This window comes from Roseateles aquae, from assembly GCF_032337115.1.
GTDB classification, from domain to species: Bacteria; Pseudomonadota; Gammaproteobacteria; order Burkholderiales; family Burkholderiaceae_C; genus Roseateles_C; species Roseateles_C aquae.
The window spans coordinates 1-57268 of the sequence record NZ_JAVXZY010000001.1; the positions used below are offsets into that span (position 1 = coordinate 1).

At 66.3% G+C, this 57268-nt stretch carries 50 protein-coding genes; 34 read left to right on the forward strand and 16 right to left on the reverse strand.

Features of this window, described 5'->3' with window-relative positions:
- The 13 genes from RQP53_RS00005 to RQP53_RS00065 form a co-directional block, all read left to right on the forward strand.
- Positions 1 to 1147 (forward strand): RHS repeat-associated core domain-containing protein (locus RQP53_RS00005; protein ID WP_315647865.1); only part of this gene is annotated, 1147 nt, incomplete at its 5' end.
- 2 nt (positions 1148 to 1149) lie between these two features.
- Positions 1150 to 1521, forward strand: coding sequence for a hypothetical protein (locus RQP53_RS00010; protein ID WP_315647866.1), 372 nt, complete (start codon positions 1150 to 1152; stop codon positions 1519 to 1521).
- 153 nt (positions 1522 to 1674) lie between these two features.
- Positions 1675 to 2262: a hypothetical protein gene (locus RQP53_RS00015; protein ID WP_315647868.1), complete on the forward strand. Its 588-nt coding sequence runs from the start codon at positions 1675 to 1677 to the stop codon at positions 2260 to 2262.
- A 41-nt stretch (positions 2263 to 2303) separates the two neighbouring features.
- A complete protein-coding gene (locus RQP53_RS00020; protein ID WP_315647869.1) occupies positions 2304 to 2834 on the forward strand; it encodes a hypothetical protein in 531 nt (176 codons plus the stop codon).
- A gap of 219 nt (positions 2835 to 3053) precedes the next feature.
- Complete coding sequence (locus tag RQP53_RS00025; protein ID WP_315647870.1) at positions 3054 to 5231, forward strand: secretin GspD/PilQ domain-containing protein; 2178 nt, start codon at positions 3054 to 3056, stop codon at positions 5229 to 5231.
- Positions 5232 to 5243: 12 nt separating this feature from the next.
- Entirely contained in the window at positions 5244 to 5729 is a 486-nt protein-coding gene (locus RQP53_RS00030; protein ID WP_315647871.1) for a prepilin-type N-terminal cleavage/methylation domain-containing protein, read from the forward strand.
- A gap of 7 nt (positions 5730 to 5736) precedes the next feature.
- The gene (locus RQP53_RS00035; RefSeq protein WP_315647873.1) at positions 5737 to 6147 is read left to right on the forward strand and encodes a type II secretion system protein; all 411 of its coding nucleotides are present in this window, start codon (positions 5737 to 5739) and stop codon (positions 6145 to 6147) included.
- 55 nt (positions 6148 to 6202) lie between these two features.
- Complete coding sequence (locus RQP53_RS00040; RefSeq protein WP_315647875.1) at positions 6203 to 6631, forward strand: type II secretion system protein; 429 nt, start codon at positions 6203 to 6205, stop codon at positions 6629 to 6631.
- Positions 6628 to 7062 (forward strand): type II secretion system major pseudopilin GspG, encoded by a 435-nt coding sequence (gspG, locus tag RQP53_RS00045; RefSeq protein ID WP_315647876.1) that lies wholly within the window; start codon positions 6628 to 6630, stop codon positions 7060 to 7062. Before RQP53_RS00040 ends, gspG begins: the two co-directional genes overlap by 4 nt.
- A 29-nt stretch (positions 7063 to 7091) precedes the next feature.
- Complete coding sequence (locus RQP53_RS00050) at positions 7092 to 8291, forward strand: type II secretion system F family protein (RefSeq protein WP_315647877.1); 1200 nt, start codon at positions 7092 to 7094, stop codon at positions 8289 to 8291.
- Positions 8292 to 8442: 151 nt separating this feature from the next.
- On the forward strand, positions 8443 to 9891 hold the full coding sequence (locus tag RQP53_RS00055) for a GspE/PulE family protein (RefSeq protein ID WP_315647878.1): 1449 nt from the start codon (positions 8443 to 8445) through the stop codon (positions 9889 to 9891).
- Positions 9872 to 10597: a hypothetical protein gene (locus tag RQP53_RS00060; RefSeq protein WP_315647879.1), complete on the forward strand. Its 726-nt coding sequence runs from the start codon at positions 9872 to 9874 to the stop codon at positions 10595 to 10597. Before RQP53_RS00055 ends, RQP53_RS00060 begins: the two co-directional genes overlap by 20 nt.
- Positions 10597 to 11223, forward strand: a complete 627-nt coding sequence (locus RQP53_RS00065) for a hypothetical protein (protein WP_315647880.1) — start codon at positions 10597 to 10599, stop codon at positions 11221 to 11223. The genes RQP53_RS00060 and RQP53_RS00065 overlap by 1 nt, the downstream gene beginning before the upstream one ends.
- On the opposite strand, the gene RQP53_RS00070 is transcribed toward RQP53_RS00065, so the two are convergent.
- Positions 11192 to 13321, reverse strand: coding sequence for an acetyl-CoA hydrolase/transferase C-terminal domain-containing protein (locus RQP53_RS00070; protein WP_315647881.1), 2130 nt, complete (start codon positions 13319 to 13321; stop codon positions 11192 to 11194). The two genes, RQP53_RS00065 and RQP53_RS00070, sit on opposite strands and share 32 nt — an antisense overlap.
- Before the next feature lie 209 nt (positions 13322 to 13530).
- Here RQP53_RS00070 and RQP53_RS00075 point away from each other — a divergent pair, with 209 nt between their 5' ends.
- Together RQP53_RS00075 and RQP53_RS00080 are read left to right on the forward strand one after the other, a co-directional pair.
- Positions 13531 to 14340, forward strand: a complete 810-nt coding sequence (locus RQP53_RS00075; protein WP_315647882.1) for a GGDEF domain-containing protein — start codon at positions 13531 to 13533, stop codon at positions 14338 to 14340.
- A gap of 2 nt (positions 14341 to 14342) precedes the next feature.
- Entirely contained in the window at positions 14343 to 15233 is an 891-nt protein-coding gene (locus RQP53_RS00080; protein WP_315647884.1) for a delta(1)-pyrroline-2-carboxylate reductase family protein, read from the forward strand.
- Positions 15234 to 15255: 22 nt separating this feature from the next.
- On the opposite strand, the gene RQP53_RS00085 is transcribed toward RQP53_RS00080, so the two are convergent.
- The 7 genes from RQP53_RS00085 to RQP53_RS00115 all read right to left on the reverse strand — a co-directional run bounded on the left by RQP53_RS00085 (position 15256) and on the right by RQP53_RS00115 (position 25284).
- Positions 15256 to 16386, reverse strand: a complete 1131-nt coding sequence (locus RQP53_RS00085; protein WP_315647885.1) for a lipocalin-like domain-containing protein — start codon at positions 16384 to 16386, stop codon at positions 15256 to 15258.
- Positions 16386 to 19115 carry an FtsX-like permease family protein gene (locus tag RQP53_RS00090; protein WP_315647886.1) on the reverse strand — a complete coding sequence of 910 codons (2730 nt, stop codon included), beginning with the start codon at positions 19113 to 19115 and terminating at the stop codon, positions 16386 to 16388. The genes RQP53_RS00085 and RQP53_RS00090 overlap by 1 nt, the downstream gene beginning before the upstream one ends.
- 19 nt (positions 19116 to 19134) lie before the next feature.
- A complete protein-coding gene (locus tag RQP53_RS00095) occupies positions 19135 to 19767 on the reverse strand; it encodes an ABC transporter ATP-binding protein (protein ID WP_434064052.1) in 633 nt (210 codons plus the stop codon).
- Positions 19768 to 19786: 19 nt separating this feature from the next.
- Entirely contained in the window at positions 19787 to 20743 is a 957-nt protein-coding gene (gene miaA, locus RQP53_RS00100; RefSeq protein WP_315647888.1) for a tRNA (adenosine(37)-N6)-dimethylallyltransferase MiaA, read from the reverse strand.
- 39 nt (positions 20744 to 20782) lie between these two features.
- Positions 20783 to 22315 carry a pseudouridine synthase gene (locus RQP53_RS00105; RefSeq protein WP_315647890.1) on the reverse strand — a complete coding sequence of 511 codons (1533 nt, stop codon included), beginning with the start codon at positions 22313 to 22315 and terminating at the stop codon, positions 20783 to 20785.
- A gap of 86 nt (positions 22316 to 22401) precedes the next feature.
- Positions 22402 to 24372 (reverse strand): DNA mismatch repair endonuclease MutL, encoded by a 1971-nt coding sequence (gene mutL / locus RQP53_RS00110; RefSeq protein WP_315647891.1) that lies wholly within the window; start codon positions 24370 to 24372, stop codon positions 22402 to 22404.
- 51 nt (positions 24373 to 24423) lie between these two features.
- Positions 24424 to 25284 (reverse strand): alpha/beta fold hydrolase, encoded by an 861-nt coding sequence (locus RQP53_RS00115; RefSeq protein WP_315647892.1) that lies wholly within the window; start codon positions 25282 to 25284, stop codon positions 24424 to 24426.
- Positions 25285 to 25406: 122 nt separating this feature from the next.
- Here RQP53_RS00115 and RQP53_RS00120 point away from each other — a divergent pair, with 122 nt between their 5' ends.
- Together RQP53_RS00120 and RQP53_RS00125 are read left to right on the forward strand one after the other, a co-directional pair.
- Positions 25407 to 26057 carry a DedA family protein gene (locus RQP53_RS00120; protein ID WP_315647893.1) on the forward strand — a complete coding sequence of 217 codons (651 nt, stop codon included), beginning with the start codon at positions 25407 to 25409 and terminating at the stop codon, positions 26055 to 26057.
- 16 nt (positions 26058 to 26073) lie between these two features.
- A complete protein-coding gene (locus RQP53_RS00125) occupies positions 26074 to 29436 on the forward strand; it encodes a S41 family peptidase (protein ID WP_315647894.1) in 3363 nt (1120 codons plus the stop codon).
- A 249-nt stretch (positions 29437 to 29685) separates the two neighbouring features.
- Here RQP53_RS00125 and RQP53_RS00130 read toward each other — a convergent pair whose 3' ends face one another.
- Together RQP53_RS00130 and tsaE are read right to left on the reverse strand one after the other, a co-directional pair.
- The gene (locus RQP53_RS00130; RefSeq protein WP_315649165.1) at positions 29686 to 31104 is read right to left on the reverse strand and encodes an N-acetylmuramoyl-L-alanine amidase; all 1419 of its coding nucleotides are present in this window, start codon (positions 31102 to 31104) and stop codon (positions 29686 to 29688) included.
- A gap of 32 nt (positions 31105 to 31136) precedes the next feature.
- Positions 31137 to 31673 (reverse strand): tRNA (adenosine(37)-N6)-threonylcarbamoyltransferase complex ATPase subunit type 1 TsaE, encoded by a 537-nt coding sequence (gene tsaE, locus RQP53_RS00135; protein WP_315647896.1) that lies wholly within the window; start codon positions 31671 to 31673, stop codon positions 31137 to 31139.
- A 27-nt stretch (positions 31674 to 31700) separates the two neighbouring features.
- On the opposite strand from tsaE, the gene queG reads away from it, so the two are divergent.
- The 4 genes from queG to RQP53_RS00155 all read left to right on the forward strand — a co-directional run bounded on the left by queG (position 31701) and on the right by RQP53_RS00155 (position 35453).
- A complete protein-coding gene (queG, locus tag RQP53_RS00140; protein ID WP_315647897.1) occupies positions 31701 to 32804 on the forward strand; it encodes a tRNA epoxyqueuosine(34) reductase QueG in 1104 nt (367 codons plus the stop codon).
- A 128-nt stretch (positions 32805 to 32932) separates the two neighbouring features.
- The gene (locus RQP53_RS00145; protein ID WP_434064053.1) at positions 32933 to 33868 is read left to right on the forward strand and encodes a tripartite tricarboxylate transporter substrate binding protein BugE; all 936 of its coding nucleotides are present in this window, start codon (positions 32933 to 32935) and stop codon (positions 33866 to 33868) included.
- Positions 33865 to 34788: a site-specific tyrosine recombinase XerD gene (gene xerD / locus RQP53_RS00150; RefSeq protein WP_315647899.1), complete on the forward strand. Its 924-nt coding sequence runs from the start codon at positions 33865 to 33867 to the stop codon at positions 34786 to 34788. The genes RQP53_RS00145 and xerD overlap by 4 nt, the downstream gene beginning before the upstream one ends.
- Positions 34789 to 34850: 62 nt before the next feature.
- Complete coding sequence (locus RQP53_RS00155; protein WP_315647900.1) at positions 34851 to 35453, forward strand: MarC family protein; 603 nt, start codon at positions 34851 to 34853, stop codon at positions 35451 to 35453.
- Positions 35454 to 35870: 417 nt separating this feature from the next.
- Here the strand turns inward: RQP53_RS00155 and RQP53_RS00160 are convergent, their stop codons facing one another.
- Positions 35871 to 38651: a TonB-dependent receptor gene (locus RQP53_RS00160; protein ID WP_315647902.1), complete on the reverse strand. Its 2781-nt coding sequence runs from the start codon at positions 38649 to 38651 to the stop codon at positions 35871 to 35873.
- Positions 38652 to 39447: 796 nt separating this feature from the next.
- Between RQP53_RS00160 and aceA the strand changes: the two genes are divergently transcribed.
- The gene (aceA, locus tag RQP53_RS00165) at positions 39448 to 40746 is read left to right on the forward strand and encodes an isocitrate lyase (protein WP_434064035.1); all 1299 of its coding nucleotides are present in this window, start codon (positions 39448 to 39450) and stop codon (positions 40744 to 40746) included.
- 140 nt (positions 40747 to 40886) lie between these two features.
- On the opposite strand, the gene RQP53_RS00170 is transcribed toward aceA, so the two are convergent.
- Positions 40887 to 42029, reverse strand: a complete 1143-nt coding sequence (locus RQP53_RS00170) for a 4-hydroxybutyrate dehydrogenase (RefSeq protein WP_315647903.1) — start codon at positions 42027 to 42029, stop codon at positions 40887 to 40889.
- Positions 42030 to 42200: 171 nt separating this feature from the next.
- Here RQP53_RS00170 and RQP53_RS00175 point away from each other — a divergent pair, with 171 nt between their 5' ends.
- The 4 genes from RQP53_RS00175 to RQP53_RS00190 all read left to right on the forward strand — a co-directional run bounded on the left by RQP53_RS00175 (position 42201) and on the right by RQP53_RS00190 (position 46370).
- Complete coding sequence (locus RQP53_RS00175; protein WP_315647904.1) at positions 42201 to 43751, forward strand: methyl-accepting chemotaxis protein; 1551 nt, start codon at positions 42201 to 42203, stop codon at positions 43749 to 43751.
- On the forward strand, positions 43751 to 44461 hold the full coding sequence (locus RQP53_RS00180) for a PA4824 family protein (protein WP_315647905.1): 711 nt from the start codon (positions 43751 to 43753) through the stop codon (positions 44459 to 44461). The genes RQP53_RS00175 and RQP53_RS00180 overlap by 1 nt, the downstream gene beginning before the upstream one ends.
- A 101-nt stretch (positions 44462 to 44562) precedes the next feature.
- The gene (locus RQP53_RS00185) at positions 44563 to 45492 is read left to right on the forward strand and encodes an alpha/beta hydrolase (RefSeq protein WP_315649167.1); all 930 of its coding nucleotides are present in this window, start codon (positions 44563 to 44565) and stop codon (positions 45490 to 45492) included.
- Positions 45489 to 46370 carry a YbgC/FadM family acyl-CoA thioesterase gene (locus RQP53_RS00190; RefSeq protein WP_315647906.1) on the forward strand — a complete coding sequence of 294 codons (882 nt, stop codon included), beginning with the start codon at positions 45489 to 45491 and terminating at the stop codon, positions 46368 to 46370. Before RQP53_RS00185 ends, RQP53_RS00190 begins: the two co-directional genes overlap by 4 nt.
- Here RQP53_RS00190 and RQP53_RS00195 read toward each other — a convergent pair.
- Positions 46357 to 46665, reverse strand: a complete 309-nt coding sequence (locus tag RQP53_RS00195; protein ID WP_315647907.1) for a DUF4936 family protein — start codon at positions 46663 to 46665, stop codon at positions 46357 to 46359. The two genes, RQP53_RS00190 and RQP53_RS00195, sit on opposite strands and share 14 nt — an antisense overlap.
- Positions 46662 to 47603 carry a CAF17-like 4Fe-4S cluster assembly/insertion protein YgfZ gene (gene ygfZ / locus RQP53_RS00200; RefSeq protein WP_315647908.1) on the reverse strand — a complete coding sequence of 314 codons (942 nt, stop codon included), beginning with the start codon at positions 47601 to 47603 and terminating at the stop codon, positions 46662 to 46664. Before ygfZ ends, RQP53_RS00195 begins: the two co-directional genes overlap by 4 nt.
- Positions 47604 to 47665: 62 nt before the next feature.
- On the opposite strand from ygfZ, the gene mltG reads away from it, so the two are divergent.
- From mltG to RQP53_RS00240, 8 genes are all read left to right on the forward strand, one after another.
- Positions 47666 to 48658: an endolytic transglycosylase MltG gene (mltG, locus tag RQP53_RS00205; protein ID WP_315647909.1), complete on the forward strand. Its 993-nt coding sequence runs from the start codon at positions 47666 to 47668 to the stop codon at positions 48656 to 48658.
- Positions 48659 to 48677: 19 nt separating this feature from the next.
- Positions 48678 to 49289: a dTMP kinase gene (gene tmk, locus RQP53_RS00210; protein ID WP_315647910.1), complete on the forward strand. Its 612-nt coding sequence runs from the start codon at positions 48678 to 48680 to the stop codon at positions 49287 to 49289.
- Positions 49283 to 50332: a DNA polymerase III subunit delta' gene (holB, locus tag RQP53_RS00215; protein ID WP_315647911.1), complete on the forward strand. Its 1050-nt coding sequence runs from the start codon at positions 49283 to 49285 to the stop codon at positions 50330 to 50332. Before tmk ends, holB begins: the two co-directional genes overlap by 7 nt.
- Positions 50333 to 50513: 181 nt before the next feature.
- Entirely contained in the window at positions 50514 to 50840 is a 327-nt protein-coding gene (locus RQP53_RS00220; protein WP_315649168.1) for a PilZ domain-containing protein, read from the forward strand.
- Between the two features lie 47 nt (positions 50841 to 50887).
- On the forward strand, positions 50888 to 51667 hold the full coding sequence (locus RQP53_RS00225; protein ID WP_315647912.1) for a TatD family hydrolase: 780 nt from the start codon (positions 50888 to 50890) through the stop codon (positions 51665 to 51667).
- 4 nt (positions 51668 to 51671) lie between these two features.
- Positions 51672 to 52307, forward strand: coding sequence for an ankyrin repeat domain-containing protein (locus RQP53_RS00230; RefSeq protein WP_315647913.1), 636 nt, complete (start codon positions 51672 to 51674; stop codon positions 52305 to 52307).
- Positions 52308 to 52452: 145 nt separating this feature from the next.
- Entirely contained in the window at positions 52453 to 52707 is a 255-nt protein-coding gene (locus tag RQP53_RS00235) for a hypothetical protein (protein ID WP_315647914.1), read from the forward strand.
- Between the two features lie 164 nt (positions 52708 to 52871).
- Positions 52872 to 53807 carry a transporter substrate-binding domain-containing protein gene (locus tag RQP53_RS00240; RefSeq protein WP_315647915.1) on the forward strand — a complete coding sequence of 312 codons (936 nt, stop codon included), beginning with the start codon at positions 52872 to 52874 and terminating at the stop codon, positions 53805 to 53807.
- 44 nt (positions 53808 to 53851) lie between these two features.
- Here the strand turns inward: RQP53_RS00240 and RQP53_RS00245 are convergent, their stop codons facing one another.
- Both RQP53_RS00245 and RQP53_RS00250 read right to left on the reverse strand, forming a co-directional pair.
- On the reverse strand, positions 53852 to 55195 hold the full coding sequence (locus tag RQP53_RS00245; protein WP_315647916.1) for a sigma-54-dependent transcriptional regulator: 1344 nt from the start codon (positions 55193 to 55195) through the stop codon (positions 53852 to 53854).
- Positions 55188 to 57092 carry a sensor histidine kinase gene (locus tag RQP53_RS00250; protein WP_315647917.1) on the reverse strand — a complete coding sequence of 635 codons (1905 nt, stop codon included), beginning with the start codon at positions 57090 to 57092 and terminating at the stop codon, positions 55188 to 55190. The genes RQP53_RS00245 and RQP53_RS00250 overlap by 8 nt, the downstream gene beginning before the upstream one ends.
- Between the last annotated feature and the right edge of the window lie 176 nt (positions 57093 to 57268).

Sequence of the window (57268 nt, forward strand, 5' to 3'; positions counted from 1 at the left end):
GAACGGCCGGCTGTTCGACCCGCGCCTGGGCGTGTTCCTGCAGGCCGACCCGATGCTGCAGGACCCATTCAATCTGCAGAACTACAACCGCTACGGGTATTGCTACAACAACCCGATGGGGTGCACGGATCCGAGTGGGTATTTCTTCGGTATCGATGACGCGCTGTTCGTGTTCTTGGCGGTCACATCGGCCTATGTGGCCCATGAAGTTCCAGAGCTCAGGCCGTTCATCGGCTTGGCATGGTCCATCGCGCTGGGCGGCGCAGGCGGGCCGTTCACGGGCTTCACTGGGGCTGGTGTTGCAAACGCGGCGACAGCAGGCTTTATCTCAGGCGCCATTGCCAGCGGTGGCAGTTTGCAGGGAGGGTTGCAGGGGGCCTTCAGTGCAGGCATGTTCAATATGGCCGGCAATCTGATCAGCGGTGGCGATTTCCTGAGTGCGGGCGGCAAGGGTGCTGTCGAATGGAGCACACCGGCATCGGTTGCACTGCATGGCGTGGTCGGCTGCGTGACGAGCATGGCTGGCGGCGGCGAGTGCGGGGCCGGGGCCTTGAGCGCCGCGTTCAGCAAGGCTGTGAGTTCCACGAGCTATATGAAGGGCTTGTCGGCGAGGGCAGGAACTGATTTGAGTGCCAAGGTCGAGGGCACTATCATCAGCGCCGTGGTCGGTGGTACTGGCGCCGTGCTTGGAGGAGGGCGGTTTAGTAATGGGGCGGTGACCGGGGCGTTTGGGTATCTCTTTAATGAATTGCTTCACCAGCACGACGGTACCAAACAGGGGCGCCGGCTCGCACATCAGAGAGCTGGCTACGAAGAATACACTTACGCAGATGGAACAGTCTGCAACGGTGCGGGTGACGCGTCGTGTCATGTTCCTCCACAGAGTCGGTCTGGCGAGTATTCATATGGCAGGAATCAATGTGTGACTGCCGAGTGCGCGGCTGGCGTGCGGCCGGCGCCATCCGAGAACCGGACACAAGGCCAGATCGACGTCAGCCTCTGCGAGACAACGTGCGGTTGGCTCGGGCCAGGTGGTCCATTGCCAACTGGCCTTGGTAGAAAGCTGCTCGAATGGGCGGGGAAGTCAGCCGGCACTCAGGTGGGCTGCAAAGCGATTTGCGCTCCGCCGAAGAAGGAAGGATCCTGATTTTGGACCAGTTGAAGGACGGCGCGAAGCGTCCGTCAGTCGCGTTCGATGTTGTGCTGGTGGGCATTGGCATCGGCGTGGGACTGATTGCGCTGAATGCATGGCCAGGCGGTCACAACTGGCTAGACGCGAAGCTTTTTATTGCCCTCGGGGCGGTCAGCGGATATGGAGTTGCGCTTTTGCTCAAACTGTTGCGGTTGACCTTGCCCCTGAAAGCCGGATCACTTCCTGAGTGGTTGAATGCAGGCAGGGAGAACGGATGTGAAAAAGGCAACGTGGGTGCGGGACACGCTGGAGTTCAAACTCGAGGTGGTGCGACCGGTCAAGGGCGGACAGAGCGCGACGGCGGCGGCGAAGATCCTGGGGATCGCTGAGCCAGGTAGGGCAGCCAGGGGGGCAATGGGGTCACCGGGGCAATGGGGTCAGGCCTTAAATTTGAAGTCCTCGCAGCCTTCACCATGCATAGCCACTAGTATCCGCGCAAGACGCGCCGCTCGCGTCAAACCCTTTGAACCCAAGCTTGACTCGTGCGCCCATTGACCGTTCTTCCCTCACCACGGGTACTTTTGTTGGCCCTGATACCGCTCGCTCTGGCCGCAGCGCTGTTCGCCTATGTCCGCCACACGCTGGTCGCGGCACAGGCGTCAGAGGCCATAGTCAATGCCGGGCAGGCTAGTCCTGCAGCTCTGGCGAATCCAGTGCGGGAACAGGATTTCGTCGAGAAGTCCGGTCACGCCCCAACGCCCGAGGCCTTCATCACTGACCTGCGCGAACGGGTGGCTGTGGCACGCCTGGTGCTGGAAGCAGTGGCTGTACTGCCGGACGCCTGTCAAGACCTGGCGGCGTCGATCGAAGTGGCCTGCATGCATGCCAGTGTTGCTGGCAGCTATGCGGACCTGAAGCGGATGCTGGCTGACATGCTGGCACGGCATCCGCGACATTTGGTGCTGCGTGGCTTGCGGATGCAAAGGCGCGACGGGCTGAGCGGCACGATGGTGGCGGAACTGGATCTGGTGCTGATCGCGGGGCCGGGCGGCGCTGCGTGGCGCATGGATCGAAGCGCCAGTCTGGCGGGCGTCGCAGACCCAGCTGCACTTGCTGGCAACAGGCCGTGAGCGTGACGCCAAAAGCGAGTATTGCGGGCCTGCGACCGTGGATGCGCTGGCTGCTGGGTGGCAGCGTGTGCCTGACGCTGTTGTCCCTGCTGCTGCCCGCGAACGACGAGCAGTCCCCGCTTGTGGAGCCGCGGGGAGTAAGCCTGGCCTCGCCTGAAGCGGGCGCCGGCTTGAACGTGCCTCCCACTTCGGTTACGGCCGCGCTGACGCTGCCGGCGGAACTGCCACGGCAAACATTGGAAGCTGCCGAAGCGGATCTCTTCCTAGGCGTGCAGCCTCCGCCGCCCAAGCTCACGCCTGTGCAAGCCGCCGTACCAGCGCCGGCCGCGCCGCAGACACCGATGCTGAACTACCGCTTCCTGGGGCGCTTCGTGGCCCCCAATGGCGAGCCCATGGTCTATCTGAGCCGTCATGGCGACAACAAGGAATTCGCCATCACCGCCGGTACACAGTTAGACGAGGGCTTTGTCGTCGAAGCGATCAAGGCCGAGACGGTGGTGCTGCGCTACCCCCCGGCAGGAACCCGATTGAATCTGGCGATCCCTTCGGCAGAATCGCAGCCAGCACCTTGAGGCCTGGGTCTTGCGCCCACCTCTCACGAGCAAAAGAACGATATGCAGCATTTCGAGGGAAAGGCCTTCTTGCCGCTGGCAGATGGCGGGAGAGCAGGGATTGCATGGACGGGCGGGCGGCGGCCTGTCGCACAGCGCCATGTGCTGATCGCATTGCTTTGCGCAGCGGCATTGGGTGGCTGCGCTGAGCAGCGAATCCGCAACGAGTCGCAGCAGGCCTTGGCCGCTGGTGCCTACGAGCATGGCCTGCGTGGCCTGGAAGAAGGCCTGCGTCAGCATCCCGAGAGTGTGGCGCTGCGCAGCGGTCTGGTGCAGGCTCGCACCGAGGTGGCTTTGAAGCTGCTGAGCCAGGCCGAGGCCCAGTTGCAGGCCAAGCAATTGGACGAAGCTCAGCGCACGCTGGAGCGTGCCGATGCGCTGGACCCCGGCAATGCGCGGGTGCGCAGCCTGCTTGCCGGCCTGCTTGTTGAGCGGCGCCAGTCCCAGGCCTTGGACGAGGCTCAGGCCCAGCTGGCGCGTAAGCAGCCTGAGCAGGCGCTGCGCACCATTGCCAGCGCCTTGAAGGACAACAGCCGGCACGCCGGCTTGTTGGCACTGCAACACCGCATCGAGGGCGAGTCGCGTCAGCAGCAACTGCGTCAACAGCTGGGCGGCCTGGCAGAGTCGCGACCGATCTCGCTGGACTTCCGTGACGCCAGCCTGCGCACGGTGCTCGATGTGGTGACGCGCAACAGCGGCATCAACTTCATTCTCGACAAGGACATTCGCCCCGATGCCCGGGTCACCGTTTTTCTGCGCGGCGCGCGAGTTGAAGACGCCTTGGACCTGATCATTGGCACCAACCAGCTCGCCAAGAAGGTGATCGACGACAAGACGGTGCTGGTCTATCCCAACACGCCGGACAAGCAGCGCGAATACCAGGAGCAGGTGCTGCGGGTGTTCTACATCGCCAGTGCCGATGCAAAAGGCGCCGCCGCCTTTCTGAAGGCCATGCTGAAGATTCGCGACCCCTTTGTCGACGAACGAACCAATATGGTGGCGCTGCGCGAGTCGCCTGAGAACATCCAGCTGGCCGAACGCTTGATTGCGCTGTACGACGCCGGTGAACCCGAGGTGCTGCTCGATGTCGAAGTGCTGGAGGTCAGCAGCAACCGGCTGTCCGAGCTGGGCGTGGCCCTGCCCAATGCTTTCAGCCTGACCGCACTGCCACCGGCCGGGCAGGCCAATCTGACGCTGGGCAATGTGCGCGACCTGACGCGTGATCGCATCACGCTGGGCGTGGGCAGTGCGACTGTGCACCTTCGCCGTGAGGTGGGTGACTTCACGACCCTGGCCAACCCGAAGATTCGAGCGCGCAGCAAGGAGAAGGCCAAGATCATGATCGGGGACAAGATCCCGGTCGTCTCGGCCACCACGGGCCAAGCCGGCTTTGTGGCCGATACCGTCAGCTATATCGACGTTGGTCTGAAGCTCGAGGTGGAGCCAACGGTCTATGCCAATGATGAGGTGGCCATGCGCATTGCGCTCGAAGTCAGCACCTTGGGCACGGCCACCAAGACCCAGTCCGGTACCTTGGCCTATCAGATCGGCACCCGCAATGCCAGCACGCTGCTGCGCCTGCGTGACAACGAAACCCAGCTGCTGGCCGGCCTGATCAGCAAGGATGAGGGCAGCAGTGCCACACGGGTGCCGGGCTTGGGCGACTTGCCGGCTCTGGGGCGCCTCTTCTCCAACACGACCGACACGACCAAGCGCACCGAACTGGTACTGGCCATCACGCCCCATGTACTGCGCAATATCCGCCAGCCTGATGCCAGTGAGACCGAGTTGTGGGTGGGCACGGACCAGATGCCCAGGATGCGCCCGATTGGTGGGCTTGGCGGGCAGCGGGCCACTGCGCCTGAGAGTGCGACTGCCTTGGCGCCCGCCCCCATGGCGGCCCAGCCACTCGCCGCTGAAGCAGGCGCTGCAAGTGCAGTCAGTACTCTGCAGTACCGCTGGATTGCGCCCACAGAAATCCGCCAAGGCGAAGTGTTCGACGTTCAGCTTCTGCAGGATGGCAATGAGAGCCTCCGTGGTGCAATGCTGGAGCTGAGTTTTGCGCCGGACAAGTTGCAGCTCTTGGAAGCGACGGAGGGCGAGTTCTACAAGCAGGACGGTGCAGCGACCAGCGTGTCTCGCGCCGGCGGTGAGGGCAAGGATGGGCATTTACGATTCGGTGTGATGCGCAACAGCGCCACCGGCATGGCGGGCAAGGGCACGGCGCTGCGCCTGCGCTTCAAGGCTTTGGCCGCCGGTGCGGCGGAGCTGCGCCTGGATGCGGCTAGACCGCTGTTGCTGCGTGCCACCGAGCTTGCCCCGCAACTGCCCGCAGCGCTGACGCTGCAAGTGCGCTGACCGGTGGCGTGTATGCGCGCGTCAAGTCGTCGATTTCGCGGCTACACGCTGGTGGAGCTGTTGGTTGTGCTGGCCGTGATGGGCTTGTTGGCGGGGCTGGCCATGCCACTGGCGGAAATGACGGTGCAACGCGAACGTGAACGCGAGTTGCGTCGTGCCCTGTGGGAGATCCGCGATGCCATCGATGGCTACAGGCAGGCCTGCGAGCAGGGCGTGATTGTTCAAGCACGCAAGGGGCCGCCCTATCCCGCCAGCCTGAAGGAATTGACCGAGGCACATGAAGATCAACGCGCTTCGCATCAAGGTGAGCTGCGGCGCTTTTTGCGCAGGGTGCCACGAGATCCCTTCGCCGAGCCTGGTCTGCCGGCTGAGCAGACCTGGGGCCTGAGGAGCTATGCCTCGGACGCGGACAAGCCGCAAGCTGGCAACGAGGTCTACGACGTGTATTCGCGGGCCACAGGGACGGGGCTCAACGGCATTCCCTTGAGCCAATGGTGAGGTCAGCGTGAAAAGGCTTTCGAGATCGCGGTGGGGCTTCACCATCATCGAGTTGCTGGTGGTGCTCGCTGCCATCGGCTTGCTGCTTTCAGTCGCTGCGCCGCGCTACATCCAGCACCTGGACCATGCGCGCGATGTGGCCCTGCGCCATGACCTGCAGGCCCTGCGCCTGGCGATCGATCAGTTTCATGCCGATCAGGGGCGCTATCCCAAGGCTCTGGACGAACTGGTAGTGCAGCACTATTTGCGGGCCCTGCCGATCGACCCGATCACCGGGCGTGCCGACAGCTGGGTCTTGATTCAGGCACAGGCCAGAACGGATGTGGCAAGCGGCTTGCAGGCCGGTACCGGGATCCGCGATGTGCGCAGTGGTGCCCCCGGCAGGGGCAGCGACGGGACCGCCTATGCGCAGTGGTGAACGATATCGCGACGGGCATCGTGGATCATCACAGGCCGGCTTTAGCCTGGTCTTCATGCTGCTGCTGGTGGCGCTGATGGGGCTTGGCATGGCCGCCGTGGGGCCGCTGTGGGCGCAGCAGACGCAGCGCGAGCAGGAGGCTGAGTTGCTGCGTGTTGGAGGTCTGTATGCCGCCGCCATTGAAGCCTACCGTGATGGCTCGCCTGGCCTGGCCAAGGAGTACCCCGCCAGGCTGGAGGATCTGCTTGATGATCGCCGCTTCATCGGACTGACACGACATATGCGTCGGCTCTATCCAGACCCGATGATGCCCAGCCGCCCCTGGGGGACGGTGCTTGATGCCGCCGGACGAATCAGAGCTGTCTACAGCCAAGGGGCGGAGCGGCCGCTGCAGCGGCAGACGATCGAGCTTGGCATGGCGCGACTGCCAGTGGCCGATCATTACAGTGACTGGAAATTTGGCCCGGAGGAGTTGAGGCAATGAAGAAGATGATGGGCTGGCGCGATCGGTACCGTCGCGGTTTCACCTTGCTGGAGTTGCTGGTGGTGATTCTGATCATCGGGATGCTGACAGGCATCGTCGCACCGCGTTTCGTCGGCCAGTTGTCACGTTCCGAGGTCACGACGGCGCGAGCGCAGATCGATGCACTGGACAAGGCCCTGCAGGGCTTTCGGATTGATATGGGGCGCTATCCGACTGCGGGTGAGGGCCTGCAAGCGCTCACCGTTGCTCCCGCCAACGACGGACGCTGGCGCGGCCCCTACCTGAAAGGTGTCGTGCCCCTGGATCCCTGGGGCACGCCCTATCAGTACCGGCAACCGGGCAGCAATGGGCGCGACTTTGACCTCGTCAGCCTGGGCAAGGATCGTGCTCTGGGTGGCACGGGCGATGACGCCGACATCAGCGCGCCCTGAAACCTTCTGCACCAGGCTCAGCATCGCCGATGGACTTCCTGATTCGCCTCTTTGACCCGCGCAGCGCCGAGGTGCGAGAAGCGCGTGTCGATGCTGCGTCCAAGGCCGAGCTCGAAGCGCGCTTTGCCGCTGGACCAGAGGTGCTGCTCTCGGCCGAAGCGGTGAAGCAGCGCAGCACGCGCTTGCCTCGAGGGCGGCTCGATGTGGCGTGGTGGGCCAGGGAGCTGCGTACCTTGCTGATGGCGGGCATGACCGTGGTTGAGGCTGTGGAGACCTTGAACACTCAGATGATGGCTGCAATGGTGGGACAGACGCGGGCCCAATGGCATGAGCACTTGCTTGCCCGACTGCGAGAGGGGCAGTCGCTGTCGCAGGCCATGCAATCAACCGGCAGTTTTCCTGCTGTGCTGATCGCTGGCGTGCGTGCCAGCGAGCGGACCAGCAATCTGGTCGACGCGCTCAACGACTACCTGGGCTATCACGAGATGCTCGAGCGCCTGCGCAAGCAGCTGATCAGCGCGTCCATCTATCCCGCCTTGGTGGTGGGCCTGGGTACGCTGATCAGCCTGTTCTTGCTGCTTTTCGTCGTGCCTCGCTTCTCGCAGATCTACAACGGCCTGCACGGCCAGCGCAGCACCGTGACCTCGATGCTGCTGGGGCTGAGTCAGCTGCTGCAGGGCAGGCTTCGCTGGGTGCTGCTGGCGCTTGCACTGCTGTTGCTAGGCATGGCCTGGGCCTGGCGCAGCGGCCGCCTGCAAGACATGCTGCGTGCAGCGCTGCTGAGCATTGGCCCGCTGCGGCGGCAGTGGGATGAATTCCTGCTGGCCAAACTTTTCCATTCGCTGACGCTGATGTACCGTGGTGGCTATGCCTTGGACGAGGCCTTGCGTTTGTGCGCCGGGCTGGAGCTTGGCGCCGGGCTTCGCGAACGCATGCTGCAGGCCGAGATGGCGCTGATGCAGGGGCAGCGCGTTTCGGCGGCGCTCGGCGAGGCCGGCCTGACCGACCTTGTCACGCGGCGCCTGCTCGCGGTTGGTGAACGCACCGGCAATTTCGACCGCATCCTGCAGACCATTGCCGAGCGGCACGCGCAAAACTTCTCGACCTTCATAGAGCGGACCACTCGCCTTGTGGAGCCGGTGCTGCTATTGCTGGTGGCGCTGTTGGTCGGCGGGCTGGTGGTGATGATGTACATGCCCATCTTTGATGTGGCGACCAGTGTTTCCTGATGAAAGCCAGCCTGTGACGACAAGCTTGATCGAACAAGTCCAAGTGGCACGGCGCCAGCAACAAGCGGGCGCGGGTACGGTTCTGGATGCCTTGCTACGTGTCAGCGACGACCCTCAGGCCCTGCTGCTGCGCCTTCAGAACGAGGCAGGTGTGGCCGTGCTGCAGACGGCTGCCGCCTCGAGTGCCGATTTCAGCCGCCTGCCGCTGGAGCAGTGCCGCAGCTGGCAATGCGTGCCGCTGCGCGATGCGGGCGCGTCACGCTGGCGTCTGGCCATGGCCGACCCCTGGGACGAGCGGGTGCTGCGCCAGGCGACAACGGCCTTGGGGGAGGTTCCCGAGCTACTGGCCGCAACGACCGCGCAACTGCAGCAGTGGCTGGCGGTGCCCGCCGGCAATCAGGCGCCGGCTGCAAGGCGGGATGCGACCGGGCCGGTGGTCGAGTTCGTCGATGCAGCCATCGACGCCGGCTTCCGCGGCGGTGCCAGCGACATCCACTTCGAATGCGGCCGCACAGGGGTGGTCGTGAAGCTTCGACAGGACGGTGTGATGCGCCCGTTCGCACAGTTGGACGACAACCAGCGTGCCGCGGAGGTGATTTCGCGGATCAAGGTTATGGCGCAGCTCGACATCACCGAGACGCGCATGCCACAGGATGGACGCTTCCGCTTCCAGATGCCCGAGGGGCCGATCGATCTGCGCGTATCCATCATGCCCAGCGTGTTTGGCGAGGATGCCGTGCTGCGCCTGCTCGACAAGGCGCAGTTGCGCGGCCGGGCCGCTGCGGTGAGCCTGGATCTGTTGGGTTTTGATGCCGACAGCGCCATGCGGATCCGTGAGCTGGCCGAACTACCGCATGGCATGCTGCTGGTCACGGGGCCGACGGGCAGCGGCAAGACCACCACCGTCTATGCCACCCTGGCTGAGATCAACACCGGCATCGAGAAGATCATCACCATCGAGGATCCGGTCGAATACGAGCTGCCCGGTGTGCTGCAGATCCCGGTCAATGAACGTAAGGGGCTGACCTTTGCCAAAGGACTGCGCTCCATCCTGCGGCACGATCCAGACCGCATTCTGGTCGGCGAGATTCGCGACGCCGAAACGGCGGAGATCGCGGTGCAGTCGGCGCTGACCGGGCACCAGGTCTTCACCACTGTCCATGCCAACAGCATCTATGACGTGACCGGGCGTTTCCGCCACTTCGGGCTCGATATGTTCGGCTTCATGGCATCTCTCAATGGCGTGGTGGTGCAACGCCTGGTTCGCCGGCTGTGCTCGCACTGCGTGTCGGCACGAGTTCCGACAGACCGCGAGTCACGTTGGCTGTCCGGCCTTGGTTTTCATGCGCAGTCGGTGCCGGACGCGCAGGGCTGCGATCAATGCAATGGCACTGGCTATCGCGGGCGTTTGGTCATCGCCGAAGTTCATCTGATCGACGACGGCTTTCGGGACCTGGTGATTGGCATGCAGCCGGTGTCCGCATTGCGCGAGCACATCGCAAGGCAAGGGACAAGCAGTCTTTCGACGCAGGCCGCGCGCCTCGTGATTGGCGGCATCAGCAGTGCAGAGGAGATCAAGCGTGTGGTTGGCTGGCTCTGAGGTTTCAGACCTCTACATCGGAACGCGGGCGACCTTGCTTGCGCAGGGGGCAGACGTGCTCCAGGCGCGGTCACATGCGGGATTCGACGACGCGCTCGTTGGCGTTGCATCGCTGGCCGAGCAGATCAAGCCCAAGGCTGCGCTTCGCGTCTGGCTCAGTGGCGGACTTTGCCGACCTTTTCTGCTGCCAGCCATGCCGGAGCTGAAGGATGGGGCTGAACGGCGGCGCGCCGCGCTTGCCATCGCCAGGCAGGGTTGTGCGCTCGATGGTGAGCTCGAGCTCCGAATGGTGAAGCCGGCCTCTACGCTGGCTCAAATCGGCATGGCCCTTGAAAAGCGGGTATTGGATGCGATCTTGCAGCAACTTGCAGGTCTGCCGCTGCAGATGCTGGCGCCTTGGTGGATGAACGCCTTGAATTGTCTGCTCAAAATTAGGCCTGAGCTGCAGTGCATTGGGGTGCAGGACTGCGATGCATTGACGGTGCTGCGAGGCCGTGGTGGTCAGTTTGAGCAGGTCAGCACCCTGGCACCTTCATACGACATAGAGTCCGCCAAGGCTGGGTACAGACGCATGCAATTCTCGTCATCGCTCGCGCCCGATCGGGTGGCGCCACTGCTGGTGCTTCGGGCCAACCGTTCCGGCAGCGATGTCAGCGGGCTGCCGACAGGCCTGGCCCTGAGCTCGTTCGTGAGCATGGAGCGCTGATGCACTCGTTAAATATGAGCTTTGTGCCGCCATCGCCGTGGCCACAACGCCTGCTCTGCGGCCTGCTGGTGCTGGTCTTGGCACTCACGCTGCTGCTCAGCGCATTGGGCTGGCGGGACTACCGGGCCTTGCAGAAACTGCGCACGCAGCAAGCCGACCAACGCGCCACCGAGCAAGCGAGCGATGCCGAGCGACTGCGGCTGCGCGCCGCCGCTCTAGCGCCCAAGCCCTACCAAAAGCAGGCCGAACTGCTCTGGCGCTCAGCGGCTTTCCCGCTGCAAGGGGTGCTGCATGCGCTGGAGTCGAACTTGCGACCTGGCCTCCGACTCACTCAGTTTGAGCTGATCACTGCTGAGGCCCGGCTGCGTGCGGAAGTGGAATACCAGAGCCAGGCGGAGTTGCTGAGCTTCATCGATCAGCTCAATGCCGGAGAGCCAGGCCGGCCCTGGCAGCTGCTGCAGATGCGCAATAGCGCCGGCAACGCTGGCGTCGCCTCGATTCAGGCCATCTTGCCTGTGCGATTGGAGAGCCCCGGGCAACACTCGGCCATCGACGCTTCAAGCGCGGCCAAGCGGCTCGCAAAGCCGATCTGGCCTACAGATTCACCGCAAACAGCCGCTTCATGAACTGCTTCTTGAAGCTATTGGCCTGGTCCAGCCCCAGCCGCTCGAGGTAGGCCTGCGGCACCGGGCGCTCGCCGCTGAGGCTCTTCAGGATCATCAGCACCAGTTCAAGCGGATGGGCGCTGGCGTGCTTGAGCTTTTTGAGCGTGCGCACGATCACTAGCTCATCGGCCGTCAGGTCGGTGCCGAAGGGGAAGTCGGGCAGCAGGCCTTCATTGCGCCAGGGGCGCAGCCGTTCGCGCAGCGTGGCCGGCAGATTGGCGCGATAGCGCTCGGGCAGCTGGTAGTCGGCGGCCAGCTTGCCGTGGGCCTTGGCGGTGGCGAGCAGCTCGTCCTGGAAGCGCGAGTCGGCAATGGCCAGCAGGCGCTTGATGACTTCGGCATCGCATTGGCCACGCAGATCGGCAACGCCGTATTCGGTGATGACGATATCGCGCAGATGGCGCGGAATCGTCGTGTTGGCACAGTCCCAGACGATGCTGCTGCGCAGGCCCTGGTGGTTGTCGTGAGTCGCGCGCAGCATCAGGATGGAGCGGGCGTCGGGCAGCGCATGGCCCATGGCAACAAAGTTGTACTGGCCGCCCACGCCAGACACCACCCGCGCCGGGTCCAGCGCGTCGGAGGCCGCGGCGCCCAGCAGCGTCATCTGCATCGTCGTGTTCATGAAGCGCGCCTTGACGCGCTGTGCCCGCTTCAGCTGCTCGCTGGCCAGCCCATCGCCATACAGCTCGTTGATGAAGCCGATCCGCGTCATCGCGATGCGGGCGCGCTCCTCATCGCTGAGATCGCGCAGCCGTTGGTAGAAATCGCGCGGGCCGAGGAAAAAACCGCCGTGCATCACCTGACCACCGCGCCAGCGGGTGCCGAGCAGAGGCTGCAGCGCCTGCACCGCGCTGCGCTCATCCAGCCGCGCGCTGAAGACCTGACCCTCGGCATGCAGTTCCTCGCCGATCAGGCGCACCTCTGTCCGCAGCAGACCACAGTGCTGCAGAAAGCGCAGATCCTCGGCGTGCAGGGGGCTGGCAATGCGGCCGCTGGCCAGCAGGGCCTGCAGGGCACTGAGATTGGGGGCCTCGCCGAGCACGCCCAGATTGGCCAGCTGCTGCAGGCCGAGGTCGTCGAACACCTCGCGGCGCAGGAGGCCGGCGTCAATCAGGCGCATGAAGCCGTTGACGAACATTTCCGAGCAGCCGTAGAGGCCTTGATCAAAGCGCTGCAGTTCGCGCTCGGCGCTGCCGTCGGGGCACAGCGAGCTGAGGATGTGACGAAAGGCCGGGTTGTTCTGCTCGCGCACGATCAGCGCCTGGGCAATCGCATCGCCGAGCGAGCCGATGCCGATCTGCAGCGTGCCGCCATCGGGTACCAGGCTGGCTGCGTGCAGGCCGATCGCATAGTCGGCCCAGCCGACGGCGGCATTCGGCGGCGCAAACAGCGCGTGGCTGCTGCCCGGGGCGTCGATCAGCAGATCGACATGGCGCGCCGGGCACAAGGCGGTGCCGCCCATGAAGGGCAGCTGCTCGTTCAGCACGGCCACCCGCAGCAGCGGCCGGCCGGCAGCAGCCATCTTCTCGATCAGGTCCAGGGTCAGGTCGGGATTGCAGCTGAGGCTGAGCAGCGGTGGCCCCTCGGGCGCTGTGGGGTCAGGTCTTGCCGCCACGGCCTGGGCGATCAGGTTGACGCCCAGCGCCATCATGTCGCGCACCACAAAGCTGTAATTGGTGCTCACGTAAGCCTGCTGGGCCGCGCTGTTGTCCAGGTAGTCGCCGGTCTTCAGAAAGAACTCGTGAACCTCGATGTTCGGCGGCAGGGCGGCGGCGCGGGAGTCCTTCACATAGTCCAGGTCCGGGTAGTCGGCGAACACGCGCTCGACCAGCGGCTCCAGGAAATGCTGCTCCAGCTCGCTCTTGCCGACCGGCTTTTCCAGTGACAGCGCGGTAAAGATCTTCAGCCGGCGGCTGCCCTCGGCCTTGATGCGGCGGTAGAGCGCATTGACGAAGGGATTGGGTTTGCCCAGCCCCAGCGGGATGGCCATGACGATCTCGTCGCCCAGGCGGGCCAGTACCTCGTCGATGGCGGCGTCCATTCGATCGAATCGCTGCATGCGCTTGTCTCCGTTGTTCTGGCCTCCAGTGTCGGGCCGCCAAGACCTAGTCGCCTTGATATGTGACAAGTTGAGGGCGTGGCCATGTTATGGAATGTCCGCGCTGTGACATTTTGTTTCGTGTCGCCGGCCCCTGCTTTAGGGGGCTCGGCGGCCCGCAGCCTCCGCCTGTGCTGCAATACGGGTCTTGTACAAGATTCGGTATTGGGATGCAGTCAGATCAGTTCGATGAGCCACGCTGGCTGCCGGTGCTGGATCGCTGGGTGCAGAAGCTGGGCATGACGCGTGCCTTGCTACTGCTGTGCGGCACGGTCTGGTTGCTGGCGGTAGGCATGTCGCAGCTGGCGATCACGCTGATGGGCCAGGGCAATCGGACGATTGCCACGGTGAGCTCCAGCGTCTGCGCGCTGAGCATCACCTCGGTGTTCGGCTATGTCTTCTTGCGCCTGGTCGTTCACTTGGAACAGGCGCGCAAGAGCATGCTGCGCCATGCCACGCAGGACGCGCTGACCGGCACCTTCAACCGCCGCTACTTTCTCGAGCAGGTCGGCCGTGAATGGGCGCGGGCGCGTCGTTACGACACCGCCTGCGCGCTGCTGCTGATCGATGTGGATCATTTCAAGCGCGTCAACGACAGCTTTGGCCACCTCTGTGGCGATACCGTGCTGCGCCAGATCGCCGATGTCAGCGGCGAGACCCTGCGCCAGGCCGATGTGCTGGCCCGCTTTGGCGGCGAGGAGTTCATCGTCTTTCTGCCGCACACCGACCCGCTGGGCGCGCTGGACGTGGCCGAGCGCATCCGCGAGCGGGTCGAGGCGCTGAACCTCAGCTGGAATGGCAAATCGGTGCCGCTGTCCATCAGCGTGGGTGTGGCGGCGCTGGGCATCGAGCACCAGACCTTGGATCAGCTGATCCACGACGCCGACGAAGCGCTGTACGCCGCCAAGGCCTCGGGCCGCAACTGTGTGCGCGCCGGTGCCGGGCTGCTGCCGGGCCGCTCCAGCGTGTTCAGCGGCTGAGCATGCAGCTGCTGGATGCCGCGGCCACCGCTGCACGGCTGCCCTATGAACGCCTGATTCCCGCCGTGGCCGAGGCCATGCTGGCGCTGCGCGATGGTCGGCTGCACAGCTGCACGCGCAGTGTGCTGCCGCTGCCCGAGGGCGGCAGTTATCTGGCCATGCCTTGCACCGATGAGCGCTATGCGATCTGCAAGCTGGTCAGCGTCAATCCGGCCAATCGAGCCCGGGGTCTGCCCACCATCCATGGCCGCGTGCTGGCCAGTGACGCCGCTACCGGCGTGCCGCTGGCCTTGCTCGATGGCGCGACGGTGACGGCGCGGCGCACCGCCGCGGTCAGCCTGCTGGGCATCGAAACCCTGCTGGGCCGCCCCCCGCAAGACCTGACCCTGGTCGGCACCGGCCAGCAGGCGGCCAGCCATCTGGAGGCGTTGCTGAGCCGCTGGCCGGGCCTGCGCATTCGCGTGGTCGGGCGCACGCTGGCAGCGGCTGAAGCATTTGTTCGCCAGCAGCCCCGGGCTGGCCTGCAGGCGGCTTCATTGCCTGATGCGCTGCAGCGCTGCGACTGCGTGCTGGCAGCCACCACGGCGCTGACGCCGGTGCTGCCTGAAGGCATCGCCGACGCCACGCTGATCGTCGGCATTGGCAGCTTCACACCGCAGATGGCCGAACTGCCCAGCGGGGAGTTGCGCCGCCGCCAGGTCTTTGTCGACGATGCCGATGGCGCCCGCCACGAGGCCGGTGATCTGCTGCAGGCCGGTGTCGATTGGCAGTCAGTGCGTGGCTTGGCCGATCTGCTGGACGCTCGCCTCGCGCTGCCTTCGGGCCCCAAGGCCTACAAGACCGTGGGCCACGCGGCCTGGGATCTGGCGGCCGTGCATTGCGCGCTCGGTTGAAGCCTGCGCCCGGATTCAGTCCTCAGGCGATCTGCATCGCGCCGGCGTAGCCGGTCATCTCCAGATAGCCATGGCCCAGTAGACGGCCACTGGCATCGCTGAGCCGGGCGGCGCCTTCCCAATACAGCAAACCGGTGGAGCCGCGTGCGTCGATCTCCTGGGCCTCGAACCAGGCCTCGAGCTGCCAGCTGCCGGCCGGCGTCTGCAACTGCCAGTGCACGGGATAGCGGGCACGGCTGCTGGGGCTTTGCCAATGGCGCTGCGGCTGCATCGCGATGCTGGCCCGATCAAAGCGCTGGACCGCACCATCAGGGCGGCGCAGGCAGCCATCGGCCCAGACGCGACTGCCATCGGCGCGGCGCAGCTGGAACAGCGTCAGCGCGCTGCCATCGAACAGATTGATGCCCAGCCAGTCCCAGCCCACTGCGCGCTCAGCGCTGGCGCTGTCGGCGTTGCCAAGCAGCGAATCGCTCCATTCGTGGTCCAGCCAGGAGCGGCCACGCAGGCGCAGGTGGCGTTGGTCCAGCTGCAGCTCGGCCTCGGTGAGCAACTGCGGCATCGAGTAATAGCGGCTGGCCTGCTCGGGCGACGGGCCTTTCTGCGACCAGCCGTCCAGGCCTTGCAGCAGCGGCGCGGCCGGTGTTTGCAGCTGCAAGGCCAGCCGCCCCTGGGGCAGGCTGAACTGGGCCTGCAGCTGGCTGCCTGTCGAGCTGCCCGCTAGATCGCTGCGCCTCAGCTGCCAGTCACCCAGGCGCAGCACGCCATCGGCCTCGCTGCTGCGCGCATGGGCAAAGCCCTGGCGGTGCAGGCGCTGCTGATGCAGCTGGCGGCGGCCGCGCAGATCGCTGAGGGCCACATGGCCGAGCAACAGCTGGCGCGGCGCAAAGGCGCTGTCCAGCGTCTCGGCCCAGGCCTGGCGAATGCGGAAGAAGGTCAGCTGGTAGCCGTAGAGCGGCGCGCTATCCGCCGCAGACCCTTCGCCCAGCAAGCCGGTCAGGTACCACCATTCGATGGCTGTTTCGGGATGGCTGCCGTGGTCGCGCGGAAAGCGCAGGGCGGCACGGCTCAAGGCCGGCGCGGCGGGCGCCAGGCCGGTGCCGGCCGCGGCCAGCAAGGCCTGTAGGCAGAGGCGGCGGGATGGCAATGCGGCCATCACCAATCCTCCTTGACGGCACGCACCGCGTCGGCGCTGGCGGCAGCGCCGGCGGCGAACCAGGCGGTCAGGCCGCTGGCGGCCAGCACACTGGCCAGCAGGGCAGCGAGTGGCCGGGCGGGCAGGCTCATGTCCATGCTCCAGTGAAAACTCTGCGGGTTCAGCACAAAGATCAGCACGGCGCTGATCGCCAAGCCCAGGAGCAGGCCCAGCAGGCTGCCGGCGGCGCTGAACAGCAGCGCCTCGGCAACAACCATGCGGCGCAGCTGCGCGCCGGTCAGGCCCAGATGGCGCAAAAGGCCAAACTCGCGTCGACGGGCCAGCACCTGGGCCGACAGGCTGGCGGCGATGCCGAACAGGCCGACGCCCAGGCTGACCGCCTGCAGCCAGTAGGTCAGCGCAAAGCTGCGGTCAAAGATCGTCAGCGAAAAGCGGCGCAATTCGCCGGCGGCGGCCAGCTCGATGGTGTCGGCACCGTCGCTGCTTGAATCGCCGCTGGTCTCACGCGCCAGCGCCTGCAGTGCCTTGCGCGTGGTGGCCAGTTGCTCGGCCTCGGTCTGGCCCGGCGGCAGCGGCGGCAGCCACAGCGCCAGTTCGCTGATCATGGCGTCACCGCTCCAGCGCTGGTAGTCGCTCAGCGCCATCAGCAGGGCCGGGAACTGCCGCGCATAGTCACGCCACACGCCGCGCACAAAGCCCGTGAGCGGCACGCCACTGGCGCCAAGCGGTGGCAGGCTCAGCCGCTGGCCGGGCTGCAGGCGCAGCGCATCACGCATCGCCTCGGAGACATAGAAGGGCCGCAGGCCCGGCTCGGGTGCTGGCGCCAGCTCGCCCACCAGGGGCAGGCCTTGTTCGGCGTCCAGCGGGCGGGCCAGCAGCTGCACCGTCTCGCCTTGCAGCTGCAGCTGGCGCGTGCGCTGCGGGCTCAGCGTGGCGGCCAGGCCGCTGCTTTGCACCGCCGGCAGCAAGGCAGGCGGCAGCGGCATGCCATCCAGTGTCTGGCTGTGCAGGCTGCTGCGCAGATAGAGATCGGCCGGCAGCATCTGCGCCAGCCACTGCTCCAGCGATGCACGGAAGCTGCTGACCATCACCAGCATCGCCACCGAGAGGCTCAGCGCTACCAGCACGCCGGCCAGCATCCGCGCCGCTTCGCCGGCCTGATCGTGGGCGCGCTCGCGCACCAGCAGCATCAGGGCGCTATGGCTCTGGGCCGGCAGCAGGCGGCGCAGCGCGGCGATCAACGCCGGCACCAGCATGAGGCCGCCCAGCAGCAGGCACAGCATGGCCAGGTAAGGGCCGAGCGGAACGTCGTTCAGGCCGGGCAGGGCTGTCCATCCGGGCGGCAGCAGCGCGAAGAGGCCAGCCAGCGCCAGCAGCAAGGGCGCCAGCCAGCCGGGCAGGCGCTGGGCGCTGTCGCTGCCCAGGCCCTTCAACACCTGGGCCGGCGCCAGCCGGCGCAGCGCCCAGAGCGGCTGCGCAGCAGCAAGCAGGCTGGTGGCCAGGCCGAGCGCGCCGAAGCCGGCGGCCACCACTGGGTCGAGCGCCAGCTTGGGCGCGGCGCCCAGCAGGCCGGCAGCGCCAAAGCCGCTGGCCATGGCGCTGAGCGCGCCTTTTGCCAACAGCAGGGCCAGGCCCAGACCCATCAGGCTGCCGAGCAGCCCCAGCAGCGCGGCCTCGGCCAGCAGCAGGGCGCTGCGCTGCCGGGCATTCATGCCCAGCACGCCCAGCAGGGCCAGCTGCGGCAGCCGCTGTGCGACCGACAGCGAATACACGGCAAAGACCAGAAAGCCACCCACCAGCAGCGCCATCAGCGAGAGCACGCCGAGGTTGACGCGGTAGGCGCGCGTCAAGGCATTGACACCGAGCTTGTCCTCTTCGCCGGGGCTGCTGGCCTTGACGGTGGCGGGCAGCAGCCCGCTGGCCAGCGCTTCGCGGCGCCAGGCCTCGGGGCTGATACCGGGCTGCAGTCGCAGGCTGATCTGGTCCAGCGCGCCCTGGCGCGCGAGCGCGACCTGCAACGCCGCAATGTCCATCAGCGCCAGCGGCGGACCGGCCATGCCGATGCGGCCGGCAACGCGCAGCCTGAGCGATTGTGCGCTGCCGTCGGGGCGCGGCAGGCGCAGCTGGATCGAACCTGATGCTGCCTTTGAGGCTCCGCCGCCCGGGGCCAGCAGTCGCAGTGCCGCCTCGTTCAGATAGATCGCGTCAGCCGCCAGTAGTTCCGCCATCGTTTCCGCCAGCAGGGTGTTGTTGCTGGGCTTGGCCTCCTGCGCTGCATGGGCCAGTGGCTGCGGCAGCAAGGCTGGCTGCATCTGCGCCAGCTGCAACAGATCGAGGCCCAGCACCCGCATCGATGGGGCTTGCTTCAGTTCGCCAGCATCTTCGCCAGCATCTTCGTCGGCCGCTTTGGCTTGCAGCAGCTGCGCCTGGGCACTCAGCTGCGGCATCAAGGCCTGCAGGTCCTCCCGCTCGCTCAAGGCCTGAAACAGGGTTTCGCTGAGCGCACCTTGACCGGCCTGCAGTTCCAGGTCGGCCCGACCGCTGAGTGCGCGGCTGGCCGATTCAAATTCGGCCAGCGCCGAGGCATTGATCAGCTGCACCGCATAGGCCAGGGCAACGCCAAGTGCGATGGCCAGCAGGGCCAGCAGCTGCCGGCCGGCCTGATGGCGCAATGCCGGCCAGGACAGCTGGCGCAGCCAGCGCCACGACGGCAGGCTGCTCGAGCGCATGGCCGGACCGGGCCGCATCTCAGCCGAGGCGGATGCAGCGGTCCGCATGAGCGGCTGCCCGTTCCGAATGCGTGACCAGCAGGCAGGCCACACCCTGCTCGCGCACCTGGGCCAAGAGCAGCTGCAGCACCTGCTCGGCATGGCGGGCGTCGAGATTGCCGGTGGGCTCATCGGCCAGCAGCAGGGCCGGGCGGTGCACCAGCGCGCGGGCAATCGCCACCCGCTGCAGCTGACCGCCGCTCAGCTGGCGCGGCATGCGCTCGCCCAATGCGGCCAGGCCGACCGCGGCCAGCATGGCCTCGACCCGCGCCGGATCGCGGCGGCGCTGCAGCAGCAGCGGCAGGCCGACGTTGTCGCGCACCGTCAGATGGGGCAGCACATGAAAGGCCTGAAAAACGAAACCAAGCTTGTCGCGGCGCAAGGCCGCCAGGCCGGCTTCGTCGAGCAGGGCCAGGTCTTGCCCCTGCAGCAGCACCTGGCCGGCATCGATGTGGTCCAGGCCTGCCAGGCAGTTCAAGAGCGTCGATTTACCGCTGCCCGATTCGCCGATCAGGGCGACCAGCTCGCCCGCCTGCAGGGTCAGGGACAGCTCAGCAAACACCGGCGTGTCGCCATAGCGCTTGGCAATCGCGCGGGCCTCCAGCAGCGGCAGCTCCCTCACGGCATTTTGCTCATGGTGTGGCCGCCAGCAGTTTTTGCAGCAGGGCCAGCAAATGCAGCTCCGGCGCGGGGCCATCGCAGGCAATCACCTGGCGCTGGGGCATCGAGCGCAACCAGGTGATCTGGCGCTTGGCCAGCTGCCGGGTTGCCGCAGCGCCTTGCTCGGCCAGCTGGCTGAAGTCGTTCGCATCGAGCGCCTCCCAGGTCTGGCGGTAGCCGACGCAGCGCATCGAAGGCAGCCCCAGATGCAGATCGCCACGGGCGCGCAGGGCCCGTACCTCGTCGATCAGCCCGGCGGCCAGCATCTGCTCGAAGCGCTGGTTCAGGCGCTGATGCAGCCAGCCGCGGTCCTGCGGCTCCAGCGAGATCAGCGGCCAGTCGACACCGCTGGAGCGCTGCTGCTCGGCAAACAGCTGTGACATCGGTTTGCCGCTGAGCTGGCAGACCTCCAGCGCACGCTGGATGCGCTGTGAATCGTTCGGCGCCAGGCGCGCGGCGGTGACGGGGTCAAGCACGGCCAGCTCGGCATGCAGGGCCGGCCAGCCCAGCTCGGCGGCGCGCGCATCGATGCTGGCGCGCAGCGCCTCATCGGCCTGGGGTAGGTTCGAGAGGCCGTCGAACAAGGCCTTGAAGTACAGCATCGTGCCACCGACCAGCAGCGGCAGCCGGCCGCGCGCCAGGACCTCGGCGGCCAGCGTCTGGGCGCTGCGCGCGAACTCGGCCGCCGAGTAGGACTCGAGCGGATCGATGATGTCGATCAGGTGGTGCGGTACCTGGGCCAGCTCGGCGGCGCTGGGTTTGGCAGTACCGATGTCCATGCCGCGGTAGACCAGCGCCGAGTCGACGCTGATGATCTCCACCGGCAGGTACTCGGCCACGCGCAGGGCGCAGGCGGTCTTGCCGGTGCCGGTGGGCCCGGCCAGGCAGATCGGGCGGAAACGGGGTGGGGCGGCGGTGGGCTCAGTCATTGCCTCGGGACATTGGCGACGGCGGGCGGGGGACAGCGCTCAGAAACGTTCCCACGGCGACAGATAGCGCCACTGCCCGACCGGCAGCTTGCCCAGCACGACCTGGCCGATGCGCACCCGCTTGAGCGCCAGCACCTTCAGCCCGACCAGCTCGCACATGCGGCGGATCTGGCGCTTGCGGCCTTCGCGCAGCACAAAGCGCAGCTGGTCTTCATTGGCCCAGCTGACCTTGGCCGGCTTCAACTGCACGCCGTCGAGTTCCAGGCCATGGTTGAGCCGTTCCAGGGCTTCGGCCGGAAACTGATGCATGGGCGCCGGCTTGGCCTCGCCTTCGGCCGGCGCAGCGGCGAGGTATTCGACCCGCACCAGGTATTCCTTCTCGACGATGGAGTCGTCGCCGATCAGCTGCTTGGCGACGCGGCCGTCCTGCGTCAGCACCAGGAGGCCGGTGGAGTCGATGTCCAGCCGGCCGGCCGGGGCCAGGCCGCGGCCATGGCCATGGTGGTACTTCAGGCCGGACGGATCCTCGCTCCAATGCGTATCGCTCTTGACCAGCACCGAGGCCGGCTCATAGCCATCCTCGGCCTGGCCGGAGACATAGCCAATCGGCTTGTGCAAGAGGATGGTGATTTGCTTGGCCTGTTCCTTGTGCGCGGCCGGGTCGATCTCGATATGGACCTCGGGCCCGACACGCAGGCCCAGTTCGGCCAGCTTGCCATTGACCTTGACCCAGCCGGCGGCGATCCACTCATCGGCCTCGCGGCGCGAGGCCATGCCCAGCTCGCTCATCCGCTTGGACAGACGCTCACCCTCGGCGTTGGGCTCGATGGCGCGGGATTCGCGGCGCGGCCGCGGGGCCTGCGCCTGCTCGCCGGGGCCGGCCGGACGGTCGTAGCGGCGGCGTTCGCTCGGGCCGTGGCCAGCCTGTTCGCCGCGGCCGTCGCGGTAGCCGCCTGGGCCGCTGCGGGGATCGCGGCGCTGATCAGCTTGCGGCGCGTGTTGCTGATCACGGCTGTTGCGCTGATCACGCTGATCACCGCCCCAGGCCTCGCGCGGCCCGCTGCCGCGGCGCTGATCCTGGCGCTGGTCGCGGCCAGGGCCAGTCGGGCGCTCGCGCCGATCGCGTTGATCGCGCGGCTCATAGCCTTGGCGCGGGTCGCTGCTGTTGCCGCGGTTGCCCCGGTCGCCACGCGCTGGTGCTTCACCACGGCGCGGGGCGTGCTCCGGGCCGCGCTCATCGCGACGGAAGCCAGCGCCTTGCGGACGGTCGGCGCGGGGGCGGTCGCCCGTGGCGCGGTCACCATAGGGGCGGCCGTCGCGGCGCTGTTCCTCGTTACGGCCACGTGGGCCGCTGCGCTCATCGTCGCGCCGCGGCGGGCGGCTGCCGCCTTGCTCGTCGCGCTGGCGGGCCTCGAACGCGGCCTGGCGTTCGCGGCGCTCGGCCTGGGCCTGCTCCAGCGTCTGGCGCGGGCGCGAGACGCCCTTGCCGCGCAGCGGCGCCCGGCGCTCGCCGGGTTTGCTGTCCTTGCTGGCGGGGCTGGTGTTCTTTTTCTTCAGTGTGATGGTGGCCATGCTAGGACGGGTAAAGCTGCGGGTTTCTCCCGGTATTGGACCATGCCGGGGCCCGCCAGGGGGAAAAACGATGGAGGCGAGCCGGGTCAGCGGCCGCGCAGGAACAAGGCGTCGAGTTCGCGCAGCGTCAGCTGGCGCCAGGTGGGGCGGCCGTGATTGCACTGGTCGGCGCGTTCGGTGCGCTCCATATCGCGCAGCAAGGCATTCATCTCGTCCAGCGTCAGCTGGCGGTTGGCGCGCACCGCGCCGTGGCAGGCCATGGTGGCCAGGATCTCGTGCTGGGCCCGCTCGATCGCATGGCTGGCATCGAACTGGCCCAACTCGGCCAGCACGCTGCGCGCCAGCTCGATCACATCACCACCGGCCAGCGCCGCCGGGCGGGCGCGCACGGCCAGCATCTTGGCCGACAGCGGCGCCACATCGAGGCCCAGCTTCAACAGGGTCTCGGCCTGGGCCTCGGCGGTGGCAATCTCGGCAGCGGTGGCGGCAAAGGTCACCGGGATCAGCAGCGGCTGTGATTCGATCTGCGCCGCGCCCAGGCTGGCCTTGAGCCGCTCGTAGACCACCCGTTCATGGGCCGCGTGCATATCGACGATCACCAGGCCCTGTGCGTTCTCGGCCAGCACGTAGACGCCTTGGATCTGCGCAATCGCGCGGCCCAGCGGCCAGTCGCCGGCGGGCAGCGCAGCATCAGCCTTGCTCGTTTCGGCGGCGGGTGCCAGCGACCCGGATGCAGCGACGGGGTCAGGTCTTGCCGGCGGCAGGCGGCCGTCGCCATAGAGGGTGGCGGCTTCCTGCAGGCCCAGCGAGGCCTGGGTGTTGCTGCGCCAGCTCGGTGTGCCGGCATACAGCGGTGCGTTGCGTTCGCCGGCCGCCGGTGTGGGCGCGGCGAACCAGGCCGGCGGCTGGCCCGGCGCCGGGCGCTGGCCGGGCAGGGCGGCGGTGAAGGCGGCGACCTCGGCGGGGCTGTTCAAGGCAGCGACTGCGGCTTCGGCCGCGGTCTCCGTGCCGTCCGCAGCCAGCTGGGAGCGCGACAGCGCCAGCGCGTCTTGCACCGCGTAGCGCACCTTCTGGTGGATCTCGCGGCCGTCGCGGAAGCGCACCTCGATCTTGGTTGGGTGCACATTGACGTCGACGCGGTCCGGCGCGATGTCGATGAACAGCACATAGCTGGGCTGGCGGTTGCCGTGCAGCACATCCTCGTAGGCGGCACGGATGCCGTGGGCGATCAGCTTGTCGCGCACATAGCGGCCGTTGACGTAGACGTACTGCATGTCCGAACGGCTGCGCGCCGCCTCGGGCAGGCCGGCGCGGCCGTAGATGCGCAGCAGCGGGCCGGCTTCGGCAAACACCGGCCGGCTCTGGGCCATGAACTCCTCGCCCAGCACATCGGCCAGGCGCTGCTCGCTGCTGGCGGCCCGCCATTGCTCGACCAGCTTGCCCTCGTGCCAGACGGTGAAGCCGACGTCCGGCCGCGCCAGCGCGTGGCGGCGCACGGCTTCCAGGCAATGCGCCAGCTCGGTGGCATCGGTCTTCAGGAATTTGCGCCGGGCCGGGGTGCTGAAGAACAGCTCGCGCACCTCGACGCTGGTGCCGCGCGAGCGCGCTGCCACCTTCAGCTCCCCGCTGCGGGCCTCCAGCCGATGCGCATGGGGCGCGCCCTCGCAGCGGGTGGCGATGGCCATCTCGGCGACCGAGGCGATGGCGGCCAGCGCCTCGCCGCGAAAGCCCATGGTCGAAACCGATTCCAGCTCGTCCAGCGAGCGGATCTTGCTCGTTGCATGGCGCTTCAGCGCCAGCGGCAGTTCCTCGACCGGGATGCCCAGGCCATCGTCCTCGACGACGATGGCGCGCACGCCACCGGCCATCAGCTTGAGCTGGATTTGCGTGGCGCCGGCGTCCAGCGCGTTGTCAACCAGCTCGCGCACGACCGAGGCCGGCCGCTCAACGACTTCGCCGGCGGCGATCTGGCTGATCAGTTCATCGGGGAGTTCGCGGATGCTGCGGCGGGCGGCGGGGCTGGTGGCAGAGGCTGCGGCGAGAGAAGGCAAATCCATGGGCGCATTGTAAGAAGGCGCTGCGCAGCTCTCGGCGCGACGCTGTCTCGCTCAGGGCCGTGTGCTCTCAACGTTCGCGCTGTCCACCCCGTTCAGGAAGGGCCGTAGCGCGGCATTGAAGGCCGCGGGCGCCTCCAACGAGGGCAGGTGGGCGACACCGGGCATGATGCATCGGCGGGCGCCGGGGATGCGGCGCACCATCGCCTCGCAGCGTTGCTGCAGATGTGGCAGGTCCAGATCGCCCCACATCACCAGGCAAGGGGCTTGCACCCGCTCGAGGTGGTCCCAGGCGGCCAGCGCCGGCTCGATGACGGTGCCGCTTGCCGGCTGGCGCAGCATCAAGCCGTCCATGTCAAGGAACAGTTCGCGTGCGGCGCCGCTGACCCGCCCGGTCTCGGCCAGCGGGCCGTCGAGCCAGAGCGCGGCCAAGGCTTGGTTGATCGCATCGACATCACCGCCCGCCTGGGCCCGCTCGATCGCGGCCTGCAGCGCCGCTGTTCGCCCGGCCAGAGCCGGCGCCGGCGCACCGCCGACGGAAGGCGCGATCAAGACCAGCCCAGCGACGCAAGCCGGGCGTTCCAACGCCGCATCCAGGGCGATGCGTCCGCCCTGCGAGCAGCCGACGAAGATGGCGCGCTCGATGCCGGCCGCCGCCAGCACCGCGTACAGATCGTCAACCCAGCGATGCGGGGTGGGGGCGGCAGTTTGCGCCCGGCCGAAGCCGCGACGGTCATAGGCCAGCACCGTGCGCTCGGCAGCAAAGGCGCTCAGCTGCTCCAGCCACATCCGGTGATCGCAGACGCCGGCATGGATGAAGACCAGCGGCGCCAGTGTCGACTCGGCGTGGCGCAACAGCAGATAGGGAAGGCGGGCGGCTTGGGCCTCGGCCCATTGCAGGGGTGAAACAGTCATCGGGGATCCAGCGGCTGGCGAGCCGGGCTGTGTGGTTTGTGCAAGCGTCGCATTCTGCTCGCCACGCGGCCCACCTAACCAAGGGCATGGGCCCAGCTGATTCGGCACCATAATCCGCCGCCATGGAAACCCTTGCCCTCTTGCTGGACTTCATCGTCCATGTCGACCGCTATCTGCAGCAGTTCGTCGCCAACTACGGCACCGGCGTCTATGCGCTGCTGTTTGCCATCATCTTTGTCGAGACCGGCCTGGTCGTGATGCCATTTCTGCCCGGCGATTCGCTGCTCTTCATCGTGGGTGCGATGTGCGGCACCGGCCTGCTCAGCCTGCCGATGGCGCTGACGCTGCTGAGCATCGCCGCGATCGCCGGCAATCAGACCAATTACACGATAGGCCGCTACTTCGGGCCCAAGGTCTTCCAGTGGGAGAACTCGCGCTTCTTCAACAAGAAGGCCTTTGATCAGGCCCATGCGTTCTATGAGCGCTATGGCGGCATCACCATTGTGCTGGCGCGCTTCATGCCGTTTGCGCGCACCTTCGCACCCTTTGTGGCCGGCGTGGCGCAGATGACGCGGCGCAAGTTCACGCTCTACGACGTCAGCGGCGGCCTGCTGTGGGTGTTTGGCGTCACGCTGATGGGCTATTGCTTTGGTAATGTGCCCTGGGTTCAACATAACCTTGAAAAAATCATCTGGGGCATGATTCTTCTGCCCGGGGTGCTGGCGCTGTACGGCGCCTGGAAAGGCCGGCGCAAGACGCCCGCTCAAGCCTGAAATCCTTGGAGACACCATGAAGTACGCCGTGCGGACGCTGTCCGCAGCCCTTGCCATTGCCCTCGGCGGCACGCTGCTGAGCCCGGCTCTGGCCGCCGACTCGACGCTGCTGCTGCGCCAACCGGCCGTCTCGGCCCATCACCTGGTCTTCGTCTATGGCGGCGATCTGTGGATTGCCGATCGCCAGGGCCAGAACGCCCGCCAGCTGACGAGCCATGCCGCCAGCGAGTTTGCGCCGGCCATCTCACCCGATGAACGCTGGATCGCCTTCTCGGCCAATTACGACGGCAATACCGATGTCTATGTGATGCCGATCGAAGGCGGTCAGCCGCGCCGGCTGACCTGGCATCCGGGCGCCGATGTCGTCAACGGCTGGAGCCCTGATGGCAAGCGGGTGCTGTTTGCGTCGCCGCGCGAGGTGGCGAACAACCGCAGCAATCAGCTGTTCGAGGTGGCCTTGGAGGGCGGCTTTGAGCGCAAGGTGATGGAGGCGGTGGCTTTCGAGGGTGCCTGGTCGGCCGATGGCAAGCGCCTGGCCTACCGCCCCTACCGTCAGGCCTACACCGGCGCGAGCGGCTGGCGCCAGCACCGCGGTGGCACGACACCGCCGGTCTGGATCATCGATCCCAAGGCGCAGACGCTGGAGAAGATCCCGCACGAGAACGCGACCGACATGAACCCCCTGTGGGTCGGCGATCAAGTCGTCTTCATCTCCGACCGCAACGATGGCGCGGCCAATCTCTTTGCCTACGACAGCCGCACAAAGCAGCTGCGCCAGCTGACGCATGAAAAGCTCTGGGATGTGAAGAGTGCCTCGGCCACAGGCACTCAGATCGTCTACGAGGTGGGCGGCCGGCTCAAGCAGCTGGACCTGGCCCAGCCCGCGGCCGAGCCGGTGCTGCTCGACATCCGCATTCAGGCGGCGTCCATCCAGGCGCGTGAACAATGGAAGGATGCCAGCCGCACCATCACCTCAGCGGTGCTGTCCAGCAGCGGCAAGCGGGTGCTGGTGAGTGCCCGCGGCGAGGTCTTCAGCGTGCCGGTCAAGGACGGCTCGGTGCGCAATCTGACCGGCACCGCCGGCGCCCGCGAGAAGGATGGGCTGTGGAGCCCCGATGGCCAGCGGGTGGCCTATATCGCCGATGCCGGCATGAAGCATGAGCTGGTGCTGAGCGATCAAGCCGGCGCTGCCGGCAAGGCCAAGACCGAGCGCCATCCGCTCGGCGAGGGCTATTTCACGCTGATGGACTGGTCGCCCGATGGCCGCACACTGGCGCTGCACGACAACCATCTGAACCTGTTCGTCTACCGGCTCGACGGTGGCAAGCTGCAGAAGGTCGATCACAGCCCGCGCCGCGGCGGCAGTTTCGAGACCAGCTTCTCGCCGGACAGCCGCTGGCTGGCCTACACCGTCACCACCGCCAACCACTTCAGCCAGATCCGTCTGCACGATCTGCAGACCGGTCAGCAGCACGCGCTCAGCGATGGCCTGAGCCACGCCAGCAACCCGGTCTTCGCGCCCGGCGGCGACTACCTCTACTTCAGCGCGTCGACCAACTCCGGCCCGACCCATGTCGGCCTCGATATGTCGACCGAGGAGCGGCCGCTGCGCTTCGGTCTCTACGCCGCCGTGCTGAGCAGCGAGGGCCGCTCGCCACTGCTGCCCAAGAGTGGTGATGAAGACCCGGTCAAGAAGGCGGAAGCCAAGCCTGCCGAGAAGACTGCTGACAAAGCCTCTGAGAAGGCTTTTGAAAAAGCGCCTGAAAAGGCGGCCGACAAGTCAGCAGAAAAACCGACCGACAAGGTCAAGCCGGTGCGCATCGATTTCGCCGGCCTGCAGCAGCGCTTTGTCGGCCTGCCGGTGGCCGAGCGTTTCTACGATGGCCTGCAGGTGGCCGCCGATGGCGCGCTGTTCTACCTGGAGCGCCGTCAGCGCGGCATCAGCGTCGAGCCGCCGGAGGCCGAGGCCGGCGAGGGCGCCGAGCTCTGGCGCTTTGACTTCAGCGAACGCAAGGCCAAGTCGCTCCGCGCCGGCGTGAGCGGCTTCAGCCTCAGCGGCGATGGCAAGAAGCTGCTGCTGCAACTGCCCAAGGGCCGGCTCGAAGTGGGCGAGGCCAATGACAAGCTCGACGCCAAGGCGGTCGATCTGGGCGGGCTGAAGGTGCGCATTGATCCGCGCCAGGAATGGCGGCAGATCTTTGACGAGACCTGGTGGATGGAGAAGGAGTACTTCTACGACGCCGGGCTGCATGGCATCGACTGGCAGGCCGTCTACAAGCGCTATCAGGCCCTGCTGCCTCATGTGCAGCGGCGCGAGGATCTGAACGATGTGCTGGTGGAGATGATCGGCGAGCTGCAGGTCGGCCACAACCGCGTGGGCGGCGGCGACGTGCAGCAGGAGGCGCCGGTGACCGTCGGCCTGCTCGGTGCTGACTTCGAGCTCGACCAGGGCCTGCTGCGCATCAAGAAGATCTACCGCGGCGACCGCTGGAACCCCTTCCTCAAGGCACCGCTGGCCGCACCTGGACTGGGCGTGAAGGAGGGCGACTACCTGCTCAGCGTCAACGGCCAGGGCATTGATGGGCGCGGCAATCTGTTCGCGCTGCTCGAGGGCAGCGTTGGCAAGCAACTCACCCTGGGCGTGGCCAGCGATGCCAAGGGCGGCGGGCTGCGCCAGGTGGTCGTCGAGCCGGTGGCCCGCGATGCCGGGCTGCGCCAATGGGACTGGATCGAGCAGAAGCGCGAGCATGTGAACGCCAAGACCGGCGGCAAGGTCGCCTATGTCTATCTGCCCGATACCGGCCAGACCGGCTACCACTACTTCAACCGCCTGTTCTTTGCCCAGAGCGACAAGCCGGCGCTGATCGTCGACGACCGCCGCAACGGCGGTGGCCACGCGGCCAACTACATCATCGAGCTGCTCAACCGTCCCTACCTGTCTGGCTGGTCGGATCGTGACGGCCTGGTCTTCAACACACCGGGCTCGGCCATCCATGGCCCCAAGGTGATGCTGATCGACCAGGATGCCGGTTCCGGCGGCGACTTCCTGCCCTGGGCCTTCAAGCGAACCGGCCTGGGCCCCTTGATCGGCACCCGCACCTGGGGCGGCCTGATCGGCATCGCCAGCAACCCGCCGCTGATCGATGGCGGCGCACTGCTGGTGCCCGATTTCCGCTTCTTCACGCCTGACGGTGAGTGGCGCATCGAGAACGAGGGCACGGCGCCGGATATCGAGGTGGAACTCGATCCGCTGCTGGTCAACAAGGGCGTTGATAGCCAGCTGGAAGCGGCGATTGCCAATGTGATGCAGCAGCTGGCCACGCACAAGTCCAAGGTGCTGACAAGCCCGCCGCCGCGGCCGACGCAGCTGGGCAAGTAAGTCGCTGATCGCGTGTGATGAAGCAGGCAAGACCTGGCCCCGCGCCAGGTCTTTTTCATTGGCTCTTTTGGCGTTATGTCTGGATGCTCTGGAAACAGCCAAAGGCAAGCACAGAGGCACTGAGGCACAGAGAAAAGCGCAGCAAACCGTTGTTCCCTCTGTGAATTCCTCTGCGACTCTGTGGCTCTGTGGTTTGTTTGGCTGATCAACAGCTAACGCGCCAAGAGCCTTTTCATCTCCACCTCAAGTTCAGCTCATCGAGCGGTGCCTTGCCAGCGGCGGGTTCTTGGCGAAGTAGCGCGCGATGCCGGTGGCAATCGCGTCGACCAGCTTGCGCTGGTAGTCCGGGTCGCGCAGCTTGGCCTCTTCGTCCGGGTTGGAGATGAAGGCGGTCTCGACCAGGATGGACGGCACATCGGGCGCCTTCAGCACCGCAAAACCGGCCTGCTCGACGCGGCGCTTGTGCAGATTGCCGACCTGGCCGATCTGGCCCAACACCTCGCTGCCGAGCTTGAGGCTGTCCTTGATCTGCGCCGTGGTGCTCATGTCCAGCATCGCGCGCAGAACCGCTTTGTCCTTGACGCTGACATTGACGCCGCCGATCAGATCGGCCGCATTCTCGCGGTCGGCCATCCAGCGCGCCGCCTGACTGCTGGCCGCGCCGTCGCTGAGCGCAAACACCGAGGCACCGCGAGCCTGCGGCGTGAAGAAGGCGTCGGCATGGATAGACACAAAGAGATCGGCCTGCACCCGGCGCGCCTTGTTCACCCGTTCGTGCAGCGGCACGAAAAAGTCGGCGTCGCGGGTCATCATCACGCGGATATTGGCATTGCTCTGCAAGGCCTCGCGCAGCTTCAGGCCGATGGCCAGCACCACATCCTTCTCGCGCAACCCCGAGGGGCCACTGGCGCCGGGGTCCTCGCCGCCATGGCCGGGATCGATGGCGATGACGATCAGCCGGTCGAGCTTTTGCTGAACGGTGATGGGCGGCACGCCGCTGCCCGGCTTGGGGCTTGGGGCGGGCGTAGATGCCGGCAGGGCGGGCGCGCTGGCCGCCGCCGTCGTGCTGGTCGGCGAACTGGCCGCCGTACTGGATGTTGCCGCGCCAGGCTTTGGCGCTTCAGGTTTTGGCGATTCGGGCTTGCCCGGCTTCTCCAGTCGTCCGATCAGCTCGCCGAGCGCATCCTGCACCGATTGGGCGGCGCCGCTGGCAGTGGCCTCCTTCTCGCGTATCAGCGCCAGCAGCGGATCGGGTTCCTGGGCCGGATGTAGATCAAACACCAGGCGATGGCGGTAGGCGGCCACCGGTGCAATGGTGAAGATCTGTGGCGCCACCGCCTGCTTCAGATCGAGCACGATGCGCACCACCCGCGGCTGGTTCTGGCCGACGCGCACACCGGCGATATAGGGATCGTCGGGCTTGACCTTGCCCAGCAGCTCGCGCAGGCCCAGGCTCAGCTCCAGATCATCGACATCGATGACCAGCCGGTCCGGATTGGCGATCAGGCTGTGGCGGGCAACCAGCGGGCGGTCGGATTCCAGCGTGACGCGCGTGTAGTCGGCCGCCGGCCAGACGCGCACCGCAACGATGCTGGCCGGCGCGCTGGCAGTCACTGCCGGAGCGGCCAGCAGCTGGGGCGCGCGCAACAGCAAGGCCAGTCCGCCCATTTGCTGCAAGGCCTGGCGGCGCGCTTGCTTGATCAAGCTGCATGCTCCTGCAATTCGGCGGGCAGGGCGGCGGCCAGCGCTTGCAGCAAGACCTGACCCCGCGCGGTGGCGGTCTCGACGCGCAGGCGCCGGCTGTCGTCGTCCTGCACCGCGATGTGCAGGGCCAGGTCGGGCTTGGGCAGCATGCCCACGGCCTTCTCGGGCCATTCGCTGAGCTTCAGTCCGGGGCGGGCAAAGACATCGCGAAAGCCGGCGTCTTCCCACTCGCGTGGATCGTCAAAGCGGTAGAAATCGAAATGACTGACCTCGCCGAGTTCGCCATCGAGCGCGTAGCTCTCCAGCACCGCATAGCTGGGGCTCTTGATGCGGCCGCTGACACCCAGCGCACGCAGCAGATGGCGCACCAGGCTGGTCTTGCCGGCACCCAGGCTGCCATGCAGTTCCACGCTGGCGTCCAGGCCGATGCCGGGGCGCGCTTGCTGGCACAGCACCAGGGCCAGGTCTTGCGCAAAGCGTTCGCAGGCGGCCTCATCGGGCCAGCGGAAATGGCGGGTTTCTAGAATGGCCAACAAATGCTTGACGCTCCACGACACGATATGAATCCCGGCGCCCTGATGCAGCAACTGCGCCAGTGGGCCGGCGAGCTTGGATTCTCACAGATTGGCGTGGCCGGCATCGACCTCGCCACTGCCGAAGCCGGCCTCCTGGCCTGGCTGGCCGCTGGCTTTCACGGCGAGATGCACTATATGGCCAGCCATGGCCTGAAACGGGCAAGGCCGGCCGAGTTGGTGCCAGGCACCGTCAGCGTGTTGACGGCCCGGCTGGACTATCTGCCCGCCGACGTGGTGGACGTTCCAACGGGCTGGCAGGCGATCGAATGGCAGGGCTTGGCCGACCCGCAGCGGGCCCAGGTTTCGCTCTATGCGCGGGGGCGCGATTATCACAAGGTGATGCGCCAGCGCCTGCAGAAACTGGCCGACAAACTGGCCGCGGTGGTGGGGCCGCTGGGCCATCGGGTGTTCACCGATTCGGCGCCGGTGCTGGAGGTCGAGCTGGCCAGCCGCTCAGGCCTGGGCTGGCGCGGCAAGCACACGCTGACGCTGCAGCGCGATGCCGGCTCGATGTTTTTTCTGGGCGAGATCTATCTGGATCTGGCGCTGCCGCCCACGCCGGCCAGCAGTGCCCACTGCGGCAGTTGCACCGCCTGCATCAGCGCCTGCCCGACCCAGGCCATCGTTGCGCCCTACCGCGTCGACGCGCGGCGCTGCATTTCCTACCTGACGATCGAGCACGACGGCGCCATTCCCGAAGCGCTGCGCGCGCTGATTGGCAACCGCATCTATGGCTGCGACGACTGCCAGCTGGCCTGCCCCTGGAACAAGTTCGCGCAGCGCAGCCCGCTGGCCGACTTTGACACCCGCTCGGCCTTCAAGGCGCCGACACTGCTGCAACTGTGGTCCTGGGACGAAGCCACGTTTCTGCGCCAGACCGAGGGTTCGGCGATACGCCGCATCGGGCATGCGCGCTGGCGACGCAATCTGGCGGTGGCCATGGGCAATGCGCTGGCTGCTGATTTGGGCGCCGAGGAGGCTGCAGCGCTGCGCGCCGCCTTGGCGAGCGCCTTGCCCGGGGCGTCGACGCTGCTGGCCGAGCATATCGGCTGGGCCTTGCAGCAGTCGCCTGCGCCCTGGTCTGTGTAGGTAGAAGCCGCAGCACCACATTCGGCACAGCGGCCGTGCCATCCGTTAGCATGCCTGCGATGCCCTGTCGAGATGAGGTTTTCATGATCCACACACGTCGTTGCGCCGTGGCCGCCCTGGGCGGCCTGATGTCACTGCTGGCCGCCCCCGGATGGGCTGCGGATGCCTATCCGAGCAAGACCGTCAAGCTGGTCGTGCCGTTTGCGCCGGGGGGTACCACCGATATCGTCGCCCGTGTGGTGGCCGAGCGGATCACGCCCATGCTGGGCCAGACCCTGGTGGTTGAGAACAAGGCTGGCGGCGGCGGGTCGGTCGGCGCCAATGAAACGGCCAAGGCCACGCCGGACGGCTACGCGCTGGGTGTGGCCACCGTGTCGACCACAGCGGCCAATCCGGCCATCAATCCACGCATCCCCTACAACCCGATGAGCGATTTCACGCCCATCATCAATATGGCGGCAACGCCGAATGTGATCGCCGTGCACCCGAGCTTCCCGGCGCGCGATTACAAAGGGTTTGTTGCCGAACTGAAGAAGAACCCCGGCAAGTACAGCTTCGCCACCAGTGGTACCGGCGGCATCGGCCATCTGCAGATGGAGCTGTACAAATCGCTGGCCGGCGTGTTTGTGCTGCACATTCCCTACCGGGGTGGCGGCCCGGCACTGAACGACACCGTGGCCGGTCAGGTGCCGATGATTTTCGACAATCTGCCTTCGGCGCTGCCCTTCATCAAGGACGGGCGTCTGATCCCCATCGTCGTGGCCGCGCCGCAGCGCCTGGCGGTGCTGCCCAGTGTGCCGACCTTCAAGGAAGTCGGCCTGGAGCCGGTCAACCGCATGGCCTACTACGGCATCTACGGGCCCAAGGGCCTGCCCAAGGAGGTGGTGGACAAGGTCAACACGGCGGTCAAGAAGACGCTGGAGCTGCCCGAGGTGAAGAAGCGCATCGAAGACACAGGCTCCATCGTCGTGGCCAACACGCCTGAGCAGTTTGGCGCGCAGATCAAGGCCGAGTACGAGGTCTACAAACGCGTCGTCGAGCAGCAAAAGCTCAAGCTCGATTGAGTGCCGAAGACGGCAAGCGGGCCGCACGGGCGCGCAGCCAGCAGGGCATCGACCAGTTCATCGATGCCCTGTGGCTGGAGGATGGCCTGGCCCGCAACACGCTGGAGGCCTACCGCCGCGACCTGAGCCTGCTGGCCGACTGGCTGGCCGCCAGCCATCAGCTGGAACTGGATGGCTGCGCCGAGATCCATCTGCTGGACTATGCGGCGGCCCGCCACGCTGGCAGCAAGGCCACCAGCGCGAACCGGCGGCTGTCGGTCGTCAAGCGCTACTGCCGCTGGGCGCTGCGCGAGCGCCGCATCACACAAGACCCGACCCTGCGGCTGCAGAACGCGCGCCAGCCCTTGCGCGTGCCCAAAACGCTGTCGGAAGCACAGATCGAAGCCTTGCTGACGGCACCCGACGCCGGCAACCCGCTGGGCCTGCGAGACCGCGCGATGCTCGAGCTGATGTATGGCAGCGGTCTGCGCGTCAGCGAGCTGGTCGGGCTGAAGTCGGTGCATCTGAGCCTGAAGGAGGCGGCCTTGCGGGTCACCGGCAAGGGCAGCAAGGAGCGCTTGCTGCCCTTTGGCGAACAAGCCCATGAATGGCTGATGCGCTATCTGCAAGAAGCCCGCGCCGAGCTGCTGCAGGGCAGGGCCAGCGAAGCGCTGTTCGTCACCCAGCGCGGCGAGGCGATGAGCCGGCAGATGTTCTGGAAGCTGGTCAAGAAGTACGCCGTGCAGGCCGGCATCCTGGCGCCGATCTCACCACACACGCTGCGCCACGCTTTCGCCACGCATCTGCTCAACCATGGTGCCGATCTGCGCGCGGTGCAGCTGCTGCTGGGTCATGCCGATCTGTCGACGACGCAGATCTACACCCATGTGGCGCGTGAACGGCTGAAGACGCTGCATGCGCAGCACCATCCGCGCGGTTGAAAAGAGCAGCGTTGTGAACTGCTGCCGCGGGATCCGAGGGTGAACCTAGGATAATCCCTAGGATGGACCATAGCTTTCTCTCTGCCTTCATCCTGCTGCTGCTGGTGCTCGACCCGCTGGGCAGCTTGCCGATCTTCATCGGCATCATGCGTGAGGTGCCCAAGCAGCGCCGCGGCATTGTTGCCACCCGAGAGGTCGGCCTGGCTTTTCTGGTGCTGTTCGCCTTCATGTTTCTGGGCGGTCGCTTCCTGGAGATCATGCACCTCTCCGAGCGCTCGCTGGAGGTGGCCGGCGGTGTGATTCTGCTGATCATCGCGATCCGGATGATCTTCGGCAGCGCCGGCGAGTCGGCCTACGGGCTGGAGCCGGGCAAGGAACCCTTCATCTTCCCGCTGGCGGTGCCGCTGTTGGCCGGCCCCTCGGCCATGGCCACCGTGCTGCTGCTGGCCTCGCGCCAGCCGGAAAAGATCGTTCACTGGGTCGGCGCCCTGACCGCGGCCATGCTGGTGTCGGGTGCGACGCTGTTGCTGGCCGACCGCATCCGCAAGCTGCTGGGCGACTCGGTGGTGTCGGCAATCGAGAAGCTGATGGGCCTGGTGCTGACCGCCGTCGCCGTCGAGATGGTGCTGGCCGGTCTGAAGCGCTATTTTGTGGGCGGGCTCTGATGCAGAGCTCCTAGCCGCGCGTACAGGGGCAACCCAAGACATCAACACCGTAGGATTTGACGTTGCAATGGCTGGAAGCTTGTGCGGGGGGACAGCCCCTCGCGTCAAGCGCTTGTGTCAACGGGAATGACCTCACAGTCTGCTTGGCGTGCCCAACGATCACTGCGAAGACTGTGATGAGCCGGCGGCCTGTCCATCACGTTCCCAGGTGGCGCTGCAATGCCTAGAGCAGCGTCGGAGCGCTGGCTTGTCGGATGCTGTGCGCCGTAGCAGCGGAGTGTTTTTCGCTTTCTTCAGCCGGCTGAGTGGCGCATGCGGAGGTCGTCCGCCGCTTCATTGCCTGGACGGCGAGCAGCAAGAAGCAAGGAAAAAGGGGCTCCGAGGAGCCCCTTTTTATGCTTGGAAGCCGCGCAGAATTTACTTGAACTGGTAGCGCAGGCCAACGTTGAAGAACGTGCCCATGGCGCCAGCAACGTCCATGGGGTTGTAGTTGATGCCACCGTAAGTGATGGTATCCAGCGGCGCAACCCGGTTGAACAGATTCTGGATCGAACCATACACCTGCAATTCGCGAGTCAGGTTCCAACGGCCAGACAGATCCACCGAGTAGAAACTGGGCAATTTGCAGCCATTTGCTTCCGTGCCATCAGCCAGCGATTGCTGGCAATCGTCACCCTTGAAGTTTTTGTTCTCGATGCTGCTGCGCCAGTTCATGGTCGCCGTCAGACTTGCCGGGCCGCTTTCCCAGGTCAGAGAGACGTTTGCCTTGTTTTTGGGTGTACCAATGCAGTTCGAAACGTCGCAGTTGCCATGTGTGCCGGCATAGTCGAGTGTCGTGCCAGCGTCCGTCAACTCCCACTTGGCAGTATGGGTCAGGTGAGCGTCAGCCTTGAAGCGACCGACGTTCTGAACTGTCCAGCGATAGCTGAAGTCAAAGTCCACGCCCGCAACCTTGGACTCGCCCTTGTTCACAAAGGGCGCGTAAATCAGGATCGCGCTACCCGAATTCGGAATGCCAGGCAGATTGTTGTCAGAGCGAATCACATCCGGGCGTGCGAAGGCTTCCTGACCCGAGATTGTCTGAATCTGGTCGGATTTCGTGATTTGCCAGATGTCTGCGCCAAAGTTAAGGCCCTTCGTTGGCTCCACGATGAAGCCAAAGTTGAAGTTCTTTGACTTCTCGGGCTTCAGATCCGGATTGCCACGTGCAAAGCCACCGACGCCGCTGCCGTTGCAGTCAGCGGCTGTGCCGCCTGGCAGCGGCGTTTTGCCGTCCGGGCAGCGAATCGGATCATGGATGCCGCCAGTGCCGAAGGTGGCCTGGGCGTCGGGGCTCGACTCAGCAGGGTTCGGCGCACGGAAGCCGTGCGCATAGGAGGCGCGCAGAGCCAATTGGGGAATCGGCACAAACTTGGCCGCAATCTTCGGTGTGGTGGAATTGAACGAGTCGTACTTGTCATAGCGCACTGCACCGGACAGCTCGAACGACTTGGTAATGGGCGCCAGCACTTCGCCGTACGCCGCCATCACCTTTTCATTGCCGAAGAACCCGTTGTAGCTAGCCTGAACCGAGCCATCTTGGGTGCCGCTCAGCGACGGCGCGGACAGCATCAGCTTGCGATACTCAGCGCCGAGCGCCAGGGCCGCCGGACCACCGGGCAATTGGGCGATTTCGCGGGACGCCTTGATGTCGAGGATGTCAAGTTTGGTTTTGCTCGCGCTGGTGCCGTGGGTCAAGATCGAGTCACGCTGAGCCTGGGTATTGAGACCCGCGTTCGCACCCATGCGATAGCCGAAAGTCGCGCTCTTGGGGTTGCTAAACGCATCAAGCAGCCCTTGAAGGCGGAGCAGCATGTAGTCCTGGTCCAGCTTGGACTCGGAATGGGCAAAGCCAGCGTCGATGTCCCACTCAGCCGCAGTTCCCTTGACGCCGGCCATGATGCGGGTGATGTCAACGTCATTGGTACGCCGTTGGGCGCCAAATTCGCCAAACACATAGCGGAAGCGCGCAGACTTGCCAAATGGGTTGTCGGGATGCTCGGCAGCCAAGGTCATTTCTGGCACATTGATGCCCGTGCCATAGCCGCGCACACCGAACGGTCCGACGATGGTACCTGGCGTGCCCAATGGGCTCACGTCAAAGCCGGTCTTGTTCTTGCCGTAGCTGAACTCGGCGAATGCTTCCCAATTCTGATTCAGGGCCACTGAGCCGCGACCAAAAATCGAGAGGGCTTCTAGCTTAGGCTGGAAGCTGCGGAACTGGCCGATGTCGTACGAGCAACCTTCATCGCCGGTGATGTGTGGTGACACAACCCCAGGCAGTGCAGTCGTGCAAGGAGAGACCAGCTGGTAAGCACCTGAGGTCGTGCCATTGCGGACATAGCCAGCAACGCTGCCAGAAACCGTAGTGCCTCTTCTCGAACCGGGCGTCCACTGGCTGGCCAGTGGGTCGTAACCCCATGGACGTGTGTCGCCCTTGCCAATCCATTCGCGATCACGATCGCGGTAGTGGATTTCGTCGCTCTTGGAAACTTCGATATTCAGCAAGCCGTTCCACTTGTCCGTGGAAAGATTGCCGGCGCCCATCGTCAGAGCTGCTTTGGCTCGCTTGCCGTCACCGTACTTGGATGCACCGGTTTCAACTTTACCGATGATGCCGTCAAAGTTCTTGCGCAGGATGATATTGACGACACCTGCCAGTGCGTCAGAGCCGTAAATGGCAGAGGCGCCATCCTTCAGCACTTCAATCCGCTCGACGGCCTCGAGGGGAACCGACGACAAGTCGGCAAACATCTTTTGGAAGTCATCGGCGCGAGGATAGGGTGCGAGGCGACGCCCGTTCAGCAGGACCAAGGTGGCATTGGCGCCCAGGCCGCGCAGGGAGATGGCGGTGGCACCGGCGGCAAAGCCGTTACCAAAACCTGTTGGCAAGGAACCCTGACCATCAAGGCTCAAAGACTGAAGGTATTCAGTCAGCGTTGCCTTACCAGAGTTGGTGATGTCTTCACGCGAGATAGAGAGGATGGGCTCAGCTGTCTCGGCGGCGATGCGCTTGATGTTCGAACCGGTCACAACAATTCGCTCGAGCTGAGCGGTTGCAGCGTCCTGTTGCGCCATCGCTGCCTGCGATGCACCTGCAGCAAGTAGCGCGATTTCGATGGCGCGCACAGCGGCTTTCTTTCTGGCTTTCAAGGTCATGGTAATCCCTTAGAAAAGGAGGTGTCTGAAATCAGCAGGAAACAGCGGGATATCGCCTTCCCGAATTCCAGCCAGTATCAAAAATGAGGGATGCCGTAAGTAACGCGCCCCCCACGAAGCTCGCATTTCGCCCGAAGCAGCACTGGCGCGTCCATCAGGAGTGGACCCTAAGATGCTTCCCTAAATTCGTTCGCAGATCCAAATTAAACATAATTAAATCAAAGGCTTAATTGCTGTTGTTCGAGTCGGAGGGCAAGGCCGCCCGTTCACCGGCTAGTTTGGATTTGCCAAAAATTGTTGTCATGGGGCAACTGCTCGCTGGCGTTTCGGCTCTGCATGTGTTGGTGAGCACGCGTGCATGCGCCGTCTGGCGCGCTACAGATTGCGGTGCCGAAGATCTGCACGGCTTGGCTGCAACGATCAGCGGTGGGTGGCGTGATCGGGGGGCGGCCGCTGAAGCTGCAACCTTCGTTGATACATCAATCAGATTGCCTGGCGGCAGCGCTGAGACCAGTCCAGCGAACATCGCTTTCACGGCTTGCACGATGCGAAATGCGAATTTCATATCGTGAACTCGCGCCATTCTGCAGCGCCGCAAAATTTCTCATGATGGTGACTGCAATTTCGCAATGCGGCATCGAATGTCTAAGTGATTGATTTTAAATAACTAAAATTTAAGTCTTATATAAGACATAAGTCTCCACAAGCGGGTCGCAGAGGACTAATCTTGAGTCCATCAAGTCGCCAGTTTTCGCAACCTTCTCACCTCACATCACTTCACCATCAGGAGCAGACCATGAGCACCTTGACCCGCGAACAACAGATTGCCGCCCTCGAAAAAGACTGGGCCGAGAACCCTCGCTGGAAGGGCATCAAGCGCGGCTACACCGCCGCCGACGTCGTCCGTCTGCGTGGTTCGCTGGCCATCGAGCACACGCTGGCCAAGCGCGGTGCCGAGAAGCTGTGGAACCTGGTCAACACCGAGCCCTTCGTCAACTCGCTGGGCGCGCTGACCGGCAACCAGGCCATGCAGCAGGTCAAGGCCGGCCTGAAGGCCATCTATCTGTCCGGCTGGCAGGTCGCTGGCGACGCCAACAGCAATGGCGAGATGTACCCCGACCAGTCGCTGTACTCGGTGGATTCGGTGCCCAAGGTCGTCAAGCGCATCAACGCCACCTTCAAGCGCGCCGATGAAATCCAATGGAGCGAAGGCAAGAACGATATCGACTATTTCGCCCCCATCGTGGCAGATGCCGAAGCTGGCTTCGGCGGTGTGCTGAATGCCTTCGAGCTGATGAAGTCGATGATCGACGCAGGCGCCGCCGGCGTGCACTTCGAAGATCAGCTGGCCGCTGCCAAGAAGTGCGGCCACATGGGTGGCAAGGTGCTGGTGCCGACCCGCGAGGCCGTGGCCAAGCTGGTGGCCGCCCGCCTGGCTGCTGACGTGATGGGCGTGCCCACCGTGCTGCTGGCCCGTACCGATGCCGAGGCCGGCGATCTGGTCACCACCGATGTCGACGACAACGACAAGCCCTTCTGCACCGGCGAGCGCACCGTCGAAGGCTTCTTCCGCACCCGCAACGGTCTGGATCAGGCCATCAGCCGCGGTCTGGCCTACGCCCCCTACGCCGACATGATCTGGTGCGAAACCGGCAAGCCCGACCTTGCCTTCGCCAAGGCCTTTGCCGATGCCATCCATGCCAAGTTCCCGGGCAAGCTGCTCGCCTACAACTGCTCGCCGTCCTTCAACTGGAAGAAGAACCTGGACGACGCCACCATCGCCAAGTTCCAGCGCGAGCTCGGCGCCATGGGCTACAAGTTCCAGTTCATCACGCTGGCCGGTTTCCACAGCCTGAACTACTCGATGTTCAACCTGGCCTACGGCTACGCTCGCAACAATATGAGCGCCTTCGTGGAACTGCAGGAAGCCGAGTTCGCCGCCGCCGAGCGTGGCTTCACGGCGGTCAAGCACCAGCGTGAAGTCGGTACCGGCTACTTCGACGCGGTCACGACGACGATTGAAGCCGAGGCCTCAACGGCCGCACTGAAGGGCTCGACCGAAGACGAGCAATTCTTCGACAAAAAGCACGGTTAAGCGCCTGCGGCGCTCAACCGTTCCGGTGAACGTTGAGCTCCCCCAGCCCCCTCCAGGAGGGGGCACCAGCATGTCACACCAGGCCGGGCCGCGTGCCCGGCTTTTCTTTGGGCGCTAAGCGCCAAGCGCTACGGCACTGACTAGAGCGACGCCACGAGTAGCGCGCGATAGTCCTCGCGGCTGGCCAGCCGTGGATTCGTCTTGTGGCAGTGGTCCTTCATCGCGCCATCGATGATGCGTTCGAACAGGGTGTCATCGACGCCTATCGTGGCCAGGCCGCTGGGCAGGCCCAGGCGCTGGCTCATTGCCTGCACCGCTTCGGCGATCACTTCAGCATCGCCGGTGGCCAGGCCCATGGCCTGGGCCATCCGCGCCAGCTTGCTGTCCTGCTGCAGGCTGTCGTGGGCGGCGTTGAAGCGGATCACCGCCGGCAGGAAGACGGCATTGAGCGTGCCGTGGTGCAGCCGCGGGTTCAGGCCGCCCAGGCTGTGGCTCAGCGAGTGCACGCAGCCCAGGCCTTTTTGAAATGCCATCGCGCCCTGCATGCTGGCGCTCATCATCTGCAGCCGGGCCTCGGCGTCGCGGCCGTCTCGGGTGGCCCGTTCGATGTGGGCCCAGCCGCGCCGCAGGCCTTCCAACGCGATGCCGTCGGCCGGCGGATTGAAGGCCGCCGACATGAAGGTCTCCATGCAGTGCGCGATCGCGTCCATGCCAGTGGCGGCCGTGAGCAGCGGCGGCAGACCCAGCGTCAGCGCCGGGTCGCACAGCGCCAGCCTGGGCAGCAGCAGCCAGTTGTGAAAGCCCAGCTTGCGGCCGTCGTCAACGATGACGATGGCGCCGCGTGCGACCTCACTGCCGGTGCCGGCCGTGGTCGGCACGGCAATCAGCGGCAAGACCTTGGCGCTGATCAGCTCGCTGCCGCCTTCGATCGTGGCATAGCGCTTCAGTGGCCCCTCGTGGGTGGCGGCGATGGCCACGCCCTTGGCCAGATCCATGGCCGAGCCGCCGCCAACGGCGATCAGTCCATCGCAGCCCTCGGCCTGGCACAGCGCCACGGCTTCGCGCACAGCCGCCTCGGTGGGGTTGGACGGAGTGCGATCAAAAACTGGCAACGCGTGCCTGCCGAAGCTTTGCAATGCCTGGTCCAGCACACCTGCTGCACGCACGCCAGGGTCGCTGACGATCAAGGGGCGGTGCATGCCCAGGCGAGCGCTTTCCTCGGCAAGTCGGCCGCTGGCACCCAGGGCAAGGTGGATCTGAGTCAGGTACTGGATCAACGACATCTTGATTCCCGTCAATAAGAGGTGCTGTGCCTGGCCGAAGCGACGAAACAGCTGCTCCAGAGCGGGTAAAGCCACTAAAGTCACCATGGCTTTGACCGAAGCCGTGCATGAGCCCGCGTGGGCCCATTCCATCGACCCGCTACGGCCGCTCAAGGCCCACAGGAGTTCGGCATGAAACTTAATCTCGCGCAGCGCATCGTACTGTCCAACGCGCTGCTGCTGGCTGTGTTCCTGCTGATACTTGGCACCGTGTTGCTGATGGTGCAGCGCATGGCCGCTGTCAATGCCGACATCAACGACAACAACTTGCCGCAGCTGACCGCACTGGCGGCGCTGAACGACTCGGTCAACGGCCGCGGCATCGCCCTGCGCAACCTGGGTCTGCTGCCAGCTGACAAGCTGGAGGCCGAGTACGCAACCATCGCCAGGCTGCGCGAGCAGGGTGACGAAGCGGTCAAGCGCATCAAGGCCAAGTTCGCTCCCGGCGTCGCCAGTGCCGAGGAAATCGCTGAGACGGCGCAGATCATCGACAAAAATTTGCAATCGCGCCTGCTCGTCGACGAGCTGCTTGGCCACGCCAAGGCTGGCCGCAAGGACGAATTCGCGAACCTGCTGTTTGGCCGCTATGACGGCCTCGAGGATGAGATCCTGGCGCGCCTGGACAAGCTCAGTTCGGCGATGGAAGAGGGAGCGCATCGGGACGGTGTCGTGGCCGCGCAGGCTGATGATCGGGCTTTCGCGGCGGCGGGTATCGGCTTTTTGGTGTCGATCGCGGCGGCTGCCGGTCTGGGTTGGACCTTGCGTCGGTACGTGCTGCATCGGCTGGGCGCCGATCCGACCGATCTGGCCGAGATCGCGCAGCGCATCGCCGCTGGCGATCTGCGTGCGCTGAGCCACCAAGGCATCAGCTTTCAGGGCAGCGTGGTCCATGCGATGGCGACGATGCAGCAGGCCTTGGCCGCGCTGGTTGGCGCCGTCGGACAGAACGTCCATTCGGTGGCGCTGGCCAGCGATGAGATCGCCCACGCCAGCCATGATCTGAGCACACGCACTGAACAGCAGGCGGCCAATCTGGAGCAGGTTGCGGCCACCGCGCAGGAACTCAACAGCAGTGTGCACCGCACCTCGGAATCGGCACAGCAGGCGCATCGCCTGTCGACCGAGACCAGTCGGGCCGCCGATGCTGGCGGCGAGGCGGTGGGGCAGGTCGTCAGCACCATGGAGCAGATTCAGGCGGCCTCGCGCAAGATTGGCGAGATCAGCTCGGTGATCGATGGCATTGCCTTTCAGACCAATATCCTGGCGCTCAATGCAGCCGTTGAAGCGGCGCGGGCTGGCGAGCAGGGGCGGGGCTTCGCGGTTGTGGCCAGCGAGGTGCGCAGTCTGGCCCAGCGCAGCGCCGAGGCATCCAAGCAGATCGGCGCTTTGATCACGCGCTCGACGGAGACGGTTGACGACGGATCAAAGCTGGTCGAACAGGCTCGACAAACCATGGACCATCTGCGCGGTTCGGTGCAGCAGGTACAAGCCATGATCAGCGATATCTCACGTGCGACACAGGACCAGGCGCAGAGCCTGACCGAAGTCGCACAAGCCATTCGCCAGCTTGACGAGATGACGCAACAGAATGCCGCCATGGTCGAACAGACCAGCGCCTCGTCAGACAATTTGCGCAGCATGAGTGGCGAGCTGAAGAGTCATACCGAACGCTTTCGTATCTGATGCGCCGCCTGCCTATCGCGGCGATGCTGATGCTGGCAAGTACCAGCCATGGCGGCCGGCCGTTGACGAGTGATGATGCTGCCAGTGCCGAGCGTGGCAGCTGCCAGCTCGAGGTCTGGTTGGAGCAACAGCCGGAGTTCCAGCAGGCCGTGCTGGCGCCGGCCTGCGGGCTCGCCGATGGCCTCGAATTTGGCCTGACTTGGGCCCGCGGGCGCGAGCGGACCGCGGCCGAGCCGCTGTCTGTGGACATGGCCAGCTGGGCCATCAAATGGCTCCCTGTGCGCAGCCCCTGGACCACGGCGGCTGGCACGCTGGTTCTGGGTCTCAAATTCAGCGGCGACTACCAGCGCCTCGGCACAAGTGGCTGGCAGTTGCAAGGCTATGGCGTGCTGGGGCTTGCCACTCTCGAGCTGAATCAGGATTGGACACTGCACCTGAACGCCGGCCCCTGGCGCGACAAGGCCAGCCGCGGCCAGGCCAGCCTGCTCAACCTCGCCCTGGTGTGGCGGCCGATGCCGTCCAGCCTGGTGTTTGTCGAATGGCTCGGCAGTGACCGGCCAGGGCTGCTGGGCGCACATGTACGCAGTGCCGGCATGCGTTGGTGGCTGCACAGCGACAAGCTGGGGCTGGACCTGAGCGCCAGCCGCCAGGCCGGTGTCAGTGGCACAAGCTGGACGATGGGCCTGGGCTGGTACGGCATCGGCTTCTGAGGCCACCGCAGCACTGCACCAGCGGCGCGGGCGCAGTGCTGCGAAAATGCCCGCTGCAATTGCTGGAGCCCTTGTTGAGTAGCACCTTGTTGACACCGCGGATGGCCGGTGTGTTGTCGCGCATCCACCGCGCCAACCGCCCGACCTATCACAGCCTGACGCCCAAGCAGGCGCGGATCGCCTATCTGATGGGGGCCGAGATCCTGGACCTGCCGCGCGCGCCGCTGGCACGGGTTGAAAACCTCACCGTGCCCGGGGCCGAAGGGCCGCTGGCTGCGCGGCTCTATGCGCCGAAGACGGCGGCCGAAGCCCGGCTGCCGGTGCTCCTTTATTTCCATGGCGGCGGCTTCACCATCGGCAGCCTGGAGACGCACGACAGCCTGTGTCGCCAGCTCGCCTTGCGCAGCGGTGTGGCGGTGCTGGCGCTGGACTACCGGCTGGCGCCCGAGCACAAGTTCCCGGCCGCGGTCGACGATTGCTGGGCGGTGCTGCGCTGGTTGCCCAAGGCGGCCGAGACGCTGGGGCTGGACGGCAGCCGCATCGCCGTCGGCGGCGACAGCGCCGGCGGCACGCTGGCAGCCGTCTGCGCGCTGCATGCACGCGACATCCGCGAGCAGCTGGGGCAAGACCTGGCCCTGCAGCTGCTGATCACCCCGGGCACCACGGCCCATGCCGACACCGCCTCGCACAAGTTGTTCGCCAACGGCTTCCTGCTCGATGCCGGTGCGATCCAGTGGTTCTTCGATCACTACATCCCGCATCCGCACCGCAAGGACTGGCGCTTCGCGCCGCTGGAGGCCGCCGATCATGGCGATCTGGCGCCGGCCTGCGTGATACTGGCCGAGTGCGATCCCTTGGTTGACGAGGGCGTGGCCTATGCCGATCTGCTGCGCGCCAATGGCAATGCGGTGCAGCTGGAGCTGTATCGCGGCGTCACCCATGATTTCATCAAGATGGGCCGTTCCATCCCCGAAGCCCTGCTGGCGCTGGACGCCTGCGCCGCTGCGCTGAAGGAGGCGCTCAAGCCATGACCACCGCCACCGCTGAGTCCACCGTCCCGCGCCGGGTCGAATACCGTTTTTTTGAGAGGCTGCGCGTGCGCTGGGCCGAGATTGATGCCCAGCACATCGTCTTCAACGGCCACTACCTGAGCTACTTCGACGCGGCCGTCGGTGGCTATTGGCGCGCGCTGGCCTTGCCCTATGCCGACACGATGAAGTCGCTCGGCGGCGACCTCTTTGTGCGCAAGGCGACGCTGGAATACCTGGGCTCTGCACGCTACGACGATCAGCTGGACATCGGCGTGCGCTGTGAACGCGTGGGCAACAGCTCGCTGCTGGTGCGCTGCGCGGTGTTTCGCGGCGAGACGCTCTTGGTCCATGGCGAGCTGGTCTATGTGTTTGCCGACGCTGCTGGCTCGCAGACCGTGCCTGAGGCGCTGCGTCGTGCTCTGCTGGGATTTGAGGCCGGCGAGGCCATGGTCGAGGTGCGCTTGGGCGCCTGGGCCGAGTTGGGCCAGGATGCCGGCCACATCCGTCAGACCGTGTTCGTCGAGGAACAGAACATCCCGGCCGAGATGGAGTGGGATGCCGGCGACAGCGCCTGCCTGCATGCGGTGGCCTACAACCGCATGGGCCGGGCGCTGGCCACCGGCCGTCTGCTTGAGCATGTGCCAGGCGTGGCAAAGATCGGCCGCATGGCCGTGCTGTCCAGCATGCGCGGCTCAGGCGTTGGTCGCGAGGTGCTTGAAGCCCTGATGCGTGCCGGCCGGCAGCAGGGCTATCGCGAGGTGCTGCTGCATGCGCAGATCAGCGCCGTCGGCTTCTATCTGCGTGCCGGCTTTGTGCAGCGCGGCCCGCAGTTCGAAGAGGCCGGCATCGTCCATGTGGAGATGGTCAGGGCGCTGTGACATCGAGCGGCGTGAAGCGCTCAATGTGACGAGCGCCCTCGGCCAGCCAGGGGCGCAGCGCCAGCGCAGCCTGGCGTTCGGCGGCCTCCAGCAGGGTCGGTGCCGCGCCGCTGTAGATTTCCATCCAGGTCGCTTGGTCGGCTGGTTCTGCCGCTTCTGCCGCTTCGGCGCGGCGCAACAGCCGGCGCTGCACGCCAGCTGCCAAGGGCAGGGCAGCCAGCGCGGCGCCGGCCGCGGCCTCGTCGGCCGGGCTCAGCTGGTAGTAGACGTAAAGCTCAGTGCCGAGCGCCTTCATTGCGGCTCGGCCACCGCATAGGGCAGCGGCTGCTGATGCAGCTGCGGGCCGCTGGCAGCGCCCAGATGCAGGCTGCCGGCTTCGAGCGCGGCCAGCTTGACCTCGGCCAGCAGCAGACTCTTGCCGCCTCGCTGCGCGCTGCTGGCCACCAGGCCGGCCGGCTGCTCGGCATCGCTGCTGTGGAACAGCTCCTGGCCAGGCAAGGCCTGACCCTCGACCTCGAACAAAAAGGTGCGCCGCTTGACGGTGCCACGGTACTGGCTGCGTGCCACCACCTCCTGGCCGGGGTAGCAGCCCTTCTGGAAATTGACCCCACCGAGCAGCTCCAGATTGATCATCTGCGGCACGAACTGCTCGACGGTGGCGCTGTCCACGAAGGCCAGGCCCGCGCTCTGTTCCAGCCACTGCCAGTCGTCCAGGGGCAGGGCCGGCAGGGCCGGCGCAGCCGCATCGGCGGCCTGGGCCAGCAGGTAGCGGGGCAGGCCATCGGCGCCGTCGTGCAGGCGAATCACCTGGGCGTCGCCCAGCCGGGCCAGGCCATAGACGCTGGCCGGCGCTGCCTCGCCCAGCCAGGCTTGGGCGGCAGTGCCCGCCAGACCCCAGAGCGCAATCTCGCTGCTGGCGTCGCTGAGCTTGCACTTGGCGCGCAGCACAAACATCGACAGGCGCTTGACCGTGGGCGCCAGCAGCGCTGCGGGCAGGGCCAGCAGGATGTCGTCGGGGCCGCTGCGCTGCCAGCCGATCAAGGTGGCCAGCAGCCGGCCCTTGGCCGAGCAATAGCCAGCCAGGCGGGCCTGATCGGGCTTGAGCAGGGCGAAGTCCTGGGTCAGTTGGCTGTGCAGGAATTTGGCGGCGTCTTCACCCTGTGCGCGGGCGATGCCCCAGTGAGCGAGGCGGACGGCGCCGCCGGAGGGCAGGGAGTCAGTGTTCGTGGTCATGGCCGCGATTATCATCAGCGCCCGCGTTTCCCGCCCCGGCCCGGGGTTTCTTGAGGTTGATGATGAAGACTCTGGCCAAGCTGATGGTGCTGCTGGTGCTGGCCGCTGGGGCGCTCGCCGGCGCGGCGTGGTGGTGGCTGCAAGCGCCGCTGCGCCTGGCCTCGGCCACCGTCGAGCTGTCGATCGAGCCCGGCGCCTCGCCGCGCGATGTGGCCCAGGCCTGGGTCACCGCCGGCGTGCAAGAAGACGCAAGGCTGCTCTACCAGTGGTTTCGCTGGTCGGGCCAGGCCAAGCAGATCCGCGCCGGCAGCTACGAAATCCACCAGGGCGTGACGCCGCGTGAGCTGCTGGCCAAGATGGTGCGTGGCGACGAGGTGCTGGAACAGGTGCGCCTGATCGATGGCTGGACCTTCCGCCAGTTCCGCGCCGCCCTGGCCGCGGCGCCGGCGCTGAAGGCCAGAACGGCCACGATGAGCGAGGCCGAGATCATGGCGGCCCTGGGCGCGCCGGGTCTGGCGGCGGAAGGGCGCTTCTTCCCCGACACCTATGCCTACAGCCGCGGCGTCAGCGATCTGACGGTGATGAAGCGGGCCTTCAAGGCGATGCAGCACCGGCTGGAGCAGGCCTGGGCCCAGCGCGCCGAGGGTTTGCCGCTGAAGAGCGCCGACGAGGCACTGACGCTGGCCTCCATCGTCGAGAAGGAGACCGGCACCGGCGCCGATCGGCCGCGTGTGGCCGCGGTATTCGTCAACCGTCTGCGCATCGGCATGCCGCTGCAGACCGACCCGACGGTGATCTACGGCCTGGGCGCGGGATTTGACGGCAATCTGCGCAAGCGCGATCTGCTCGCCGACACCCCCTTCAACACCTACACCCGGATGGGCCTGCCACCCACGCCGATCGCCATGCCTGGCCAGGCCTCGCTGCAGGCGGCGCTGCATCCGGCGCCGGTCAAGGCGCTGTACTTTGTGGCCCGCGGCGACGGCAGCAGCGAGTTCTCCGACGATCTGGCCGCGCATAATCGCGCCGTCAACAAATACCAGCGTGGGCGCTGAAGCCCGGGAAGCACAAGCAGTGAGCGGCAGATTCATCACCTTTGAAGGCATAGACGGCGCTGGCAAGTCGACCCATATCGAGGCCGTCAGCGCCCGGCTGCGTGCCGCTGGCGCCGATGTGCTGAACACCCGCGAGCCTGGCGGCACCGCCTTGGCCGAGCAGCTGCGCGAGCTGGTGCTGCACCAGGGCATGGATGCCTTGACCGAGGCCCTGCTGGTGTTTGCCGGCCGGCGCGACCATATCGAGCAGGTGATACGGCCGGCACTGGCCGCGGGCCGCACCGTCGTCAGCGACCGTTTCACCGATGCCAGCTTTGCCTACCAGGGCGGCGGCCGCGGCCTGGATGGCCATGTGCTGGCGGCGCTGGAGGGCTGGGTGGGCCACGGCCTGCAGCCCGACCTGACGATCTGGTTCGACCTGCCTGCCGAGATGGCCGCCGCCCGCCGCGCCGCCGCCCGCGAGGCCGACCGCTTCGAGCAGCAGGACCTGCATTTCTTTGCCCGCGTGCGTGCCGGCTACGCCGCGCGCGCCGAGGCCGCGCCCGAACGCTTTGCGCGCATCGACGCCAGCCTGCCGGTGGACGCCGTGGCGGCGCAGATCGTCGCCGTGCTGGAGGCCCGCGGATGGTGAGCGAGGTCGAGCTCCAGGCCTTTGGTATTGCCGAGGGCGGCAAGCTGCCCTTGCCCTGGCTGGCCGCCCCGCTGGCGCAGGCGCTGGCCCATGCGCGCTCGCATGCGCTGCTGGTGCAGGGGCCGGCCGGCGTGGGCCAGTTCGAGCTGGCGCTGGCATTGGCCCAGTCCTGGCTGTGCGAGGCGCGCCTGCCCGGCGGCATGGCCTGCGGCCGCTGCGCCAGCTGCCATCTCTTTCATGCCCGTTCGCATCCCGACTTTCAGTTCCTGGTGCCCGATGCGCTGCGTGATGCGCTGGGCCTGGCGCCGGATGAGGCCGAGGGCAGCGCCGAGCCCAAGGCCAGCAAGGCCAAGCCCAGCCGCGAGATCAAGGTCGATGCGGTGCGCAAGATGCTGTCCTTTGCCCAGGTCACCGCGGCACGCGGCGAGGCCAAGGTGGTGCTGGTCTACCCGGCCGAGGCGCTCAATACCGTGGCCGCCAATGCCTTGCTGAAGACGCTGGAAGAGCCGGCCGGCAAGCTGCGCTTCGTGCTCGCCAGCAGTGCGCCCGAGGCCTTGCTGCCGACGATTCGCAGCCGCTGCCAGCCGGTGCCCCTGGCATTGCCGGCGCAAGACCTGGCCCTGGCCTGGTTGCGCGAGCGCGGCCTGGCCGCCCCCGAGGTGCTGCTGGCCGCCGCCGGTGGCCGGCCGCAGGAGGCCTTGCAATGGTCGGAAGAGGGCATCGCGGCGCAGAGCTGGACCGAGCTGCCGCGCCGCATCGCCCGCGGCGAGGCCACGGCCCTGAGCGACTGGCCGGTGCCGCGCGCCATTGCCGCCATGCAGCGCCTGGCCCATGATCTGCTGCGCATGAGCCATGGCGCGGGGCCGAGCTATTTCCCGCTCGAGGCCTTGCCGGCGGTGCCGCGTGCGGCACCGGGTTTGCATGACTGGATCGCCGCGTTGAAGCATGCCGCCCGCCATGCCGAGCACCCGCTCAATGCCGGGCTGCTGATGGAGTCGCTGGTGGCGCAAGGGCAGCGGGCCATGCACAAGGCGCGGCGCTGACACTCTCCTTGCTGCGGGCGATACAGGCCGATACCGTTTTGAGCCCGACCCTGGGCCTTTCCCGCAACGCTGGCGGCGCCTGCATTCGCTACACTTGCGTCCCATGAGCGACATCCCTGCCAAACCCCAAGCTGCCGCCCTGGCAGCCGCGAGCCAGCCCAGCGGCGGCGCGCGGCCCAGCATGATGCAGCTGGTGTTCCGCGAGAAGGGGGCGCTGTACGCGGCCTATATCCCGCTGTTTACCGATGGCGGCCTGTTTGTGCCGACGCCGCGCGAGTACCACCTGGGCGAGGACATCTACCTGATCCTGACTCTGCCCGATGATCAGCAGCGTTATCCCATCGCCGGCAAGGTGGCCTGGATCACGCCGGCCAATGCCTCAGGCGGCCGCACCCAGGGTGTGGGCGTGCGCTTCCCGGCCGACGAGAAATCGCGGCTGATCCGGCTGCGCATCGAGGAAATCCTCGGTACCTCGATCTCCTCGTCCAAGCCCACTCAGACCATCTGAGCGCGGCGCGGCGCGGCCGTGCCCCTTTTCGTTTTTGCGCTGTTCCCATGTTCATCGATTCCCACTGCCATCTGAGCTTTCCGGAGCTGCGTGCCCAACTGCCGCAGATCCTCACCGAGATGGCCGCCGCCCAGGTCGAGCAGGCCATCTGCATCTGCACGACGATGGAGGAGTTCGATCAGGTTCACGCCCTGGCACTGGCCCATCCGCAGCTGTTTGCCACCGTCGGCGTGCACCCGGATAACGAGGATGTGCATGAGCCCAGCGTCGAGGAACTGGTCGCCAAAGCGGCCTTGCCGCGCGTCCTTGCCATCGGCGAGACCGGTCTTGACTACTACCGTTTGAACGGCCGCAGCCTGGCCGAGATGGAATGGCAGCGCGAGCGCTTTCGCACCCATATCCGTGCCGCCAAGCTGGCCAGCAAGCCGATGGTGATCCACACCCGCAGCAGCGCGGCCGACACCCTGGCCATCCTGAAGGAAGAGGGCGGGGAGGCCGCCGGTGGCGTGTTCCATTGCTTCACCGAAAGCCTGGACATCGCGCTGCAGGCGGTCGAGCTGGGTTTCTACATCTCCTTCTCCGGCATCGTCACCTTCAAGAATGCCGGCGATCTGCGCGAGATCGCCGCGGCCCTGCCGCTGGACCGTCTGCTGATCGAGACCGACAGCCCCTATCTCGCCCCGGTGCCCTATCGCGGCAAGACCAACAGCCCGGCCTATGTGCCGCATGTGGCGCGCCAACTGGCCGAGGTGCGTGGCATCAGCGTCGAGGCGATGGCCGAGGCCGCCACGGCCAATACCCGCCGCTTGTTCCAGCTGGCGTCCTGAACCGATGCGCCGCCGTCTGCTCCTTGCTTTTTTGCTCGGCCTGACGGCGCTTGCCCAGGCCGCCGAGGACAGCCCGGCGCAACAGCTGCTGAAGGAGGCCGAGCTTGACCGCGGCAGCGAGGTGATGACGCTGATGGTGCGCGGCGTCGACCCCAATGTGCGCGATGCCAAGCGGCAGACGCCCCTGCATCTGGCCCTGGTCAATGAGTCCGAGATGGCGCTGAAGGCCTTGATGGCCCACCCGCTGCTGGATGTGAACGCGATCAATGCGGCCGCCGAGACGCCGCTGATGCTGGCTGCACTGAAAGGGCGGCTGGACTGGGCCAAGCTGCTGGTGCAGCGCGGCGCCCTGGTCAATGAGGCGGGCTGGAATGCCTTGCACTACGCCGCCAGCGGCCCCGATAACGGCGTGACGGCCTGGCTGCTGCAGCAGGGCGCCGAGATCGATGCCCTGTCGCCAAATGGCACGACGGCGCTGATGATGGCCGCTGGCTATGGCAGCCCGACCGTGGCGGAGGCCTTGCTGGCGGCAGGCGCCGATGCCGCTCTGCGCAATCAGCAAGGCCTGGACGCGGCCGATTTCGCCGGCCGGGCACAGCGCAGCGAGCTGCAGAAAAAACTGCGCGCCGCGCGGCGCTGAGGATGACAAGCGCTGCCCGCCTTACAGCAGCGACGTAGGAATCCGGCTGACACGGCATTTGGCCGCGGGCCGACTGTTGCGCCCCGGCCGGCCTGCCTACAGTTGAGCTCATCAAACGGGCACGAGTGCCCACCTGGAGCTCACCATGCAGACCACCACCCTGATCGCCAATCCTTTCGCCATGATGCTGGACCCGGAGCGCATCGCCCGCGAGGTGGAGCACTCCGAGCGCCTGAACCGCCTGCAGCGCCGCATCTGCCGGCCGCTGGACAAGCCGCTGATCCCCAAGGGTGTGGCCGAACTGGACGCCTACGACCGCATGATCGAAGACACCGTCGTCGAGCCCGAGGAGCTGGCCGACGAGGAGCTTGCCGCATCGCCCGCCACATTTGACTGCTGAGCGTGTGTTGAGCCCCCGCTCCGCTGGGGCGGGCGGCTGTTGCGCCATCCGGGCTTTTGCTGTTGCGCCGCGCCGCTGGGCGCCGACAATGCGCCGGGCGCTGGCTGCATGCTGTGGTACAGACGCCGACGCTGTTGTCTGATGCTGCTGCCTCCGCCGCCTTGATGCGCCTGCCCCTTGTTTCCCGTCTGATCGTTCCCGCGCTTGCCGCCTGGCCCGCCAGCCTGTTGATGGCCTTGCTGGCCTTGCCGGCCTGGGCGGCCGACTCGCCGACGCTGCAGCGCATCCGCGACACCGGCGTCATCGTCATCGGCTACCGCTCGACCTCGCTGCCGTTCTCCTATCTCGACGCCAAGCTCAAGCCCATCGGCTACTCGATGGATTTGTGCGAGCGCATTGTCGAGGCCGTGGCCAAGCGCATGGAGCTGCCCGATCTGGAGGTCAAGCTGATCCCGGTCAGCTCGGCGACGCGCCTGCCGATGATGGCCAACGGCACGCTGGATCTGGAATGCGGCGTCACCACCAACACCGTCGAGCGGCGCAAGGCCCAGGCCTTTTCGCTGACGACCTTTGTGGCCGAGAGCAAGCTGCTGTCCAAGAAGGGCTCAGGCGTGCAGACCGTTGATGATTTGCGCGGCAAGCCGGTGTCATCGACGATAGGCACGACCAGCATCCAGTTCCTCAACAAGCTGAATCAGCAGCGCGGGCTGGACATCCGCATCCTCGTGGGGCAGGACGACCAAGAGGCCTTCCGCGCGGTGCAGACGGATCGGGCCGTGGCCTTTGCGATGGACGATGTGCTCTTGCGCAGCCTGGTGGCCCAGGTCAGCAATCCGCAGGACTACCAGATCGCGGACACGCCGCTGTCGGTCGAGCCTTATGGCATCGGCCTGAACCGCGACGACCCGGAATTCAAGCAATGGGTGGACGAGGTCTTGCGCGGCCTGTTCAAGAGCGGCGAGATAGCGACGATCTACCGCAAATGGTTCCAGTCGCCGATCCCGCCGCGCGGCCTCAATCTGCAGCTGCCGATGAGCGAGGCCTTCAAGCAGCTGATGCGCGCACCGACCGATTCACCGGACCCGGCGCACTACCGCTGAACTGAGCGGCCGGCTGGCCGGTCTTCACTGCCGCTCACTGTCCTTCACTGCCCGGAGCGGAAACGCTCCAGATCGATGCCGTGGCGGTGCAGCTTGTCGTACAGCGTCTTCTTCGGCGTGCCCAGCAGCTCCATGGCCGCCGGCACGCGGCCCTGGCAACGGCGCAGCGCCTGCTCGATCAAGGTCTTCTCGACCAGGTCCATCTGCTGGGCCAGACTCAAGCTGGCCGCGGCCGGATCGAGCGCCTCGCCATCGGGAATGGAGAGCACAAAGCGGTCGGCCGCATTGCGCACCTCGCGCACATTGCCCGGCCAGTCGTGGGCCATCAGCTCGCGCATCTTCTGCGGGCTCAGCTCGGGCGCGGGGCGCTCGTAGCGCGCGCAGGCCTGGGCCACGAAGTGCTCGAACAGCAGCGGGATGTCCTCGCGGCGCTCGCGCAGCGGCGGCAGCATCAGCGTCGCGACATTGAGCCGGTAGTAGAGATCGCCGCGGAATTTCTGTTGATCGGACAGCTCTTTCAGATCGGCCTTGGTCGCGGCGATGAAGCGCACATTGATGGGCAGCTCCTCGTTCGAGCCCAGCCGCTCCAGCCGGCGTTCCTGCAGGATGCGCAAGAGCTTGATCTGCAGCGCGACGGGCATGGTCTCGATCTCGTCCAGCAGCAGCGTGCCGCCGTTGGCATGCTCGAGCTTGCCGATGCGGCGCTTGGCCGCCGAGGTGAAGGCGCCGGGCTCGTGGCCGAACAGCTCGCTCTCGAACAGGGCCTCGGGCAGGCCGCCGCAGTTGATGGCAACGAAGTTGCGGTCACGGCGCGGGCTCTGGTCATGCAGGCAGCGGGCCACCAGCTCCTTGCCGGTGCCGGTCTCGCCCAGAATCATCACATCGGCCGAGGTGCCGGCCAGATTCAGCACCTGGCGGCGCACCTGCTGCATCGCCGGCGAATTGCCCAGCAGGGCGGCCTCCAGGCCGCAGGCCCGCTGCAGCTGGGCGCGCAGGTCTTCGACGGCAGCGCCCAGCAGCCGGCGTTCCAGCGCACGGCGGACGGTGTCGACGAAGCGGTCCGGATCGAAAGGCTTTTCGAGGAAATCGTAGGCGCCGCTGCGCATCGCGCGCACTGCCATCGCCACATCGCCATGGGCGGTGATCAGCACCACCGGGATGCTGGCATCGGTGCCCAGTGTGCGTTCCATCAGCGCCAGGCCGTCCATGCCGGGCAGGCGCACGTCGGTGACGAGCACGATCTGCGCGCCCGGCGCGATATGCGGCAGCGCCGCCTCGGCCGAGGCGCAGGCGACAACGCTGAATCCGGCCAGCTCCAGCGTCTGGCTCAGGCTCAGTCGTACGGGCGGATCGTCCTCAACGAAGATGACCTTGAATCCATCAAACATGCGGGTCCTTTGCTGCGGGCTCCAGATCGAACTCGAAGCACATGCCGCCATCGAGCGAGCGATGGGCGCGCAGCGTGCCGCCGAATTCATGGACGATTTTCGATGAGATCACCAGGCCCAGACCCAGGCCCTGGCCGGCCGGCTTGGTGGTGAAGAAGGGCTCGAACAGCCGGGCCTGCTGGCGCTCATCCATGCCCGGCCCGCTGTCGATCACGCGCACTTGCACGCGGCCATCGCGGCGCTCGGCGGCCACGGTGATGCGGCGCTGCAGCTGGTCCTGCATGGCGTCCATCGCATTGGTGAACAGATTCACCAGCACCTGCTCCAGCCGGTTGGCATCGGCATTGACCAGCAGCTCGCCGCCACGCTCATCGATTTCCTCGATCAGCTCGACCTGCTCGGCGCGCAGCCGGTGCTCCAGCAGCACACGCACGTTCTGCAGCGATTCGCGCAGCGGTGCCGCCTGCACCTGGCCCGCCGCCTCGGCCTTGCGGGCGAAGTTCTTCAGCGCGCGGGTGATGACGCTCATGCGCTCGGTCACATCGTCGATCGCCTTCAGGTTGTCGGCCACCGACTGCAGCCGCTGTTTCTCCAGCAGCAGCAAGGTGTTGCGCGACAGCGCACGCAGCGCCGTCAGCGGCTGGTTGATCTCGTGCGAGATGCCGGCGGACATCTGGCCCAGCACCGCCAGCTTGCCGGCCTGCACGAGTTCATCCTCGGCCTGCAGGCGCTGGGCGATCTGGTGCTTCAGTTCCTGATTGGTGCTGCGCAGCTCGGCGGTGCGCTCGTCGACCAGATGCTCCAGCTGCGCATGGGCTTTTTGCAGGGCGGCCTGGGCCTGAAACACCTGGCGCAGCGCCCGCCGGCGCGAGGCCAGGTAGAGCGCCAAAAGGCCGATGCTGGCACCCACCGCCGCGCCGCCCCAAGCGGCATAGCGGGCGCCGCGCCAGACCTCGGAGGGGTCGGACAAGGTCACCAGGCGCACGCCCAGCTGGGCCACCGGCCGCTCCTGCGCCAGCAACTGAGTGGCCTGGCCGGGCAGGGCAGGGACCGGCACCAGCGCCGCATCGGACTGCTGCAGTGAATCGTGCGGAATGTTCATCGGCTGCAGCGAGGCGCCAGGGTAGCGGCCGAGCCGGCGCAGCGCTTCGGCCTGGGCCTGATCGCTGCTACCAAGAATGCGGTACTTCCACTCCGGCACCGAGGACATGATGACCACATCATTGGCGTCGATGACCAGCAGCTTCTCGCTTTGCGAGCGCAGGCCGAGGTCGACCCAGGTGGCCTCCAGCGGCGCCAGGCTCAGCTGCACGACGATGGCGCCCAGCACCTGGCTGGCGCGGCGCACCGGCTGGATCAGGAAGAAGCGGGTGCTGCCGTCGACGGCGTCGGCAGCAAAGAAGTGCTCTGCGCCGCTGTCCAGCGCGCGCTGCACCTGGGCGGCCTCGGGCGCGCTGCGCGGCGTGCTGAGATGGCTGCTGGCCAGCATCTGGCCACGGGCATCGGTGATGAAGGTCAGCATCGCGCCCGCGCGCACATTGATGCGCGAGAGCTTGCGCGCCACCTCGGCGCGCAGGGTCAGGTCTTGCGGGGCACCGAGCATGGCCTGCACCTGCTCGTCGATGGCGATCAGGCTGGGCAGGTAGTTGTGGCGGGCCAGCTCGCTTTCCAGCGTGGCGGCATAGAGCTCCAGCCTTTCGCTGGCCAGCGCGGCCAGCTGGGCCAGACCCGAGGCCTCGCTGAGCCGCTGGCCCAGCACGCCACCCAGCAGGGCCAGGGCCAGCGTCAGATAGGCGTAGAGGCTGGGCCGGGTCAGCCGCCAGGCCAGCCGGCGCTTGAGCGAGCCACCATAGGCCTGCGAGACCTGTTCGCTATGTGTGGAGGGGAACCATTGCATGAAGGGGCGTAGTTTGCCCAAGTCGCGGCGCCCTGTCCCCGCTCGGGTTCCGGCTTTTTTCGCGCCAGCGAGCGTGCTGCCGTGAGGGTAGGGCGGGATTTCGCACTGGGGCCAAAAAGGCAGGGCGGATTTCCGCACTACTCGCACGGCAGCAGCGGGCTGCGCGGCCTTCGCAC

Coding starts and splice junctions, on each gene's coding strand:
- RQP53_RS00020 (WP_315647869.1), top strand. CDS start 2,304: ATGCGCTGGCTGCTGGGTGGCAGCGTGTGCCTGACGCTGTTGTCCCTG.
- RQP53_RS00240 (WP_315647915.1), top strand. CDS start 52,872: ATGCGCCTGCCCCTTGTTTCCCGTCTGATCGTTCCCGCGCTTGCCGCC.
- RQP53_RS00190 (WP_315647906.1), top strand. CDS start 45,489: ATGACCACCGCCACCGCTGAGTCCACCGTCCCGCGCCGGGTCGAATAC.
- RQP53_RS00125 (WP_315647894.1), top strand. CDS start 26,074: ATGAAGTACGCCGTGCGGACGCTGTCCGCAGCCCTTGCCATTGCCCTC.
- RQP53_RS00155 (WP_315647900.1), top strand. CDS start 34,851: ATGGACCATAGCTTTCTCTCTGCCTTCATCCTGCTGCTGCTGGTGCTC.
- RQP53_RS00085 (WP_315647885.1), bottom strand. CDS start 16,386: ATGGCCGCATTGCCATCCCGCCGCCTCTGCCTACAGGCCTTGCTGGCC.
- RQP53_RS00145 (WP_434064053.1), top strand. CDS start 32,933: ATGTCACTGCTGGCCGCCCCCGGATGGGCTGCGGATGCCTATCCGAGC.
- queG (WP_315647897.1), top strand. CDS start 31,701: ATGAATCCCGGCGCCCTGATGCAGCAACTGCGCCAGTGGGCCGGCGAG.
- RQP53_RS00090 (WP_315647886.1), bottom strand. CDS start 19,115: ATGCGCTCGAGCAGCCTGCCGTCGTGGCGCTGGCTGCGCCAGCTGTCC.
- RQP53_RS00235 (WP_315647914.1), top strand. CDS start 52,453: ATGCAGACCACCACCCTGATCGCCAATCCTTTCGCCATGATGCTGGAC.
- mutL (WP_315647891.1), bottom strand. CDS start 24,372: ATGGATTTGCCTTCTCTCGCCGCAGCCTCTGCCACCAGCCCCGCCGCC.
- RQP53_RS00065 (WP_315647880.1), top strand. CDS start 10,597: ATGCACTCGTTAAATATGAGCTTTGTGCCGCCATCGCCGTGGCCACAA.
- RQP53_RS00180 (WP_315647905.1), top strand. CDS start 43,751: ATGCGCCGCCTGCCTATCGCGGCGATGCTGATGCTGGCAAGTACCAGC.
- RQP53_RS00050 (WP_315647877.1), top strand. CDS start 7,092: ATGGACTTCCTGATTCGCCTCTTTGACCCGCGCAGCGCCGAGGTGCGA.
- RQP53_RS00195 (WP_315647907.1), bottom strand. CDS start 46,665: ATGAAGGCGCTCGGCACTGAGCTTTACGTCTACTACCAGCTGAGCCCG.
- RQP53_RS00185 (WP_315649167.1), top strand. CDS start 44,563: ATGGCCGGTGTGTTGTCGCGCATCCACCGCGCCAACCGCCCGACCTAT.
- RQP53_RS00245 (WP_315647916.1), bottom strand. CDS start 55,195: ATGTTTGATGGATTCAAGGTCATCTTCGTTGAGGACGATCCGCCCGTA.
- RQP53_RS00220 (WP_315649168.1), top strand. CDS start 50,514: ATGATGCAGCTGGTGTTCCGCGAGAAGGGGGCGCTGTACGCGGCCTAT.
- RQP53_RS00075 (WP_315647882.1), top strand. CDS start 13,531: ATGCAGTCAGATCAGTTCGATGAGCCACGCTGGCTGCCGGTGCTGGAT.
- RQP53_RS00230 (WP_315647913.1), top strand. CDS start 51,672: ATGCGCCGCCGTCTGCTCCTTGCTTTTTTGCTCGGCCTGACGGCGCTT.
- RQP53_RS00130 (WP_315649165.1), bottom strand. CDS start 31,104: ATGGGCGGACTGGCCTTGCTGTTGCGCGCGCCCCAGCTGCTGGCCGCT.
- holB (WP_315647911.1), top strand. CDS start 49,283: ATGGTGAGCGAGGTCGAGCTCCAGGCCTTTGGTATTGCCGAGGGCGGC.
- RQP53_RS00105 (WP_315647890.1), bottom strand. CDS start 22,315: ATGGCCACCATCACACTGAAGAAAAAGAACACCAGCCCCGCCAGCAAG.
- gspG (WP_315647876.1), top strand. CDS start 6,628: ATGAAGAAGATGATGGGCTGGCGCGATCGGTACCGTCGCGGTTTCACC.
- mltG (WP_315647909.1), top strand. CDS start 47,666: ATGAAGACTCTGGCCAAGCTGATGGTGCTGCTGGTGCTGGCCGCTGGG.
- RQP53_RS00030 (WP_315647871.1), top strand. CDS start 5,244: ATGCGCGCGTCAAGTCGTCGATTTCGCGGCTACACGCTGGTGGAGCTG.
- RQP53_RS00070 (WP_315647881.1), bottom strand. CDS start 13,321: ATGCAGCGATTCGATCGAATGGACGCCGCCATCGACGAGGTACTGGCC.
- RQP53_RS00250 (WP_315647917.1), bottom strand. CDS start 57,092: ATGCAATGGTTCCCCTCCACACATAGCGAACAGGTCTCGCAGGCCTAT.
- RQP53_RS00115 (WP_315647892.1), bottom strand. CDS start 25,284: ATGACTGTTTCACCCCTGCAATGGGCCGAGGCCCAAGCCGCCCGCCTT.
- RQP53_RS00040 (WP_315647875.1), top strand. CDS start 6,203: ATGCTGCTGCTGGTGGCGCTGATGGGGCTTGGCATGGCCGCCGTGGGG.
- RQP53_RS00160 (WP_315647902.1), bottom strand. CDS start 38,651: ATGACCTTGAAAGCCAGAAAGAAAGCCGCTGTGCGCGCCATCGAAATC.
- RQP53_RS00225 (WP_315647912.1), top strand. CDS start 50,888: ATGTTCATCGATTCCCACTGCCATCTGAGCTTTCCGGAGCTGCGTGCC.
- aceA (WP_434064035.1), top strand. CDS start 39,448: ATGAGCACCTTGACCCGCGAACAACAGATTGCCGCCCTCGAAAAAGAC.
- RQP53_RS00120 (WP_315647893.1), top strand. CDS start 25,407: ATGGAAACCCTTGCCCTCTTGCTGGACTTCATCGTCCATGTCGACCGC.
- RQP53_RS00175 (WP_315647904.1), top strand. CDS start 42,201: ATGAAACTTAATCTCGCGCAGCGCATCGTACTGTCCAACGCGCTGCTG.
- ygfZ (WP_315647908.1), bottom strand. CDS start 47,603: ATGACCACGAACACTGACTCCCTGCCCTCCGGCGGCGCCGTCCGCCTC.
- RQP53_RS00080 (WP_315647884.1), top strand. CDS start 14,343: ATGCAGCTGCTGGATGCCGCGGCCACCGCTGCACGGCTGCCCTATGAA.
- RQP53_RS00170 (WP_315647903.1), bottom strand. CDS start 42,029: ATGTCGTTGATCCAGTACCTGACTCAGATCCACCTTGCCCTGGGTGCC.
- miaA (WP_315647888.1), bottom strand. CDS start 20,743: ATGACTGAGCCCACCGCCGCCCCACCCCGTTTCCGCCCGATCTGCCTG.